At 53.1% G+C, this 57,671-nt stretch carries 54 protein-coding genes and 1 pseudogene (1 of these 55 running past the window's edge); 35 read left to right on the top strand and 20 right to left on the bottom strand.

Annotated features, from left to right (window positions below; translation table 11 throughout):
• On the top strand, positions 1-1,130 hold the 3' portion of the coding sequence (locus BZK40_RS05365) for a DUF4153 domain-containing protein (protein ID WP_079934289.1). Its footprint begins 589 nt before the window's first position; the window shows 1,130 of its 1,719 coding nt (coding positions 590-1,719); the start codon falls outside the window, past its left edge; the stop codon is at positions 1,128-1,130.
• 109 nt (positions 1,131-1,239) lie between these two features.
• Here BZK40_RS05365 and hslO read toward each other — a convergent pair whose 3' ends face one another.
• The 4 genes from hslO to igaA form a co-directional block, all read right to left on the bottom strand.
• Entirely contained in the window at positions 1,240-2,118 is an 879-nt protein-coding gene (hslO, locus tag BZK40_RS05360) for an Hsp33 family molecular chaperone HslO (protein WP_003023531.1), read from the bottom strand.
• 24 nt (positions 2,119-2,142) lie between these two features.
• A complete protein-coding gene (hslR, locus tag BZK40_RS05355; protein WP_079934288.1) occupies positions 2,143-2,544 on the bottom strand; it encodes a ribosome-associated heat shock protein Hsp15 in 402 nt (133 codons plus the stop codon).
• Between the two features lie 10 nt (positions 2,545-2,554).
• Positions 2,555-3,223 carry a GMP/IMP nucleotidase gene (gene yrfG, locus BZK40_RS05350; protein WP_016157638.1) on the bottom strand — a complete coding sequence of 223 codons (669 nt, stop codon included), beginning with the start codon at positions 3,221-3,223 and terminating at the stop codon, positions 2,555-2,557.
• A 62-nt stretch (positions 3,224-3,285) separates the two neighbouring features.
• Complete coding sequence (gene igaA / locus BZK40_RS05345; protein WP_032945218.1) at positions 3,286-5,421, bottom strand: intracellular growth attenuator protein IgaA; 2,136 nt, start codon at positions 5,419-5,421, stop codon at positions 3,286-3,288.
• Between the two features lie 322 nt (positions 5,422-5,743).
• On the opposite strand from igaA, the gene nudE reads away from it, so the two are divergent.
• On the top strand, positions 5,744-6,304 hold the full coding sequence (gene nudE / locus BZK40_RS05340) for an ADP compounds hydrolase NudE (protein ID WP_048236942.1): 561 nt from the start codon (positions 5,744-5,746) through the stop codon (positions 6,302-6,304).
• Positions 6,305-6,409: 105 nt separating this feature from the next.
• Here the strand turns inward: nudE and mrcA are convergent, their stop codons facing one another.
• Entirely contained in the window at positions 6,410-8,962 is a 2,553-nt protein-coding gene (gene mrcA / locus BZK40_RS05335) for a peptidoglycan glycosyltransferase/peptidoglycan DD-transpeptidase MrcA (protein WP_079934287.1), read from the bottom strand.
• A 120-nt stretch (positions 8,963-9,082) separates the two neighbouring features.
• Between mrcA and BZK40_RS05330 the strand changes: the two genes are divergently transcribed.
• The 12 genes from BZK40_RS05330 (at position 9,083) to trpS (ending at position 19,263) form a co-directional block, all read left to right on the top strand.
• Entirely contained in the window at positions 9,083-9,865 is a 783-nt protein-coding gene (locus BZK40_RS05330) for a type IV pilus biogenesis protein PilM (protein ID WP_079934286.1), read from the top strand.
• Positions 9,862-10,401, top strand: a complete 540-nt coding sequence (locus BZK40_RS05325; protein ID WP_079934285.1) for a PilN domain-containing protein — start codon at positions 9,862-9,864, stop codon at positions 10,399-10,401. Before BZK40_RS05330 ends, BZK40_RS05325 begins: the two co-directional genes overlap by 4 nt.
• Entirely contained in the window at positions 10,385-10,840 is a 456-nt protein-coding gene (locus tag BZK40_RS05320; RefSeq protein ID WP_079934284.1) for a HofO family protein, read from the top strand. The genes BZK40_RS05325 and BZK40_RS05320 overlap by 17 nt, the downstream gene beginning before the upstream one ends.
• Positions 10,830-11,243 carry a HofP DNA utilization family protein gene (locus BZK40_RS05315; protein ID WP_008786323.1) on the top strand — a complete coding sequence of 138 codons (414 nt, stop codon included), beginning with the start codon at positions 10,830-10,832 and terminating at the stop codon, positions 11,241-11,243. Before BZK40_RS05320 ends, BZK40_RS05315 begins: the two co-directional genes overlap by 11 nt.
• A complete protein-coding gene (hofQ, locus tag BZK40_RS05310; RefSeq protein WP_079934283.1) occupies positions 11,146-12,393 on the top strand; it encodes a DNA uptake porin HofQ in 1,248 nt (415 codons plus the stop codon). Before BZK40_RS05315 ends, hofQ begins: the two co-directional genes overlap by 98 nt.
• Before the next feature lie 404 nt (positions 12,394-12,797).
• On the top strand, positions 12,798-13,319 hold the full coding sequence (gene aroK, locus BZK40_RS05300; protein WP_003023552.1) for a shikimate kinase AroK: 522 nt from the start codon (positions 12,798-12,800) through the stop codon (positions 13,317-13,319).
• A 57-nt stretch (positions 13,320-13,376) separates the two neighbouring features.
• Positions 13,377-14,465, top strand: a complete 1,089-nt coding sequence (aroB, locus tag BZK40_RS05295; RefSeq protein ID WP_003827681.1) for a 3-dehydroquinate synthase — start codon at positions 13,377-13,379, stop codon at positions 14,463-14,465.
• 96 nt (positions 14,466-14,561) lie between these two features.
• A complete protein-coding gene (gene damX / locus BZK40_RS05290) occupies positions 14,562-15,866 on the top strand; it encodes a cell division protein DamX (protein ID WP_071446675.1) in 1,305 nt (434 codons plus the stop codon).
• A 117-nt stretch (positions 15,867-15,983) separates the two neighbouring features.
• Entirely contained in the window at positions 15,984-16,820 is an 837-nt protein-coding gene (dam, locus tag BZK40_RS05285) for an adenine-specific DNA-methyltransferase (protein WP_003827684.1), read from the top strand.
• A 17-nt stretch (positions 16,821-16,837) separates the two neighbouring features.
• Positions 16,838-17,515, top strand: a complete 678-nt coding sequence (rpe, locus tag BZK40_RS05280) for a ribulose-phosphate 3-epimerase (RefSeq protein WP_003023561.1) — start codon at positions 16,838-16,840, stop codon at positions 17,513-17,515.
• Positions 17,508-18,266 (top strand): phosphoglycolate phosphatase, encoded by a 759-nt coding sequence (gene gph / locus BZK40_RS05275; protein WP_003837920.1) that lies wholly within the window; start codon positions 17,508-17,510, stop codon positions 18,264-18,266. The genes rpe and gph overlap by 8 nt, the downstream gene beginning before the upstream one ends.
• Positions 18,259-19,263, top strand: a complete 1,005-nt coding sequence (trpS, locus tag BZK40_RS05270) for a tryptophan--tRNA ligase (protein ID WP_003827687.1) — start codon at positions 18,259-18,261, stop codon at positions 19,261-19,263. The genes gph and trpS overlap by 8 nt, the downstream gene beginning before the upstream one ends.
• A 66-nt stretch (positions 19,264-19,329) precedes the next feature.
• Here the strand turns inward: trpS and BZK40_RS05265 are convergent, their stop codons facing one another.
• The 7 genes from BZK40_RS05265 to tsgA form a co-directional block, all read right to left on the bottom strand.
• Positions 19,330-19,500, bottom strand: coding sequence for a YhfL family protein (locus BZK40_RS05265; RefSeq protein WP_008786311.1), 171 nt, complete (start codon positions 19,498-19,500; stop codon positions 19,330-19,332).
• A 197-nt stretch (positions 19,501-19,697) separates the two neighbouring features.
• Complete coding sequence (locus BZK40_RS05260) at positions 19,698-25,610, bottom strand: pectate lyase-fold domain-containing protein (protein WP_079934282.1); 5,913 nt, start codon at positions 25,608-25,610, stop codon at positions 19,698-19,700.
• 319 nt (positions 25,611-25,929) lie between these two features.
• Positions 25,930-27,303: a siroheme synthase CysG gene (gene cysG / locus BZK40_RS05255; protein ID WP_008786309.1), complete on the bottom strand. Its 1,374-nt coding sequence runs from the start codon at positions 27,301-27,303 to the stop codon at positions 25,930-25,932.
• An 11-nt stretch (positions 27,304-27,314) separates the two neighbouring features.
• Complete coding sequence (gene nirC / locus BZK40_RS05250) at positions 27,315-28,124, bottom strand: nitrite transporter NirC (RefSeq protein WP_008786308.1); 810 nt, start codon at positions 28,122-28,124, stop codon at positions 27,315-27,317.
• A 186-nt stretch (positions 28,125-28,310) separates the two neighbouring features.
• The gene (gene nirD, locus BZK40_RS05245) at positions 28,311-28,637 is read right to left on the bottom strand and encodes a nitrite reductase small subunit NirD (protein WP_003023590.1); all 327 of its coding nucleotides are present in this window, start codon (positions 28,635-28,637) and stop codon (positions 28,311-28,313) included.
• Entirely contained in the window at positions 28,634-31,177 is a 2,544-nt protein-coding gene (nirB, locus tag BZK40_RS05240; RefSeq protein WP_008786307.1) for an NADPH-nitrite reductase large subunit, read from the bottom strand. The genes nirD and nirB overlap by 4 nt, the downstream gene beginning before the upstream one ends.
• 271 nt (positions 31,178-31,448) lie before the next feature.
• The gene (gene tsgA, locus BZK40_RS05235) at positions 31,449-32,630 is read right to left on the bottom strand and encodes an MFS transporter TsgA (protein WP_079934281.1); all 1,182 of its coding nucleotides are present in this window, start codon (positions 32,628-32,630) and stop codon (positions 31,449-31,451) included.
• Between the two features lie 264 nt (positions 32,631-32,894).
• Between tsgA and ppiA the strand changes: the two genes are divergently transcribed.
• From ppiA to argD, 5 genes are all read left to right on the top strand, one after another.
• A complete protein-coding gene (gene ppiA, locus BZK40_RS05230; RefSeq protein WP_003023595.1) occupies positions 32,895-33,467 on the top strand; it encodes a peptidylprolyl isomerase A in 573 nt (190 codons plus the stop codon).
• A gap of 106 nt (positions 33,468-33,573) precedes the next feature.
• Complete coding sequence (ficA, locus tag BZK40_RS05225; protein ID WP_003827708.1) at positions 33,574-33,741, top strand: FicA/YhfG family antitoxin; 168 nt, start codon at positions 33,574-33,576, stop codon at positions 33,739-33,741.
• Entirely contained in the window at positions 33,731-34,333 is a 603-nt protein-coding gene (locus BZK40_RS05220) for a putative adenosine monophosphate-protein transferase Fic (RefSeq protein WP_005121664.1), read from the top strand. Before ficA ends, BZK40_RS05220 begins: the two co-directional genes overlap by 11 nt.
• 31 nt (positions 34,334-34,364) lie before the next feature.
• Positions 34,365-34,928 carry an aminodeoxychorismate synthase component 2 gene (gene pabA / locus BZK40_RS05215; RefSeq protein ID WP_048227393.1) on the top strand — a complete coding sequence of 188 codons (564 nt, stop codon included), beginning with the start codon at positions 34,365-34,367 and terminating at the stop codon, positions 34,926-34,928.
• 85 nt (positions 34,929-35,013) lie between these two features.
• The gene (gene argD, locus BZK40_RS05210) at positions 35,014-36,231 is read left to right on the top strand and encodes a bifunctional acetylornithine/succinyldiaminopimelate transaminase (protein WP_008786303.1); all 1,218 of its coding nucleotides are present in this window, start codon (positions 35,014-35,016) and stop codon (positions 36,229-36,231) included.
• 90 nt (positions 36,232-36,321) lie between these two features.
• Here the strand turns inward: argD and BZK40_RS05205 are convergent, their stop codons facing one another.
• Both BZK40_RS05205 and crp read right to left on the bottom strand, forming a co-directional pair.
• A complete protein-coding gene (locus BZK40_RS05205) occupies positions 36,322-38,409 on the bottom strand; it encodes a YccS/YhfK family putative transporter (RefSeq protein WP_008786302.1) in 2,088 nt (695 codons plus the stop codon).
• 51 nt (positions 38,410-38,460) lie between these two features.
• Positions 38,461-39,093: a cAMP-activated global transcriptional regulator CRP gene (gene crp / locus BZK40_RS05200; protein WP_000242758.1), complete on the bottom strand. Its 633-nt coding sequence runs from the start codon at positions 39,091-39,093 to the stop codon at positions 38,461-38,463.
• 308 nt (positions 39,094-39,401) lie between these two features.
• On the opposite strand from crp, the gene BZK40_RS05195 reads away from it, so the two are divergent.
• Positions 39,402-39,809, top strand: a complete 408-nt coding sequence (locus BZK40_RS05195; protein ID WP_003827750.1) for an OsmC family protein — start codon at positions 39,402-39,404, stop codon at positions 39,807-39,809.
• A 93-nt stretch (positions 39,810-39,902) separates the two neighbouring features.
• Here the strand turns inward: BZK40_RS05195 and BZK40_RS05190 are convergent, their stop codons facing one another.
• The 4 genes and pseudogenes from BZK40_RS05190 to BZK40_RS05175 all read right to left on the bottom strand — a co-directional run bounded on the left by BZK40_RS05190 (position 39,903) and on the right by BZK40_RS05175 (position 42,864).
• Positions 39,903-40,772 (bottom strand): phosphoribulokinase, encoded by an 870-nt coding sequence (locus BZK40_RS05190; protein WP_008786301.1) that lies wholly within the window; start codon positions 40,770-40,772, stop codon positions 39,903-39,905.
• Positions 40,773-40,825: 53 nt separating this feature from the next.
• Positions 40,826-41,044 carry a YheU family protein gene (locus BZK40_RS05185; protein ID WP_003023615.1) on the bottom strand — a complete coding sequence of 73 codons (219 nt, stop codon included), beginning with the start codon at positions 41,042-41,044 and terminating at the stop codon, positions 40,826-40,828.
• Positions 41,041-42,109 (bottom strand): annotated as a pseudogene (locus tag BZK40_RS05180) (hydrolase). The gene BZK40_RS05185 and the pseudogene BZK40_RS05180 overlap by 4 nt, the downstream one beginning before the upstream one ends.
• 35 nt (positions 42,110-42,144) lie before the next feature.
• The gene (locus tag BZK40_RS05175) at positions 42,145-42,864 is read right to left on the bottom strand and encodes an NUDIX domain-containing protein (RefSeq protein ID WP_008786298.1); all 720 of its coding nucleotides are present in this window, start codon (positions 42,862-42,864) and stop codon (positions 42,145-42,147) included.
• 191 nt (positions 42,865-43,055) lie between these two features.
• Here BZK40_RS05175 and prs point away from each other — a divergent pair, with 191 nt between their 5' ends.
• Positions 43,056-43,916 (top strand): ribose-phosphate diphosphokinase, encoded by an 861-nt coding sequence (gene prs / locus BZK40_RS05170; protein ID WP_079934280.1) that lies wholly within the window; start codon positions 43,056-43,058, stop codon positions 43,914-43,916.
• A 14-nt stretch (positions 43,917-43,930) separates the two neighbouring features.
• The gene (locus BZK40_RS05165) at positions 43,931-45,421 is read left to right on the top strand and encodes a nicotinate phosphoribosyltransferase (RefSeq protein ID WP_079934279.1); all 1,491 of its coding nucleotides are present in this window, start codon (positions 43,931-43,933) and stop codon (positions 45,419-45,421) included.
• Between the two features lie 52 nt (positions 45,422-45,473).
• On the opposite strand, the gene BZK40_RS05160 is transcribed toward BZK40_RS05165, so the two are convergent.
• Positions 45,474-47,375 carry an ABC transporter ATP-binding protein gene (locus tag BZK40_RS05160; RefSeq protein ID WP_003827754.1) on the bottom strand — a complete coding sequence of 634 codons (1,902 nt, stop codon included), beginning with the start codon at positions 47,373-47,375 and terminating at the stop codon, positions 45,474-45,476.
• A gap of 132 nt (positions 47,376-47,507) precedes the next feature.
• Between BZK40_RS05160 and kefG the strand changes: the two genes are divergently transcribed.
• From kefG to slyD, 4 genes are all read left to right on the top strand, one after another.
• Entirely contained in the window at positions 47,508-48,059 is a 552-nt protein-coding gene (gene kefG, locus BZK40_RS05150) for a glutathione-regulated potassium-efflux system ancillary protein KefG (protein WP_003023629.1), read from the top strand.
• Positions 48,059-49,864, top strand: a complete 1,806-nt coding sequence (kefB, locus tag BZK40_RS05145) for a glutathione-regulated potassium-efflux system protein KefB (RefSeq protein ID WP_003827759.1) — start codon at positions 48,059-48,061, stop codon at positions 49,862-49,864. Before kefG ends, kefB begins: the two co-directional genes overlap by 1 nt.
• A 9-nt stretch (positions 49,865-49,873) precedes the next feature.
• Complete coding sequence (locus BZK40_RS05140; protein ID WP_003023632.1) at positions 49,874-50,074, top strand: YheV family putative zinc ribbon protein; 201 nt, start codon at positions 49,874-49,876, stop codon at positions 50,072-50,074.
• 94 nt (positions 50,075-50,168) lie between these two features.
• Positions 50,169-50,780, top strand: a complete 612-nt coding sequence (slyD, locus tag BZK40_RS05135) for a peptidylprolyl isomerase (RefSeq protein ID WP_008786294.1) — start codon at positions 50,169-50,171, stop codon at positions 50,778-50,780.
• Between the two features lie 113 nt (positions 50,781-50,893).
• Here the strand turns inward: slyD and BZK40_RS05130 are convergent, their stop codons facing one another.
• On the bottom strand, positions 50,894-51,112 hold the full coding sequence (locus BZK40_RS05130; RefSeq protein WP_003023639.1) for a protein SlyX: 219 nt from the start codon (positions 51,110-51,112) through the stop codon (positions 50,894-50,896).
• Between the two features lie 232 nt (positions 51,113-51,344).
• Between BZK40_RS05130 and fkpA the strand changes: the two genes are divergently transcribed.
• The 9 genes from fkpA to BZK40_RS05085 form a co-directional block, all read left to right on the top strand.
• Positions 51,345-52,163: an FKBP-type peptidyl-prolyl cis-trans isomerase gene (gene fkpA, locus BZK40_RS05125; protein ID WP_003827768.1), complete on the top strand. Its 819-nt coding sequence runs from the start codon at positions 51,345-51,347 to the stop codon at positions 52,161-52,163.
• A 167-nt stretch (positions 52,164-52,330) separates the two neighbouring features.
• Positions 52,331-53,053 (top strand): helix-turn-helix transcriptional regulator, encoded by a 723-nt coding sequence (locus BZK40_RS05120; RefSeq protein WP_003023643.1) that lies wholly within the window; start codon positions 52,331-52,333, stop codon positions 53,051-53,053.
• Positions 53,053-53,439, top strand: a complete 387-nt coding sequence (tusD, locus tag BZK40_RS05115; protein ID WP_008786293.1) for a sulfurtransferase complex subunit TusD — start codon at positions 53,053-53,055, stop codon at positions 53,437-53,439. Before BZK40_RS05120 ends, tusD begins: the two co-directional genes overlap by 1 nt.
• A complete protein-coding gene (tusC, locus tag BZK40_RS05110) occupies positions 53,439-53,798 on the top strand; it encodes a sulfurtransferase complex subunit TusC (RefSeq protein ID WP_003827771.1) in 360 nt (119 codons plus the stop codon). Before tusD ends, tusC begins: the two co-directional genes overlap by 1 nt.
• Positions 53,799-53,805: 7 nt before the next feature.
• Positions 53,806-54,093: a sulfurtransferase complex subunit TusB gene (tusB, locus tag BZK40_RS05105; RefSeq protein ID WP_008786292.1), complete on the top strand. Its 288-nt coding sequence runs from the start codon at positions 53,806-53,808 to the stop codon at positions 54,091-54,093.
• 125 nt (positions 54,094-54,218) lie between these two features.
• Entirely contained in the window at positions 54,219-54,593 is a 375-nt protein-coding gene (rpsL, locus tag BZK40_RS05100; RefSeq protein ID WP_003023654.1) for a 30S ribosomal protein S12, read from the top strand.
• A gap of 95 nt (positions 54,594-54,688) precedes the next feature.
• Positions 54,689-55,159, top strand: coding sequence for a 30S ribosomal protein S7 (gene rpsG / locus BZK40_RS05095; protein WP_003023657.1), 471 nt, complete (start codon positions 54,689-54,691; stop codon positions 55,157-55,159).
• Positions 55,160-55,255: 96 nt separating this feature from the next.
• Positions 55,256-57,370 carry an elongation factor G gene (fusA, locus tag BZK40_RS05090; protein WP_003023659.1) on the top strand — a complete coding sequence of 705 codons (2,115 nt, stop codon included), beginning with the start codon at positions 55,256-55,258 and terminating at the stop codon, positions 57,368-57,370.
• 69 nt (positions 57,371-57,439) lie between these two features.
• The coding region (locus BZK40_RS05085; RefSeq protein ID WP_000031666.1) for a GTP-binding protein at positions 57,440-57,671 on the top strand (232 nt) is incomplete at its 3' end.

Raw genomic sequence — 57,671 nt, 5'->3', positions numbered from 1 at the left:
TAGTACTGGCCCGCACACAGTCGCGTCTGGTCACGGCGGTACAAAAATTACTGACGTTTATCGCCACCGGTCTGTTACCTCTGGTCGCGCTGTTGGCGCTGATGTTCATACTGACCTTACCCTTCACCGGGCTGGAGGCTATTTCGCAACGCGTGTCTGCGGCTGGGTTGATGTCAACGCTGACGCTGCTCCTGTTGCTGTTGATGGCTATCGTGCGTGAACCGCAAAAAGAGGCGTTACCCTATCCTGGCGCGTTACGCTATCTGATCAAATGCTCTCTGATTGTCGCGCCCATCTATATGCTGATTGCCGGTTGGTCACTGTGGGTGCGAATACAGCAGTACGGTTGGACGCCTGAGCGTTTGTATGGCGTGCTGGTGGTCGTGGTGCTGCTGGTATGGTCGTTTGGCTATCTGGCCAGCATTTTGCGCCGCGGGCGCAATCCGCTTGAGCTTCAGGGGCCGGTCATTCTTGGCGTTTCGTTGCTGGCGTTGGGGCTGTTGGTTCTGCTGTCATCGCCGGTTATTGATGCCTGGCGCATCAGCGTTAACAGCCATATGGGGCTATATCACAGCGGGAAAATTAAACCGGATCAAGTCAGCCTGTATATGTTGGATCACAGCGGAAAACCGGGGCGCGCAGCGTTGGAAGCATTACAAAAAGATGTGGCGTTTAATCAAGACAGTAAACGCAGACGCGACTTGAATTCTCTGCTGCAAGGGCGCCGGGATCCGGTTAAAGAGCTAAGCGCAACACAGTTAGTATCGAAGGTTGTGATTGCTCCGGGGAGCCAGAAGCCAGACGATGCGTTCTGGGCGTTTGTCAAAACACAGGGGTATCGCATCACCTCTTGTGCTGAGCAGAATGCGTGCGTACTGGTGAGTCAGGACCTCAATGCGGATGGTCATCCTGAGCAGGTGTTATATGCCTTTGGCGATGGGGAGAGTCTGGTCTTCGGCATGCAGAAAAACAAATGGGATTTGTTAGCGGTTGCCAGGCTACCTGAAGGATTCACTAAGGATAAATTGCTGCAGGCGGTAGCGAATCAGCAACTGGGCTCAGCCCCCAGAATCTGGCGGGATATCACTATTGATGGCAAAAGACTGCCGATGACTTATTACACCGAGTGAGTGTGTTGCCGACATCGTTTTTGCCGGATGGCTGCGCGAACGTTTTATCAGGCCTACGACAGATTTTCCGTAGGCCTGATAAGCGCCGTGCCATCAGGCAAGACGGTGATTAATGCACCTGGGGATCGGCAGGGGAGGCATTGCTGCGGATCTCAGCAATATCCATGGCGTTAAACAGATAGTGGCTACCGCAGTAATCGCAGTGCATATCGATCTCGCCTTCTTCCGCCAGAATGCTGTCCACTTCTTCGTCCGGCAACGTTTTCAGTGCGCCTGCGCAGCGTTCGCGTGAACAGGTGCATTTGAACTCAACGTCCTGCGGATCGTAGAGAGTAACCTCTTCTTCGTGGTACAGGCGCCACAGCACTTCGTTGGCCGGCAGCGTCAGCAGCTCTTCGGCTTTGATAGTTTCGGTCAGGGCGGTCAGGTGATCGAAATCATCTGCCTGCGCGTTTTGCGCCGGCATTACCTGCAGCAGCATTCCGCCAGCAGCGGGTTTGCCATCAACGTCGCCAGTGCGGATGAACAGGCGTGTCGGCAGCTGTTCAGAACGCATGAAGTAATCTTCCAGACACGCTGCCAGCGTGTCACCTTCCAGACCGACCACGCCTTGATAACGCTCGCCTTCTTCCGGGGTAATGGTGATCACCAGGTAACCGTTGCCCACCAGCGTTTTCAGATCGGCATCTTCAGGAATATCACCCTGCATGCGGGCCACGCCGCGCATCTGCTGATTGTTGTTGCCGTTGATGACGGCCAGGCTCAGCGGACCATCACCCTGCAACTGCACAGTGATATCACCGGCAAATTTCAGCGTGGCGGTGAGCAGGCTGGTGGCAACCAGCAGCTCAGCCAGTACGTTTTTGACCGGCTGCGGGTAAGTATGATTTTCGAGGATCTGTTGCAGGGTTTCCGAAACGGTCACCAGCTCGCCGCGCACGGCAAAGTTTTCAAACAGATAACGATGTAATTGGTCATGTTGCGGCATAATCATCTCTCTTGCAGGTGACAGTCACTCGCTGTCGCCGTGTTTAAATCGTAACAGGTCGCGGCGCTCTTTCTTGTCCGGTCGTCTGTCCGGGTGCGGCATGGTTAACGCGTTAAGTTTACGCGCCAGCGCCATTTTTTCGCGTTTTTCCACGCTTTCCGCGGTTTCTTCATACAGCGTAACGGCTTCCGTTGCCGGGCGACGCTGCTCGGTAATGGCCTTGATAATGACTGTTCGTTCGTCATTTCCCTGGCGAAGGGTGAGGGTGGCGTTCAGCTCGACAATCTTGCTTGGCTTACTGCGCTGGCCGTTGTAGTGCACCTTACCGCCTTCAACCATTTCGCGGGCTAGCGCACGCGTTTTGTAAAAGCGTGCAGCCCACAGCCATTTATCCAGCCTGATTTCAGCAGAGGGCTTTTCTTTCATGGCGTCTCCTTCACATCAGTGAGGGGATCAGTCGGCGGTAGTCATTCAGTGACGGATGGCGTGCGTACTGTTTTTCGGCGATGCCGGAGTCGGGATTGGTCACGCCGAGGCAGTAACGAATACCGTACAGAGCAGCGGCGTCGAGAATGGGTTCGCTGTCGTCAATAAACAGCGTCTTCTCTGCACTCATTCCCGTTTCTTCAGCCACAGCGTGCCATAACCGCTGATCCTCTTTGGGATAACCAAATGTGTGGGTGGAAAGTAATAAATCAAGGTGTGAGGCCAGACCGGTATGCTCAAGCTTCACCGCCAGATTATGCGGATGCGCGTTGGTGAGCAAAATGCGGCGCTTGCCGCTGGCTTTTAAGGCATCAAGAAACGGTACGGTATCTTCGCGCAAAACGGCGCGCGGTCCCTGTTCCGTGGTCATGGCGCAAATATCCAGATCCAGGCACTCGCTCCAGTAATCAAGGCAATACCAGTTTAGCGTATGCTGCACGGCATGATACTGCTGACGAATATAGTCCTGAGCTTCCTGAGGAGAGATACCCTGCTTCGCGCCATAGGTTTCCGGCACCAGTTTTTGCCAGAAATAGTTATCGAATGCCAGGTCGAGCAGCGTGCCGTCCATATCTAACAACACGGTGTCGACATCCTGCCAGGCAATATTGATCTGCATGGAAACTCCCCAGAAGAAAACATGATGCGCGACAGGGTAGCATATCCTGTCGCGCGAGCGTGTTATCGAATCAGGCTTTCCGGGTTGTCAATCAGTGTTGGATTCAGACAACTTTCGTAGTAGCTCTGAATTTCCGCGATGCGGGTGCGGTGACGCTGGTAGCGTCTGAATGCCTGTATGCTGTTGTAGATAGCGCATCCGAGCATGGAGAACATCAGCAGCGTCGTGCCAAGGTAGCGCCATAATCCTGAACGATCCGGGATACGGTGCAGTCCAATGTGCTGTGTGCCATTGGCGTCAGTCGAAATATTGGTGACGATCCCCTCCGCGCGAAACGGCGTCTGCATTAGCATCTGTGCCAGGCGCTGGAAGGCGTTCCACTGTTCCTGAGGTGGATAGTCATATAGCGAGGTCGTCGGCCACGGCTGATCGACCAGATCGCTGCCTTCATCGCTGATAATCAGGAAACCGCCAGGGGCAGGGCTATTCAGCGCCTGGGCTGCTCGTGCAGTCTCGCGTGAAATAAACGGTGCCGTAGAGGTATTTACCAGATTATCCAGTGACTCTGCGCTTACCGGACGCAGCAGCACGTTCACGCCATCCAGTTTGCCTGCGTTTGCCCGTTTCACCAGCGCGGCCCAGTCTTTACTGTTACCGAGGTTAACCAGCGCATTTTTTAAGCGCACACATTCATCTTTGGCTGCACACAGATCGGCCGTTTTCAGGACAATCTCACCAAAATCGTCCAGTAATACCATGCCGGACTTTTGGATTGCTGAGCGTAGCGATGCGCTGACGCGAGAGTCATCGTCAGGTTTGGGATGCAGCTGACGGCTCACGGCCTGTGTGAGCGCGGTAGCCTTGTTCACCAGGTCAGACTCAGGCAGCGGCAATGCGCGCGCGTCATTCCAGATAATTTGCGAGCAATCGAAAGGCATAAACGGCGTGGCAGGCTGCGCATTCCAGCTTCCTTGGGTATGAATGTTACACATACCCGTACCACTCAGGTGCAGCGTGTCACCCACGCGAACGCCCGCGTTTTCGAGCTGTTTAACGCTGGTGGCTTCGATAGTTTGCGCGCCCTTCATCCAGGAGAGCGTGACCTTTATCGGCATATCCAGCGGGATCCAAAACAGCAGCATCAGCAGTACCAGCAACGAGCCGCCTGCGATGACGGCGTTGCGCAGCCAGTGCTGTAACGGGAAGTTTTTCACTTCATCGTGCAGAGATAAAAAACGCCCCTGGCGGGCAACGTGGCGATCGAGATAAATATCGATATCCGTTTGCTGGCCAAGGTCTTGGGCGATGTAGGGTTGCCAGTGAGGTGGGTAGATCAGATCAATAATACCCAGTGAGATATTATTAATTTGTTCCTGGTCGTTTTCGCCAAATAACCCCCAGCGACGTGGCGTACCGCGCAGACAATGAATTTCCCGCAGGGCGCTTTTGGACGGCGGGGCGAACAATCCCCACAGACCCGCAGCTAACAGCAATACCGCGCCACCAACTGCCCACGGAACAAACGTGTTCGGGATAACCAAACAGAAAAAGAACAGCAGGAATGAGGCGGTTATCAGCAACGCCTCGCGCAATCCCGAAGGGCGGCTGAGCGCATATTCTTCATGGGTTTCCTGGCGAATATTCAGCAGTTCAATCTGCTCACTTTCTTCACCACGAATGGACGCCTGGGTAGAAGCGGTGTGCTGTAACGCATAACCTCGCGCTTCCTGCATATATTCCTGCAGCGTATGGCCGTTCAACGAGATAACCAGCGGTATCGTATTGGTGTGGATTATCTCAACGCTGTTTTCGTCGTTGATGTATTGTTCCCAGAAAGGGGGAAGATGTACCTCAACGGAATCAAGATAGTAGCGCCATTTGTTAGGATCGTCGGTGGTAATGCCGTAACGTGTAATCGAACGAGTAAGCACGATGACGCTATTACTTTGGGCATTCAACGTTAATGAGACCGGTGCAGCACTGGCTCCCGTTGGACCAGGTACTTGCTGAATTTGACTAAGGCTTTCGAGATAGTTTTCGACTGCGCTGCGTTCTTCAGGTGTGAGTTTACGTTTCGAGGCGTCTGAGAAGACGCTGCTCAAGGGTAAATTTTTCTGCCTGGATTTTGATTTGAGTAGCCATCCTGCAAGCAATGAGCAGGCCAGCAAAGCAGCTAAAAAAATCAGAATGGTGCTCATGCTTTCCCCATCTTACTTAGTCTGTCAGGCGTGGTCAGTCGCACCCTGTTCAATATTCGTGATTCTGTGGTTGGCTATCGGCAAGTGTGGAGTCGAACTTGAGCATCTTTAAGTACAGCCCAGTAAATGCGAATCATAGCAAAATCACCAAAAATGGAATATCAGCAAATTCCTGGAGTTATTTCAACCTATTGACTTTTAATTTGAAATAGGGATTAACTTTTAGTACGTTACATAAATGTAAATAAACGGCAATTCACATTGCCGAAACCGTGCGGTATATCGCACAATAACCCCAGATTTCACAGCAAAGATCCTCACAATGAGCAAATCATTACAGAAACCCACGATTTTGAAAGTGGAAACCATCGCCCAATCCCGGCTGTTTAAGGTCGAAAGCGTGGACCTTGAGTTCAGCAATGGCGTACGCCGCGTTTATGAACGTATGCGTCCATCCACGCGTGAAGCGGTAATGATTGTGCCGATTGTTGACGACCATCTGATCCTTATTCGCGAATACGCGGTCGGGACCGAGTCCTACGAACTGGGTTTTTCCAAGGGATTAATCGATCCTGGCGAAAGCGTGTTTGAGGCGGCGAATCGGGAGCTGAAAGAAGAGGTGGGGTTTGGCGCAAAAGATCTGACGTTTTTAAAGAAACTCAGCATGGCGCCATCTTATTTCTCCAGCAAGATGAACATCGTGGTGGCAGAGGACTTATATCCTGAATCGCTGGAGGGTGATGAACCTGAGCCATTACCGCAGGTGCGCTGGCCGCTGGCGCATTTGATGGACCTGCTGGAAGACCCTGATTTTCACGAAGCGCGTAATGTCAGTGCGCTGTTCCTCGTCCGTGAATGGCTGAAAGGGCAGGGGCGGCTTTAATTACGATTGCCAACTGATACCTTATCCAGCCTACAAAATTCCGGAAGATCAAATAATTGTACCGAAATTGTAGGCCGGATAAGCGAAGCGCCATCCGGCAATCGATCAGAACAGTTCGTGTGTCTCACCATTATCGATAATGGTTGTCCCCACCTCATGCACCGCCTGTTGCGTCGGCTGAGTGCCTTCAATGAAGTACTCTGCGCGGCTATTACCACCGCTCGCCAGTTGTCCTGTGCTGCGATCGATATTGACCGTCACGATACCCGGCGGTGGCGTCAGCGGCTGTTCAGGCACACCTTCCAGCACGGATTTCATGTAAGCATCCCATGCAGGCTGCGCACTCTTCGCACCGCCTTCGTAGCCGGAGATTTGGTCTTTGATCGCGCCGGAAGCCGTTGTATGACCAAGGTTGCGGCGATGGTCATCAAAGCCGATCCATACCGACGTTACTACCCCTGGTCCGTAACCGGAGAACCACGCATCTTTAGAGCTGTTGGTAGTCCCCGTTTTCCCGCCGATATCATGACGCTGTAAATCGCGACCTGCGCGCCAACCGGTTCCCATCCAGCCTGGTTCACCAAAGATATTGGTGTTCAGCGCGCTTTTAATCAGGAAGGCCAGCGGCGTGTTAATCACGTGCGGAGCGTACTCTTGTGTGCCGCTTTGTGCGACCAGTGCCTGGTTCGCCTGCTCAAGCTGCGGCATAGGCACGGCGGCATTCTGCTGTTCCTGCGAGACGGCGACATCTTCTACGTTACTGTTTTCCAGCACGTTAGATTTCTGGGTATCGCCGTAAATCACCGGAATATCGCATTCCGGGCAGGCAATTTTTGGCTTCGCTTCGAAGATAACGCCGCCCATATCGCTTTCGATCTTACTGATGAAATACGGATCGACCAGGAAGCCGCCATTAGACATCACCGCGTAACCGCGCGCCACCTGCAACGGCGTGAACGAAGCCGAACCCAGCGCCAGTGACTCGGTATGCACAATGTTCTGTGCCGGGAAACCGAAACGTTGCAGATACTCTGCCGCGTAATCCACGCCCATAGCGCGCATGGCGCGTACCATCACTACGTTTTTCGACTGACCCAGCCCCTGACGTAAGCGGATAGGACCGGCGTACTGCGGCGGGGAGTTCTTCGGCTGCCAGTCAGAACCAGCACCGGCATCCCAGCGGGAGATTGGCACGTCGTTGAGCATGCTCGCCAGCGTCAGACCTTTATCCATTGCGGCGGTATACAGGAATGGCTTGATGTTGGAGCCCACCTGGCGTAACGCCTGGGTTGCACGGTTAAACTTGCTCTGGTTGAAGTCAAAACCACCAACCAGCGCCAGCACCGCGCCGTTTTGCGGATTGATGGAGACCAGGGCGGAGTTGACGTCCGGCACTTGCGCCAGCCACCAGGCATCTCCCACCTGGCGTACCCAGATTTGCTGGCCAGTCTGTACTACGTCGGTCACTTTACGCGGCGTTGGGCCTTGTTGAGTATCCGAACGGTAAGGACGCGCCCAGCGCATACCATCCATCCGTAATGACACTGATGTACCATCCGCCAACGAGGCAATGGCTTCCTGCGGATTGGCGCTGGTAACAACCGCCGGCAGCAGGGGGCCATAAGTCGGCAGCGCTTTCAGCGTATCGGTAATTTTCTTGCTGTCCCAACTGCTTTCGCCCACTTTCCACAGCACGTTCGACGGGCCGCGGTAGCCGTGGCGCATGTCGTAATCCATCACGTTGTTACGTACTGCCTGCTGAGCTGCCTGCTGTACTTTGCGCGTAATGGTGGTGGTGATGCGATACCCGTCTTCATAGGCTTTCTCGCCATAACGGTTATACATCTCCTGACGCACCATCTCAGACAGATACGGTGCAGAGAAAGCGATTTCCGGCGCGTGGTAGTTAGCGTCAATGGCCTCGCCGCGCGCCTGATCGTACTGGGCTTGCGTGATGTAGTTTTCGCTCAACATACGCGACAGTACAACGTTACGTCGCGCGGTTGCACGGTCCATCGAATAGAGCGGGTTGAAGGTTGACGGCGCTTTTGGCAGACCGGCAATCACCGCAATTTCACTTAAGCTGAGTTGATCCACCGTCTTACCGAAATAGACCTGCGCGGCAGCACCCACGCCATAGGCGCGATACCCTAGATAGATCTTGTTCAGATACAGTTCGAGGATCTCATCTTTACTCAGCAGTTGTTCAATGCGGATCGCCAGGAACACTTCTTTGATCTTACGCATCAGCGTACGTTCCGGGCTCAGGAAGAAGTTTCTCGCCAACTGTTGGGTAATGGTACTCGCCCCTTGCGACGCGTGACCAGAGAACAATGCGACGCTGGCCGCACGGAAGATCCCCACCGGGTCTACCCCATGGTGCTCATAAAAGCGGCTGTCTTCTGTGGCGATAAAGGCTTTAACCATTACCGGCGGCATCTGATCCAGCGTGACCGGGATTCGACGTTTCTCGCCATATTGCGCGATTAGCTCGCCGTCAGCGCTGTAAACCTGCATCGGGATCTGTAAACGCACATCTTTGAGCGTCGCGACGTCAGGTAATTGCGGCTCAATATAGCGATAGAGGCCATAAATCGAGCCTGCTCCCAGCAGGATGCAACATACTGCAAGGATTAATAAATACTTTACGAACTTCACTGGAGATTTCCCATTTAGTGGCATTTGGGCAGTTTATAAACAAACGCGCGGTAGTATAAAGGCAAGCCAGACGCATTGATATACCCGTTAAAGCGACGGGTGATAAGGAGATCATCAGCAATGGCTTTCAATATCTGGAAAATTGGTCTGCATATTCAGCAACATGAAGCGCTGGCTGTCGCTATCGTTCGCGAAGCATCAGGTTGGTATCTGCAACGCTGGTGGCGTATACCGCTGACGCCTCAGGTTATCGTCGATGGCCACATTCGCGAGCCTGAACAACTGGTCGCCGCGCTACTGCCGTGGAGCCGGGAGCTCCCTCGCCGACACCATATTCATCTCTCTTTTCCCGCCAACAGGACGTTACAAAAAAAGTTTCCTCGTCCGACAATGGCGTTACGCGAGCCAGAGCAAACCGCATGGTTGTCCGGTTCGATGGCGCGTGAACTCGATATGGCGCCGGATGCGCTGCATTTTGATTATAGCGAAGACACGTTGAGCCCGGCATTTAACGTCACTGCTGCGCAAAGCAAAGAGATTTCAGCGCTTCTGACGCTTATCCAAACCCTGAAGGTGCAGGTTACGGCGATTACACCGGATGCCAGCGCGTTACAGCGATTTATTCCCTTCTTGCCAGAACATCAGCAGTGTCTGGTATGGCGTGATGACGCCCAGTGGTTATGGGCGACCCGTTCGGTATGGGGACGTAAATCAACGGGCGATATTGGCAGTATCGATGAGCTTGCCACGACATTATCTCTTCCCCCGACAGCCATTGCGCAATGCTCCCCTGGCGGCTTCGATCCTTTGAGCGCCGTGTCTGTACGCCAGCCGCCCATTCCAACGCAAAGCCATCACTTCGCCATTGCGCTGGGACTCGCTATGGGAGGCTCGTACCGATGATAGCGACCATTAATCTTCTGCCCTGGCGTCAGACTCGGCGTTACGCTTGCCTGCGCTTCTGGGGCATCTTATTTAGCGCTTCGCTACTGCTTAGTATTGGCGTGTTGTTGCGCTACTACAGCGTGTTGAGTGTAGAAAATCGGGCTGAATTGTTGCTGGCAGATGCCGAAAAGACGCGTGTCGAGGCCTTAATGGCGCTAAAGCCGCGTATGCAGCAGCGCCAGCAACGATGGCAACAGGTGCAGGCACGGAGCAAACAGCGTGAGCAGACCCGAAGCTGGCAGTCGGTTTTGCAAGAGCTGGCGGAATTACTGCCTGAGCAGGCGTGGTTAACAAAAATGACCTGGCAACAGGACACGCTGGAACTGACGGGAAACACGCTGAACTTTGCCGCGCTGAAGACTCTGGAAACGCAATTACGCCAGCGGCCATTATTTCAGTTGAGCAGCTCCGGTGAAACGCAGCAGGATGCGCAGGGACGCTGGCAATTCCACTATCGACTGACACGGAGCGGTGCGCATGATAACGCTCTGTGATGTCTGGTTAGCGCAGTCGCCGCGCTTTCGACTCATCTGCTGGTGCGGCTGGATGTTGGGGCTACTCATACTGGTGACGTTATGTCTTTATCCCGTAGCGCGGGAGCGGACGATGCAACGCGAGACGCTGGTCCAGCAACGGGCAGCTATTCAGATGCAATGGCGAGATGTCTATCTGTTAGCGGCATCACCAGCAGAGCCGGAAGAGAAACTGACCCTGTTCTCTCCACTACTGTTTCAGACTTCACTTACTCGTCTTATCCACTGGCAACCCTCTGCGCAAGGCGGAGAGATGGCGCTGATATCGGCCTGGGATGCTATCCCGCAGACGTTTGTCCAGTTGGCGGCTCAGGGGATGAACGTCAGCCGATTTTCGCTTAGCGCAGAAGACACGGAGCTGCTGCTAACGCTACAGCTGGAGCGTCTGAATGACGGTTGAACGCTGGCTGTTGATATGCGTAAGCGTACTGATGCTCACCGGTATGCGTAATCCCTTCCTGCCGCCGGAGGACCGTTGCCAAATTGCTGAGCTGTCGACATGGCGTTTTCAGGGCATGGTGAGCCAGGGCACGCGACCCATCGGCATCGTTCAGGATAGCCAGAAAAAATGGCGGCGGGTTAAGCCAAATGACGTCCTGAAAAACGGTTGGACGATTACGCAGATAACGGCCCAGAACATAACCCTCGACACAGAAAAAAACTGCGAACCGCCGCGGTGGCAGTGGCAACGACAAGGAGCGGTAAATGAAGCGATGGATAGCGTGGATAGTAATAGCGCTGGCGGTCGGGATAACGAGCGCACTGGCGACGAAACCGCAAAACGTGACGCTGGTGGTCGATGATGTGCCGGTTACGCAAGTATTGCAGGCGCTGGCTGAACAGGAACAGAAAAACCTGGTGGTTTCGCCAGATGTCAGCGGTGTGCTGTCGCTGCATTTGACGGATGTCCCCTGGAAGCAGGCATTGCAGACGGTGGTAAAAAGTGCCGGACTGGTATTACGCCAGGAGGGAAACATCCTGCATGTACATTCTGTTCAATGGCAGAGTGAAAATGCGGCCCGCCAGGACAATGAACAGGCGCGGATTCAGGCCAGTATGCCGCTGGAGCAGCGCAGCATTATTTTGCACTATGCCGATGCTGCCGAGCTGGCAAAAGCAGGAGAAAAGCTGCTCAGTGCCAAGGGAAGCATGACGGTGGATAAACGGACCAACCGCTTACTGCTGCGTGATAATAGCGTTGCGCTTAACACCCTGGAAAAGTGGGTATCGGAAATGGATTTGCCGGTTGCCCAGGTCGAACTGGCGGCGCATATCGTGACTATTAATGAAAAAAGTTTGCGCGAGCTGGGAGTGAAGTGGTCGCTGGCTGACGCACAACACTCGGGGGCGGTTGGGAATGTCACGACGCTCGCCAGCGACCTTTCTGTAGCCACCGCCACATCCCGTGTGGGATTTAACATTGGCCGTATTAACGGTCGTTTACTGGAACTGGAGTTGTCTGCGCTGGAGCAAAAACAGCAGTTGGATATCATCGCCAGTCCACGATTACTGGCATCTCACCTGCAACCTGCCAGTATTAAGCAGGGCAGTGAGATCCCTTATCAGGTCTCCAGCGGTGAAAGCGGTGCGACATCCGTCGATTTCAAGGAAGCGGTACTGGGGATGGAGGTAACACCAACGGTGTTGCAGAAAGGGAGAATCAGGCTGAAACTGCATATCAGCCAGAATGTTCCCGGACAGGTTCTACAGCAGGCAGATGGCGAAGTGCTGGCTATCGACAAGCAGGAGATTGAAACGCAGGTCGAGGTAAAAAGCGGCGAGACGATTGCGCTTGGCGGGATTTTTTCACATAAGAATAAATCCGCAGCCGACAGCGTGCCGCTATTAGGCGACATTCCCTGGCTTGGCTCTCTTTTTCGCCATGATGGTAAAGAAGACGAACGGCGCGAATTAGTGGTCTTTATTACGCCCAGACTGGTTTCAACGGAATAACTTATGCATGAAAAGCCGTTGTTTTTGCACTGAACACGTTTCAGGGATTTGACGTGAGGGTGTATTTAGCATACAAGGAGTACCGATTTGAGCGTCGGTACTTTTCTTTACTTATGCGGCAGTGAATACGCTTTGCCTTTCCGGTGGTGTGCCATAGGCTTATTGGGTGTCATTTGACTGCGCGATACGTCGCCAGGTCTGATGTTTGCAGGGTAGCATGCCTGCCACGACCAGAAATGCGTTAGGTTTGGTGATTTATTCAGTTGCCAAACCCGCTTGAGTATTGAGATAATTTTCAGTCTGACTCTCGCAATATCTTATGAGGTTTCAGTTCATGTCCTGCTGCGCTGGGTGTCTGCGAAGCGGGTTTACCATTAACGAATAGTCTTAGTAGTACCGAAAAAATGGCAGAGAAACGCAATATCTTTCTGGTTGGGCCTATGGGTGCCGGAAAAAGCACTATTGGGCGCCAGTTAGCTCAACAACTCAATATGGAATTTTACGATTCTGATCAAGAGATTGAGAAACGAACCGGAGCTGATGTGGGCTGGGTCTTCGATGTAGAAGGTGAAGACGGCTTCCGTGATCGCGAAGAAAAAGTCATCAACGAGTTGACGGAAAAACAGGGTATTGTGCTGGCAACTGGCGGTGGCTCTGTAAAATCACGTGAAACACGTAACCGTCTTTCCGCGCGTGGCGTCGTGGTCTATCTTGAAACGACAATTGAAAAACAACTTGCACGTACTCAACGTGACAAGAAACGCCCGCTGCTGCAGGTAGAATCACCGCCTCGTGAAGTTCTGGAAGCGTTGGCTGACGAACGCAATCCTCTGTACGAAGAGATTGCTGACGTGACCATTCGCACCGACGATCAGAGCGCAAAAGTCGTAGCAAACCAGATTATTCATATGTTGGAAAGCAACTAATTCTGGCTGAATACACACTCGTCTGCGGGTACAAGTAACTAAGGTGGATGTCGCGTAATGGAGAGGATCACAGTCACTCTCGGGGAACGTAGTTACCCTATCACCATCGCGGCTGGTTTGTTCAATGAGCCAGCTTCATTCTTACCGCTGAAATCGGGCGATCAGGTTATGTTGGTGACCAACGAAACCCTGGCTCCCCTTTATCTCGATAAGGTTCGCGGCGTACTTGAACAGGCGGGTGTTAACGTTGATAGCGTTATCCTTCCCGATGGCGAGCAGTATAAAAGCCTGACGGTTCTGGATACGGTTTTCACCGCGTTACTGCAAAAACCGCATGGTCGTGATACCACGTTAGTTGCCCTTGGCGGCGGCGTGATTGGCGATCTGACCGGTTTTGCGGCAGCCAGCTATCAACGTGGTGTTCGTTTTATTCAAGTCCCGACAACTCTGTTGTCGCAGGTCGACTCCTCCGTTGGCGGCAAAACCGCCGTAAACCATCCCCTCGGTAAAAACATGATTGGCGCGTTTTACCAACCGGCCTCCGTGGTGGTGGATCTCGATTGTCTGAAAACGCTTCCTGCGCGTGAGCTGGCATCGGGGCTGGCGGAAGTGATCAAATACGGCATCATTCTTGACGGTGAATTTTTCAGCTGGCTGGAAGACAATCTGGATGCGTTACTGCGTCTGGATGGTCCGGCAATGGCGTACTGTATCCGTCGTTGTTGTGAGCTGAAAGCAGAAGTTGTCGCAGCAGACGAGCGTGAAATGGGCTTACGTGCTTTACTGAATCTGGGACACACGTTTGGCCATGCGATCGAAGCTGAAATGGGTTATGGCAATTGGTTACATGGTGAAGCAGTCGCAGCAGGTATGGTAATGGCTGCCCGTACGTCAGAACGTTTGGGTCAGTTCACCTCCGCTGATACGCAGCGCATCATTACGCTGTTACAGCGAGCAGGCTTACCGGTGAATGGGCCGCGTGAAATGTCCACCGAGGCTTATCTGCCGCACATGCTGCGAGATAAAAAAGTGTTAGCGGGAGAGATTCGTTTGGTGCTTCCGCGAGCGATAGGGAAGAGTGAAGTGCGCGGCGGAGTGTCGCACGAGGTGGTTCTTAACGCTATTGCTGATTGCCAGCAGGCGTAACAACAAGAAAGGTCAGGCTTACGTTGCGAAACGTAGGTCTTTTAGCTTCAGGTTATGTGCAAAGTCGTAAGCATTAACCTTTGAGTGGGGTGTTAAATGGATGAATTCAAACCAGAAGACGAGCTGAAACCCGATCCCAGCGATCGTCGTACTGGTCGTTCTCGTCAATCGTCTGAACGCGATAATGAGCCGCAAATCAATTTTGATGATGTTGATCTGGATGCTGACGATCGCCGTCCTGCACGTGCACGCAAAGAGCGTGAAGAAGAGCAGGACATTGAAGAAGAGTATGAATCTGATGACGATGCCGTGGATGAAGAGCGTGTAGAACGTCGTCCGCGCAAGCGTAAGAAAGCCGCCAGCAAGCCTGCCTCCCGCCAATATATGATGATGGGTGTGGGTGTTCTGGTACTGCTGCTGCTGATTATCGGCATTGGTTCTGCGCTGAAAGCCCCCTCATCTTCTTCCAATGAGCAGGCAGCATCTGGTGAGAAGAGCATCGATCTTTCTGGCAGCAATGCAACGGATCAGGCGAGCGCAACGGCTCCTGCAACGGGCACTGAGCAGACCGCTGGCAATACCCAGCAGGATGTTTCCCTGCCACCGATTTCCTCTACCCCGACTCAAGGTCAGGCACCTGCGGCAACCGAAGGCCAGCAGCGTGTTGAAGTGCAGGGCGATTTGAACAATGCTCTGACACAACCGCAGGGTCAGGAGCAGGTTAACAACGCCGTGGTTAACTCTACGCTGCCGACCGAACCTGCGACCGTTGCGCCGATGCGTAATGGTAATGCTGCGCGCCAGACGGCGAAAACGGAAACGACTGAGCGTCCTGCTGCTACGCGCCAGGAACGTAAACAGGCCGTTATTGAGCCGAAGAGCAAACCGCAAACTACGGTGAAAGCGACGCCGACAGAGCCGAAACCTGTTGCTCAGGCAAAACCAACCGTAACTGCTACCGCGCCGACCACCACAACTAAAGCACCTGTGGTAACCGCTACGCCGAAAGCGACCGCTGAGCCGAAAGCAACTGCGACGCCAACGCAGACCGCAACGCCTGCGCCAACGGCGACAGCAACAACGACAACGCCTGTTGCTGGCGGAGCGAAAAGCGCAGGTAATGTTGGAGCGTTAAAATCTGCGCCGTCCAGCCATTACACGCTGCAGCTCAGCAGTTCTTCTAACTACGACAACCTGAACGGTTGGGCGAAGAAAGAAAACCTGAAGAACTACGTGGTGTACCAGACGACGCGTAACGGTCAACCGTGGTATGTTCTGGTGACAGGCGTGTATGCGTCTAAAGAAGACGCGAAACGTGCAGTGTCTACGTTACCCGCTGATATTCAGGCGAAAAACCCGTGGGCAAAACCGCTGCATCAGGTTCAGGCCGATTTGAAGTAAGATAGGATATGTTCTGCAATGGTTTGATGTTTCGCCCAATTGCGGGACAAAGACTAAAGCGCAGGATGCTGTCGGAGCTTTCTCCACAGCCGGAGAAGGTGTAATTAGTTAGTCAGCATGAAAAAAAATCGCGCTTTTTTGAAATGGGCAGGGGGGAAATACCCCCTGCTTGATGATATCAAACGGCATTTACCCCAGGGTGAGTGCCTGATTGAACCTTTCGTGGGTGCCGGGTCGGTGTTTCTCAACACCGACTTTTCTCGTTATATTCTTGCCGATATCAACAGCGACCTTATCAGTCTCTATAACATCGTGAAGACGCGTACCGATGAGTATGTGCAGGCTTCGCGTGAGCTGTTTATGCCTGAAACCAATCAGGCTGAGGTGTACTATCGGTTCAGAGAAGAATTTAATGCCAGCGAGGATCCGTTCCGCAGAGCAGTGCTGTTCTTGTATCTGAACCGCTTTGGTTACAACGGATTGTGCCGTTATAACCTGCGCGGCGAGTTTAACGTCCCGTTTGGGCGTTATAAAAAACCTTACTTCCCGGAAGCCGAGTTGTACCATTTTGCTGAGAAAGCGCAGAATGCGGAGTTCCATTGCCTCTCCTATGAAGAGTGCATGAACCGTGCGGATAGCAACTCTGTGGTCTATTGTGACCCCCCTTATGCACCGCTTTCGGCGACGGCAAATTTCACTGCGTATCACACCAACAGCTTTAGCCCGAAAGAGCAGGCGCATTTGGCCGAGATGGCAGAAAAGCTGGTCAGTAAGCAGATCCCGGTGTTAATTTCGAACCACGATACGCCCGATACCCGTGAATGGTACCGAGCGGCGAAACATTTTCAGGTCAAAGTGCGGCGCAGCATAAGCAGCAATGGCGGCACGCGTAAAAAGGTGAACGAACTGCTGGCACTGTATAAACCAGGAGTCGTAACGCCTGCGAAGAAATAAATCTCAAGGAGAAGCGGATGAAACAGTATTTGATCGCCCCCTCAATTCTGTCGGCTGATTTTGCCCGCCTGGGTGAGGACACCGCGAGAGCGCTGACTGCCGGTGCCGATGTCGTGCACTTCGACGTCATGGACAATCACTACGTACCGAACCTGACCATCGGACCGATGGTACTGAAATCGCTGCGTAAATATGGCATCACCGCCCCGATTGATGTTCACCTGATGGTGAAACCGGTCGATCGTATTGTCCCGGACTTCGCCGCCGCTGGCGCCAGCATCATTACTTTTCATCCGGAAGCCTCCGAGCATGTCGATCGCACTTTACAGCTGATCAAAGAGCATGGCTGTAAAGCGGGCCTGGTGTTCAACCCGGCAACACCGCTGAGCTATCTGGACTACGTCATGGATAAGCTCGATGTGATCCTGCTGATGTCCGTTAACCCAGGCTTTGGCGGACAGTCCTTCATCCCACAAACGCTGGATAAGCTGCGCGAAGTGCGTCGTCGTATTGATGAATCTGGCTACGATATCCGCCTCGAAGTGGACGGTGGCGTCAAAGTGAATAACATTGGTGAAATTGCCGCGGCAGGCGCAGATATGTTTGTTGCAGGCTCCGCCATTTTCGACCAACCAGACTACAAAAAAGTCATTGATGAAATGCGCAATGAACTGGCGAAGGTAAGTCATGGATAAGTTTCAGGATATTCGGGGCGCTGCATTTGACCTCGACGGCACGCTGGTCGACAGCGCGCCGGGATTAGCCGCAGCGGTGGACATGGCGCTGTATGCGCTGGAACTGCCGGTTGCCGGAGAAGAACGCGTTATCACCTGGATTGGTAACGGTGCAGATGTACTGATGGAGCGCGCGCTGGCGTGGTCCCGTCAGGAGCGCGCAACATTACGTAAAACGATGGGTAAACCGCCCGTTGATGATGATATTCCCGCCGAGGAGCAGGTACGTATTTTGCGTAAGCTGTTCGACAGATACTACGGCGATGTTGCAGAAGAGGGGACATTCCTGTTCCCTGATGTTGCCGACACGCTGGGCGCGCTGCATGCGAAAGGATTGCCGCTGGGTCTGGTGACCAACAAACCGACCCCGTTTGTCGCGCCATTGCTCGAAGCATTAGATATCGCCAAGTACTTTAGCGTGGTCATCGGTGGTGACGACGTGCAGAATAAAAAACCGCATCCGGATCCGCTGCTGCTGGTGGCAAGTAAGCTTGGCATCAAGCCTGAGCAAATGCTCTTCGTAGGGGATTCACGCAATGATATTCAGGCGGCAAAAGCTGCTGGCTGTCCGTCCGTTGGCCTGACCTATGGCTACAACTACGGCGAGTCGATCGCGCTGAGCCAGCCCGACGTTATTTACGACCGTATTAATGAACTACTGCCCGCTCTCGGGCTTCCGCATAGCGAAAATCAGGAATCAAAAAATGACTAAGCCCATCGTTTTTAGTGGCGCACAGCCCTCAGGTGAATTGACCATTGGCAACTATATGGGTGCGCTGCGTCAGTGGGTGAGCATGCAGGATGACTACCATTGCATCTACTGCATCGTTGACCAACATGCCATCACCGTTCGTCAGGATGCTCAGCAGCTGCGTAAAGCAACGCTCGATACGCTGGCGCTGTATCTGGCATGCGGTATCGATCCTGAAAAAAGCACCATTTTCGTGCAGTCTCACGTACCGGAGCATGCACAGTTAGGTTGGGCGCTGAACTGCTACACCTACTTCGGCGAGCTGAGCCGTATGACCCAGTTCAAAGACAAATCCGCGCGCTATGCGGAGAACATCAACGCCGGTCTGTTTGATTATCCGGTACTGATGGCGGCAGACATCCTGCTGTATCAGACCAACCAGGTACCGGTTGGCGAAGATCAGAAACAGCATCTGGAACTGAGCCGCGATATCGCCCAGCGCTTTAATGCCCTGTATGGCGACATCTTTAAAGTGCCTGAGCCGTTTATTCCTAAATCCGGCGCGCGCGTGATGTCGCTGCTGGAGCCGACGAAGAAAATGTCCAAGTCGGATGACAACCGCAACAACGTGATCGGTCTGCTGGAAGATCCGAAATCTGTGGTTAAAAAAATCAAACGTGCGATGACCGATTCCGAAGAGCCGCCGGTTGTACGCTACGACGTGCAGAACAAAGCGGGTGTTTCCAACCTGCTGGATATTCTCTCCGCCGTCACCGGTAAGAGCATTCCGGAGCTGGAACAGCACTTCGAAGGCAAAATGTATGGTCATTTGAAAGGTGAAGTCGCAGAGGCCGTTTCCGGTATGCTGACCGAGCTTCAGGAACGCTATCACCGTTTCCGTAACGATGAAGCTTTCCTGCAGAAAGTGATGAAAGAAGGTGCGGAAAAAGCCAGCGCCCGCGCATCTGTTACGCTGAAAGCCGTTTACGAAGCGATTGGTTTTGTCGCCAAGCCGTAATGCGCTCTGTGTTGTTAAAAAAACCGGGAAGTTCCCGGTTTTTTTGTATCTGCGCAATCGCTTTTATTACTGATTTGCAGCCGGACCACAGCCACCAATAATTTTTGAAATCGAAATTGCTGGATGCAGGAAATAATCGTAGCTGCAGTTATTTTTTGTGTTTTCGATATGACCAGTGCACGCGGTCAGCGTAGCCAGAACACCAGCAACTAAGGTGATTTTTGCAAATTTAAACATGTCAAAATCCTTGTTAGATATCTATTTCTAAATGGATGAAGTCCATTTTTCGCCGGATAAGATATCAACTAACATAAACTTTAAGTAGTCCAGAAAAGGACATGTCGCTTTATATATAAAACATACGATTAGTGAATTGAATTTAAATAAAAAAGCCTGGTATTAATAAATAATACCAGGCTGCCGGGTTTAATTAATTAGCGAAATGTTTTTCTGAAATTCAACATAAAGCCTTTATCGTTGATGTTGTCCTCTTTCCACTGGTAAGCGTCCAGATTCAGGCTGGCGTCTTTGGCGCTGTATTTCACGCCGACCGTCGCCAGGCCGTTGATGCCTCCGCCTTTTTGGTCGTCGTCTACGCTAAAGGACTGGCCTGCGGCACCTTGCAGTGACGCAGTACGCTGGCTTTTGCTGTATCTCAGGTTCGGACCGCCTTCCAGTGTGGCGCTGGCGCTCCAGCCATTTTCAGCGGTATAGTCGAACTTCATTCCGACAATGGAATCCACAGCGGTTTCGCTGCCAGCGTTCATCGACAGGTTGAAATCACCCGCACTACGCTCTTTATAGCTGCCTTCCAGCGTATGACGGAATTTCACCCCGGCGTACGGCGTGACTTTCAACGTATCGTTGAGCATGGTGAAGGTTTTCGCCCCTTCGCTGCGGAACTCAAGATACTGCTGACGTGCGTTGGAATCCGCCACCTTATTGGTGTCGCCATAAGAGACAGAACGGCTGCTGTCGAGGTTGTGTACGTCATAACGCAGGCTGTTCTTCCACGCCAGACCTTCATTAAACGCCATGCTGTGCTTCAGACCAAAGAACTGGCTGTAGCCGCCGGTCAGGCCGTTGTCGCCCGCGGTCTTCGAACCGTCACCGTCCAGGCGCGCGATACCGTACTCCAGCGTCAGATTCTGGCTGGCGGTGAGATCCAACGACTGACGTAATGCCAGCATGTCGTACTGGGTATCGTTGCCCAACTCAGCGCGCGGGTCGCCTTTCGCTACGACGTTGAACGCCAGGCCATCTTTAATTTGCGGCGCGGCATCGGCCAGCATGGTAAAGCGGTTGCTTAGCACGCGGGCTTCACGGAACGCGGTGATAGCCTGACTGCCGCTCACTTGCTTAAGCGCGTTGTTCAGTTCAGCGGTGGAGCCAACGTTGAGGCTGGTGTACAGCTCGTTGTTGGTGTAACCGGCGTCGAGCGCCTGCGCCACGTCACTGACGGAACTATCGGTCGCCACATCGGCATAGGCGTTTTTGGTCATGGTGACGTCAACGTTGCCGCTGGCATCGGTGCTGCCCTGTGCATTCCACACCACGGAGGTGGACTGAATGGCACCTGCGTCGGAGAGGTTGCTGCCCTCGACCACGTTGTCAAAGCTGACGGTGGTGTCGGCAGTACCTGCGGTAAAACCGGTGTTAATCTCCACGCCGTTCATGCTGGCATTGCTGACCATCAACTTACCGGCGCTGCCATCAGCGCTGGTGCCGACCACATAGCCCGACAGGTTGTTGGTGGCCGTTGAATCTGCACTGTCGCTGGTGGTAACGGTTGTCGTGCCATCGGTAATAGCAGGTTCCGTGGGGGCCGTGAAGTCAACATAATGCACTTCCGTACCGTCACCGTTTTCGCCGCTGCCTTCAATGGTTTTACCATCCTGCTTGATAAAGCCGGAGCCAGTCACGTTGTCATCAATGTAGACCGTGCCGTTATTGACGATATGACCGTTACTGCCCAGTTGGCTGAAGGCGTAGGAGTTGCTGGCGTAAATATTGATGGTGCCGTTATTTTCGATCACCGCATCGGATTTGGCATCTGATTCCAGCTGCATCCCGACCATACCGGTTTGTGTGGTACCTTCGGTTCCCACATTGATGGTGCCGTTATTGACCATCTTCGCACTGCCGTGCGCGGACATCGCCACATTGTTAGTTTTATCAATGTTGATGGTGCCGTCGTTAATGGCTTTACTGCCGCCATTATTTTTCGAGGTAGTGACCTGCCCGTTAATGACGCCAGTGCTGCCGTTGTACAGCGTGTGCCCGCTCCCGCCGGTGGCGATATCGGCATCGCTGTTCACTGTCCCCCAGTTATTGAAGGCGCCGGACCACAGGGCGTTATCTGTCAGCGTCATCACGCCGCCTTCAAGATTATTGAGCGTACCGTTTTTATCGACGGTGCCGTTATTAATGACACCCGCGTTATTGACGGTTGCGGCAGCGGTAAATTTGAGTTTATCGACTTCGCCGCCAGCGTTGTTGTTCAGTACCGCACCACCCGATGCGCCGGTCCAGTCCGTCACGATGCCGGTATTGTTCATGGTGCTGGACCATTGCTCAACCGTGTTCATGGACCCGCTGTTGTTGATAATGGAACCTGCGACGGTGGTGCCGGTTTTCCCGGTCACGGTGCCTGTATTGTTGAAGACACCGCCGTCAACGGAGACTGCCTCTGTTGTACCTTCGTTGGTATAGGTGCCGCCTGTTGCAATACTGACGCTGCTGATGCTGCCGGTGTCGGCATTGGTTAAATCGCCGTAATTTTTAACGATGACCTTGCCGCCGCTGACGGTGCCCGCGTTGCTAATGTGTACGGTTTCCGTTGCGACCGGATTGGTAATGATGGTTTCGCCGGTAAGCGTTTCGCCTGCGGCGGTAATGACATCGCCATCAGCAAAAGTAAGGGAAACGTTGCTGTCGGTTGGGTTGTAGTCGTCGCTGCCCTGGCAGTTGCTGTCATAACAGACCGTACCGTAGTTAACCACGGTACTTTTGCTGTCAGTCAGGAAAGGCTTGCCGTAATTGGCATCAATATTGATGGTCCCTGTGGTGTCGTTAATCACGATGCCACCATTCAGCGCCGCCATGCCCACCAGTTGGTTATCATCGGTTTTGGTGACGCCTGCATCGGCGGTCAGGTTAATAGTGCCCTGGTTAATGGCTGTGCCGCCGTTAAGTGCCATCATACCGAAGCCCGCATTATTGACGGTAATGGTGCCTGTATTGGTGGCGGTTGCATCGCCATAACCACCGTCGGTGGTGCCTGCCACCATTGCCGAGCTGGTCAGATAGAGTTGTGATGGTGACCAGTAACTTTTGCTGGCGACGGTATTATCGTCGTTCAGCGTCGGGACAAAGCCGTCCAGGTAAATATCTCCGGCATTGAGGGCCGTCCCTTTACTGGCGGATACGCCATAGACTCCCGCCCCCTGGAGATTTATTGTGGCGCCTGCCTCGTTGCGCACTTCGCCGTAGTTTTCCGCCAGCATGGCGTACAGCGTATTGCTGTACCAAATCAGCGGGAAGGTTCCTATTCCTCCATCGCTGCCTGGGGTTAGTGACGATACCAGCGTGATTGATCCTCCCGCTGCGTTGCTAACAATCGATCCTTGATCGGTAGCCGCAGTGATTGCATTACGGTTGTCATGACCGCTTGTGGCATAGGCGCTAATATCGCCACTGTTTTTTGCCTGTGCGCCGCTGCGGGCGAATAATAGGGCGACAGCGCCGTCATCAACGATGGCTCCCTGATTATCGATCGATGAACCCTGGCCTTTTGCGGTTAGTATTGCGTTGTAGGTGTAATGCTCACTGGGCAAAACTGTTTCTGTGATTTTAATTACAGAGTTTTGGTCTAACGTTAAGCTGCCGCCGTTTTGTACATTTGCCAGTGTCACTGACCCGCCGGGGAGGGTGGTGATATTCAATGTGGACTCACCGCTTAATGTGACACTGCTAGCTCCGTCTATATTTATGCCTGTAACAGACGATACTTCGCCATCGCCATTTTCGGCGTAGTTGATATCAATACCGCCCATCAGATTGACGGTATTGCCATCACCTTTGACCGTGAGGCCGTATGTATCCAGCCACTGTCCACTTACCGTGCTCACATCGCTAACATTGATGTTAAGCGAGCCGGTTAGATCCACCTGATTGTTCGTGCCGCTGACGGTGATTCCCTGGAGGGTATCGCTGTTGCTGGCCATCTGGCTATCTGCGTCATAGTCACCGCTGATTGTGACGTTGCCGGTAATATTCAGCGTATTGTTATCACCCGCCATATCGAGGCCCTGTGCACCACGGTATAGGCCGTTGCTGTCCTCGACAGCGGTCACATTGATATCGCCATCCAGCGTTACCTGTGACGAGTCGCCACTCATTTCTGCGCCAGTACCATTCAGGCTGACGTCGATATTTCCTTTATTATTAAAGACATTTCTTTCACCATCGATCACAAAACCCACGGAGTTTGCATCGCGCACGGTCGCGTTGCCGGTGTTTTTGATTTCGTTACCCGCCCCGTCAGTGACGATACCCGTCGCGCCGTTGGTGACCAGCATGTCACCTGCCTGAGTCAGGCTATTATCATTTCCATCAATGACTGCAGCGATAGAGCCCGCGCCATCCACGGTGATATCACCCGTATTCGCGATTCGGGAATTATCGCCCGCAATGACGGTACCCGTTGCGCCCTGCGCAATGGTTTGATCTCCTTCGCCAATAACCAGCGCCTTATTTCCCGCGATGTACAGCCCGGTTGACCCCGCGCCGGTGACCGTTGAGTCGCCGGTGTTATCAATCACCGCACCGTCACCTGTCATTTTGGCTCCGGTCGCGCCGTCGGTAACGTTTAGCTCACCATCGTTAGTAATGCGGGTTTTGTCGCCGGTGATGCTGATACCGATAGAGCCTACGCCGCTGACATCGGTGGTGCCGATATTATCGAAGGTGGCGCTGTTGCCGTTAATCAGGATGCCCGTTGCGCCGTCGGAAATATCCTGCTTCCCTTCGCTGTTAATGGTTGCGTTGTCGCCGTCAATATATAGCCCGGTAGAACCTGCGCCGCTGGCGGTGGTATCGCCTTTGTTGTCGATGAGGACATCATCACCGGTAATCTTTGCCCCAGTAGCGCCGTCGGCCACATAGAGTTCACCATCGTTGATAACGTGCGAGTTGTCGCCATTGACGATGGAGCCGGTTGAACCTTGACCGCTGATGTTAGAGGTGCCGGTATTCGCCACCGTGGTTTCGTTGCCATCGATCACCATGCCGGTGCCGCCACCAGTGACGTCAATGCCACCGGAAATGCGGGTGATGGTGCCGTTACCTGAAATCAGCGCGCCGGTTGCGCCGTCGACGGTGCTTTGTCCTGAAATCGTATTGGTGGTGTTGTCACCGGTAATGACGATGCCGACCGCACCATCGCTGACGGAGGAATCACCGCTTAACGCGTTGTTTGTCCGATCGCCGGAGATGATGACACCTGTTTTACCTTCACCACGGGTATCAACCCCGCGATCGGCAACGTGTGACTCGTCGTCGCCCGTTGCAACGGTGGTTTGATCATCGGCAACGATCAGGTATCCCTGGCTGTCATATTTCCAGTACAGACCGCTTCCTTGCACCGTACCTTCAATGACGGCGGCATTATCGTCGGTCACTTTCCAGTCGGAAACCAGCAGCGTTTTACCGTCTTGTAACGCGATCTGCCACCGATCGTCCTGTCCGACGTAATTCCATACGGCGCCGCCGAGGTCCGTGCCGCTATCCAGCTTGATGCCGTCAAATGTCAGTGTGTTCAGGCCTTTATCGATGGTGACGCCGTTACTGAAGGTAATAACAGAGGTATCATCAGGTGGTGTAGGTGTTACATCGCCGCCATCGTCATCGGGAGGTGTGGGCGTTACATCACCGCCATCGTCGTCGGGAGGCGTGGGTGTTACATCGCCGCTATCGTCATCGGGAGGCGTGGGCGTTACATCGCCGCTATCGTCGTCAGGAGGTGTGGGCGTTACATCGCCATTATCTGATGGGGTTGCCGGAGTATCATTATGGTGGGAATGGCCGCCGCCATTGTTATCGATACCTATCGCTACACCAGCTGTTAGCGCAGCGACACCACCTGCGACCCATCCCCAGTGATTGTCTTGTTCTGTATAATCTGCCAGGCAGCGTGCGGAGAGTTTGTTACGTTCGGCTTTTGATAATACGGATATATCAGTAGGGCAATCATTGTCATCGTCGCTACTATCTGCGGCTATCGCCGGGAGATAGTAAGTTTGCAACGCAAGAGCAATACCCACAGCAATGAGTTTTTTCCTTTGCATAATCGACATCCTTAAATAAATACGCACAAAATATGCCATTGAAGGCATAAATTTATTTCGAGGTAATTTATTATTTTGCCACTGAATGACCGTGCTTCGTCAAATTACTCAATGGTCATGTATTATTTAGGATATGAATTGAATTTATGGGTTATACGGCTATAAATAGGTTTTTTTACGCGATTTTTATAAATTAGAACGCAAATTTATTTTGTTGGTGAATGAATTTAGTCTTTCTTAATTCAGGTTTGAGAATAAATCATGAATAATAAACGAGAAAGTAAATGCCCTGAGAATCAGGGCATTTATTTGCATTCAATTAATGGTTTGAGAACCAGTTCAGCTTATCGCGAAGGCCTACCACACGACCAACAATAATTAACGCTGGGCTTTCAACCTGTTGTGCCAACTCTCCTAGCTGAGTCAGCTCGCCATTGACGACACGCTGTTTCACGGAGGTACCGTTTTCTACCAGGGCGACGGGCATATCGGGCTGCATGCCAAATTCGATCAATTTTTCCTGAATCGTGGCCGCCTGGTTCAGCCCCATGTAGAACACCAGCGTTTGTTTCTCTGCTGCCAGGTTTTCCCAGTCCAGCTCACCGCCGGTTTTCAGGTGTCCGGTAACCAGACGCACGCTCTGAGCGTAATCACGATGGGTCAGTGGAATGCCGGAATAGGCAGAACAACCGGAGGCTGCGGTAATACCCGGCACTACAGAGAATGGGATACCGGCATGGCACAGCGTTTCCAGCTCTTCGCCACCGCGGCCAAAGATGAACGGGTCGCCACCTTTCAGTCGAACCACGCGCTTGCCCTGTTGTGCTTCACGCAGCAGGATCTGGTTAATCTCTTCCTGCGGTACGCAGTGATAGCCCGCACGTTTACCGACGAACACTCGGTCTGCATCGCGGCGTACAAGGTTCATGATATCGTCGGAAACCAGACGGTCATAGACCACGACATCCGCTTGCTGGATCTGCTGTAGCCCTTTCAGCGTCAGCAGGCCGGCATCGCCAGGACCGGCGCCAACCAGCACCACTTCACCACGGTGATCCAGCGGTTCGCTGAGCATTTGCTCAGTGGTTTCCTCGACGGCTTTCAGGTCATTGTTCGCCAACGACTGCGCCAGGCGGTCATTCACGAACAATTTTTCCCAGAAGCGGCGACGTTCACCCATGCTGGCAAACTGTTGCTTCACTCGGGAGCGCAACTTGCCGGCATACTGCGCGACCTGGCCCAGATGCTGAGGCAGTACGGATTCAAGCCTTTCACGCAGCAGACGGGCAAGCACTGGCGATGTCCCGCCGGAGGAGACCGCCACCATCAGCGGTGAGCGGTCGATAATGGAGGGCATGATAAAACTGGCTGCTTTTGGCGCATCGACCACGTTGCAGAAGATACGACGTGATTCTGCGGCGGTGCTGACGCTTTGGTTGACGGCATCGTCATCGGTGGCGGCAATAGCCAACCAGCAGGTGTCGAGCAGGGACTCATCGAACGGCCCCTCAACCAGCGTCAGCATGTTTTCATCTGCCCATACTTTGAACTGCGGAATAAACGCCAGCGCATTAACCGTTAAACGGGCGCCCGCTTCCAGCAGTAACCGCGCTTTGCGTTCTGCGACATCACCACCGCCGACGATCAAGCAGTCGCGGTCACGTAGTTGACAAAATATAGGCAAATGATCCACGACATTACCCCTTAATTATTGGCAGCAGCCTCTGGCTGATTGATTTTTGCCGGAGCCGGACGCTCCGATTTTGGCGTAGCATACCAATAACCCAATCCCATGAATACGACACCGGACAAAGTATTACCGAGTGTCACCCACAGCAGGTTATGACCAATTCCTGACAGGGTATAGGCTTCGCTGTGGTGGCCGAACCAGGAGAGGGCAAACAGCGTCATGTTGGCAACGGAGTGCTCGTAGCCGGAAGCGATAAACGCCAGCAGACACCACCAGATAGCGAGGAATTTTGCCGCGCCTTCGGTACGGATTGCCATCCAGATTGCCAGACAAACCAACCAGTTACACAGTGCGCCTTTAAAGAACAAAACCATTGCAGGCGCGGTCGTTTTCGCCAGAGCAACCGAATGGACGATGCTGGTATCGACCGGCAGCAGGCTACCGCCACCCCAGCTGTAAAGCAGGGCGACAAACACGGAACCGACCAGGTTACCCAGCCATGTTTTTGGCAGGATTGCCCACATCTGACCGTGGCTGATGGTGCCTGCTTTGACGCCGAGTGTCAGAAACATGGTGTGACCGGTAAACAGTTCCGAACCGGCAATAATGACCAGCGTTAAGGCGATACCAAAGGTTGCACCCATCACCAGCGGACGAACGGACGGGTCGAGCAGATTACCGAGGGTGAAAATAAGAATGATGCCGAGACCCACATAGGCTCCCGCCATTGCCGAACTGATCCAGAATCCAAGCGGGTTATTAGCCGACAGGCGTGCGATGCGCGCAGCGTTAGCCGCACACTTATTAATAGTGTCTGTGAACATGTGTTGATTATCCTTGAAGTACAAACAATAAAAAGAAATCGTAACCGTAGGCCGGATAAGGCATTTATGCCGCCATCCGGCAATGTGCCTGTGCAATTGCCTGATGGCGCTACGCTTATCAGACCTACCATTAAAAGACCTACAAATACGTCAAAAAAGGGGAGGCGTTGCGCCTCCCAAAATTAATTAACCGCGCAGTTGCACCGTGCCGTCTTTCACTCGCGCTTCGTAATGTTTCACGGAGAACTGTTCGTCTTCCATGCACAGACCGTCGCTTAAGCGAAAACGCTGTTTTTTCAGCGGGCTGGCAACCCACAATTCGCCCTGATGTTCAGCAATCAGCCCACGAGAAAGCACGCTGGACTCAAAGAACGGGTCGATGTTGCTGATCGCAAACACCTGGTCGCTGTGATACGGGCGGAAAATCGCAACCTGCTCGTTACCTAACAGGGCGCAGACGCCTGTTGCAGGCAGAATGTCATCGATTTTGCAGATGTTTTTCCACTGGCTCATGCGTTTTCCTCCACCAGAGTCACCGGGATACGCTCATAAGGCGTGGCCGGACGATGTTGTTCACGTTCAGGCACAACCTGGACATTTGGATCGCGTTTTTCGCTGTTGATAAAGTGTTTGAAGCGAACCTGCGCGGATGGGGTGTTAACGGTTTCTGTCCACTCACACACCACAGCTTCACGCAGACGGGCCATCTCTTCTTCAAGATGCTGGTTCAGACCCAACTTGTCGTCGATGATGACGGACTTCAGATACTCAATACCGCCTTCCAGATTGTCTAACCACGGTGCGGTACGGGTCAGTTTGTCGGCAGTACGGATGTAGAACATCATGAAACGGTCAAGGTACTTGAGCAGCGTTTCGCGATCGATATCCGCTGCCAGCAGGTCTGCATGACGAGGTTTCATCCCGCCGTTACCGCAAACGTACAGGTTCCAGCCTTTCTCAGTGGCGATGATACCCACGTCTTTACCCTGAGCTTCCGCACATTCACGGGTACAGCCGGAGACGCCGAATTTCATTTTGTGCGGGGTACGAATGCCTTTGTAGCGATTTTCCAGCTCCACGCCGAAGCCCACGCTATCGCCGACGCCGTAACGGCACCAGGTGCTGCCTACGCAGGTTTTTGCCATACGCAGCGCTTTTGCATACGCGTGACCGGTTTCAAAACCGGCTTCAATCAGCTGACGCCAGATTTCCGGCAGGTCATCTTTCTGCGCGCCGAACAGGCCGATACGCTGAGAACCGGTAATTTTGGTGTACAGGTTAAATTCACGCGCGATACGGCCCACAGCTACCAGGCCTTCAGGGGTAATTTCGCCACCCGCAGAGCGCGGGATCACGGAATAAGTACCGTCTTTCTGGATGTTCGCCAGGAAGTTGTCGTTGGTGTCCTGCAACGGCGTGTGCTGCGGTTTGAGGATGTACTCATTCCAGCAGGAAGCCAGCAGGGAACCTACGGTAGGTTTACACACTTCGCAGCCGTAACCTTTCCCGTGTTTTGCCAGCAGCTCTTCGAAGGTTTTGATGCCTTCTACGCGGATGAGATGGAACAGTTCCTGACGTGAGTACGGGAAGTGTTCACACAGGTTGTTGTTAACTTCGATACCCTGTTTCGCCAGTTCGGCGTTCAGGACCTGCGTTACCAGCGGGATACACCCGCCGCAGCCGGTACCGGCTTTGGTTTCCGCTTTCAGCGCCGCAACGGTATGGCAGCCCTTGTTGATAGCGGCAACCAGCATGCCTTTGGTGACGTCAAAACAGGAGCAAATCTGCGCGCTGTCCGGCAGTTTATCGACACCGATAGACGGCTTACCGCTGCCTGCGTGTGCTGGCAGAATCAGTGAATCCGGGTTTTCCGGCAGTTCGATGGCGTTCAGCACCAGTTGCAGCAGATTGCCGTAATCGCTGGTGTCGCCCACCAGAACCGCGCCGAGCAGGGTTTTGTTATCTTCGCTAACGATCAGGCGTTTGTAGACTTCTTTACTTTCGTCGAGATAGACGTAGCTACGTGCGCCCGGCGTGCGCGCATGCGCGTCGCCAATACCGCCGACGTCAACGCCGAGCAGCTTCAGCTTGGCGCTCAGGTCCGCGCCTTCAAAGGCGTTTTCAGTTTCGAGAATATGGTCAACGGCAACCTGCGCCATTTTATAGCCTGGAGCGACCAGACCATACACGCGGTTGTTCCAACTGGCGCATTCGCCGATGGCATAGATGTCCGGGTCAGATGTCTGGCAAGTGTCGTTAATGACGATACCGCCGCGTGGCGCGACGTCCAGACCGCACTGGGTGGCCAGTTTGTCGCGTGGACGAATACCGGTAGAGAAGACGATGAAATCGACTTCCAGTTCGCTACCGTCGGCAAAACGCATGGTTTTGCGCGCTTCGGTGCCTTCCTGAACGATCTCTTTGGTGTTTTTACTGGTGTGCACACGCACGCCCATGCTTTCAATTTTGCGACGTAACTGCTCGCCACCCATATGATCCAGCTGTTCAGCCATCAGCATTGGGGCGAATTCAATCACGTGGGTTTCAACGCCGAGGCTTTTCAGCGCACCGGCGGCTTCCAGGCCCAGCAGGCCACCGCCGACCACGGCACCGCGTTTGCTGCGGCGCGCGCAAGACTCAATGGCGTTGAGGTCTTCGATGGTGCGGTAAACGAAGCAGTCCTGGGTTTCCGAACCTTTAATCGGTGGGATCCACGGGTAAGAGCCCGTCGCCATGATCAGCTTATCGTAGTAAACCGTACGACCTGCGCTGGAGTGGATCACCTTCTCCTGGCGGTTAATGGTAATTGCGCGTTCGCCCACTAACACCTTAACGCCGTGCTTCTCGTAGAATCCTTCACGCACCAGAGAAAGCTCTTCGGCGGTGTGGTGGGAGAAGTAGGAAGACAGGTGTACGCGGTCGTACGCTTTGCGGGGTTCTTCACAGAAGACGGTAATATCAAAATTGGCAGCGTCGGATTTATCAAGAAGATCCTCAATAAAGCGATGGCCGACCATACCATTACCGATAATAGCGAGTCTGACTTTGCTCATTTTTGCCTCGATTTCTTTTCTATTACTGCCTACCTTAACGATTCAGCAACCGCGCTTATTGATGCAAATCAAATTCGCCCTTATATACTCCTTAAGAGGTATATAACTGATTTGTCAGCATTTTTATAAGTGACGGAATTATTTGGATTTTCGTGTTTGTATAAATAGCGTACAAATTAAGGGGTTTTTGTAAGAATTGGCCTACATGACCAGTGAAAGAAGAGGAGGGTGAGAATGTGCCGGATGATGTGGATACCATCCGGCAGTGAGATTAATGCGTTGCTGGGGCGTTATGCTGGCGATGGCGCGTGACAAACCCAAGAATAAAGCACATCACGAATACAACCGCATACAAGCCGTTAGCTGTTTGCAATGCCGCCTGCGGGCCGCTGTGTGCCACGATAGGGCCGGTGACGACGAAAGTGAGCATAGTGCCGATGGTGCCGCAGGTCAGAACGAAGTTAACCAGTTTGGGTGAGGCGACCTTCGTCTGCTGGGAGCCAAGGGTAATGATGGTGGTATAAATCGCACTGGAGAAGAAGCCCAGCGTCATAATAAACCACGGCATATGCTCTGGCGTACCGGTGATAAACAGATACATCAGGACGGTAGCCATACCCGCCAGTACGGTCAGGATGCGCTGCAAATCGAAGAAACGCAGAATAAAGCTAAATGCCCACATGCCAACCATGTAAGACATCCAGAAGTCGCTGACCAGTTTACCCGCATCGTTCAGGCTCATGCCCAGACTTTTGGCGTACTCCGGGACCCAGGAGATAAAACCCAACTGACCGAGGATGTAGCACAGTGCAGCGATCGCCAGAAACAGCACGCCAATCCCCCATTTTTCTTTTACTACCGGCGCGTCTGACTGCTGAGCGTGTTTACCCAGTGCCGGGAATTCACAACCGAAGGTCAGCAGGAAAATGGCGACGTATACGAGGCCGATGCAGGCATAGACCCAATACCATTCGATGCTGCGCGCTAACAGGAACGCGGCAACCATCGGGAAAATCATGCCGGCCATGCTGAAGAAGGAGTCAGTAAACAGCAAGCGGGAACCGCGCTGGCGACCTTCGTACATTTGAGTTACCAGGAACGTACCGATCGACATGGTAATACCGCTCACCAGGCCCAATACAAACATGGCGGCGGAGAACAAGGCCAGGCTATGGCTGAACATCAGTCCGGCAACGGCCAGTACCATCAGGATAAAGCCGAAGCGCAACTGGGTTTTCAGTGGCACGATTTCCATTAACCATGCATTCAGAAAGATAGAGATCAGAATGCCGGCATTCAGGAAGGTGAAGGTGTTACTCATGCTGGAAACGGGCAAATGGAAGTAATCTGCTATGTTTCCCATCACCATCCCGGTGACAATTACCAACGCACCTGTCAGGGCGTAGGAGAGAAAGCTAATCCATGTGAGCTTGATGCGATTGCTGTTAGTCATGACTGGCCTGTATAGAAGTGTAAGGCGCATTGACTGCGCCGTGAGCGGGCAGATTTTAGGCGCTTTAGTGACGCATTTAAATATTTATCGGTAATAACTTGGTGCGTTACATTTTTCTATGTGATCTTGATCACATTGATACTTGCAGCCATGAGGTTACATTTGTTTCAGGTACGTAAAATTAAGTAAAGGGATGGCCTTGTCCTTGAAGGCTCTTTAGAATCAATTCACTTGCTTCATTTCTGCTCTTGTTAAGGAATTCTCATGCTCAAATCGACTCTGGCGGCTGTTGCAGCTGTTCTCGCTCTTTCTGCTCTCTCCCCCGCAGCACTGGCAGCAAAAGGTGATCCACATGTTCTGCTGACAACCTCTGCTGGTAACATTGAGCTGGAGCTGAACAGTCAGAAAGCCCCGGTTTCAGTGCAAAACTTTGTCGATTATGTCAACAGTGGTTTCTATAACAACACCACGTTCCACCGTGTGATCCCAGGCTTCATGGTGCAGGGCGGCGGTTTTACCGAGCAGATGCAGCAGAAGAAACCTAACCCGCCAATCAAGAATGAAGCCGATAACGGACTGCGTAACACTCGCGGCACGATTGCTATGGCGCGTACAGCGGATAAAGACAGCGCGACCAGCCAGTTCTTTATCAACATTGCAGATAATGCTTTCCTCGATCACGGCCAGCGCGACTTTGGCTACGCTGTTTTCGGTAAAGTTGTGAAAGGTATGGATGTCGCGGATAAGATCTCTCAGGTACAGACCCATGATGTCGGTCCATACCAGAATGTCCCGTCAAAACCGATTGTTATCCTTTCTGCTAAAGTCCTGCCGTAATCGTATCTTGCGCGGGTAGTTCTTGCCCGCGTTCACCCCTCTCTCTGCGTAACCCGAAATTGCTGCTTATACTTGTGGCAAGTGTCGGCTCATTCAGGGAGGTCACGTGAAAAAACTCACCGATAAACAAAAGTCCAGGCTGTGGGAACAACGGCGAAACGCCAATTTCCAGGCCAGCCGACGGCTGGAAGGCGTAGATATTCCACGGGTTACTCTGAGTGCTGAAGACGCCCTGGCGCGTCTTGAAGAGCTGAGGAGGCACTATGAGCGATAAATTCGGTGATGGTCGCGACCCGTATTTATACCCGGGCCTGAATGTCATGCGTAACCGTCTGGGGATTCATCAGGCGCAGCGTTTGGCGCAGGCGGCTTATGAACTGACAGCGCTGCGTGCGGCGACTATCGAATTGGGGCCGCTTAAACGGGGCTTACCGCACCTGTGCGCCATTCATCGCCAGCTGTATCGGGATATTTTTGACTGGGCGGGACACCTGCGTGAAGTCGATATTTACCAGGGCGATACTCGCTTTTGCCACTTCGCCTATATCGAGAAAGAGGGCAATGCGCTGATGCAGGACCTGGAAGATGAGTCCTGGCTGGTGGGATTACCGGAAGACAAGTTTGTCGATCGTCTTGCGCACTATTATTGCGAAATCAATGTGCTGCATCCGTTTCGCATTGGCAGTGGCCTGGCGCAGCGTATTTTCTTCGAACAGTTAGCGATTCATGCCGGGTATATGCTGAGCTGGGATGGCATTCCGGTTGAGGAGTGGAATCAGGCTAATCAGAGCGGGGCGATGGGTGACCTGTCTGCACTGCGGGCGATATTTCGTAAAGTGGTAAGCGAAGCCCCGGAAACTGAGTAGAATAGCGCGGTTCTTATGTACCGGAGCCGCCATGATCCTGCTTATTGATAACTATGATTCTTTTACCTGGAACCTGTACCAATACTTCTGCGAACTGGGCGCTGATGTCCTTGTCCGGCGCAACGACGAGCTGACGCTGGCGCAAATCGACGCGCTGAACCCGCAAAAAATCGTGATTTCCCCTGGGCCATGCACGCCGGATGACGCCGGTATCTCACTGGACGTTATTCGTCATTTCGCCGGTAAGCTTCCCTTGTTGGGTGTTTGTCTTGGTCACCAGGCGATGGCGCAGGCCTTTGGCGCGAGCGTAGTTCGGGCGGCTAAAGTGATGCACGGTAAAACCTCGCCGATTACCCATAACGGGCAGGGTGTTTTTCAGGGACTTGCTAACCCATTAACGGTGACGCGCTACCACTCTCTGGTGGTTGCCCCTGAGACGCTTCCCGAGTGCTTTGAGGTGACGGCCTGGAGTGAAACGCAGGAGATTATGGGCATTCGTCACCGCGAGTGGGATATGGAAGGGGTACAGTTTCACCCGGAGAGTATTCTCAGCGAACAGGGGCATCAGCTGCTGGCTAATTTTCTCAATCGCTGATTTGTAGTTGCTATTCAGTGATTTTTTATTCATATTTTGTGATTATAATTTCACTGGCGTTTCTGCTTAACAGGGTGGTAATGACATGGCAACTGAACAAACTGCAATTACGCGCGCGACATTCGATGAAGTGATTCTGCCGATTTATGCACCGGCTGAGTTTATCCCGGTAAAAGGAAAAGGGAGTCGAGTGTGGGATCAACAGGGCAAAGAGTATGTTGATTTCGCGGGCGGCATTGCAGTGACCGCGTTAGGGCATTGCCATCCGGCATTGGTTGAGGCGTTAAAAACCCAGGGTGAAACCCTGTGGCATACCAGCAACGTTTTTACCAACGAACCGGCGTTGCGCTTAGGCCGTAAAATCATTGATGCGACCTTTGCCGAGCGCGTGCTGTTCATGAACTCCGGTACTGAAGCCAACGAAACCGCCTTTAAGCTGGCGCGCCACTATGCCTGCGTGCGTCATAGCCCGTTCAAAACCAAAATCATTGCCTTCCATAATGCGTTTCACGGCCGTTCGCTGTTTACCGTATCCGTTGGTGGGCAGCCGAAATACTCCGACGGCTTTGGGCCAAAACCGGCGGATATCATCCATGTCCCGTTTAACGATCTGCATGCGGTCAAAGCGGTGATGGACGATCACACCTGCGCGGTGGTCGTTGAGCCTATTCAGGGAGAGGGCGGCGTCACTGCGGCTACGCCGGAATTCCTGCAAGGTTTGCGTGAACTTTGTGACCAGCACCAGGCGCTGTTGGTATTTGATGAAGTGCAGAGTGGGATGGGGCGTACCGGCGATTTGTTTGCCTATATGCACTACGGCGTGACGCCGGATATCCTCACCAGCGCGAAGGCGCTCGGTGGCGGCTTCCCGGTAAGCGCGGTGTTGACCACTCAGGAGATTGCCTCCGCGTTCCACGTGGGTTCGCACGGCTCCACCTACGGCGGTAACCCGCTGGCCTGCGCGGTAGCGGGGGCAGCGTTTGATATCATCAACACGCCGGACGTGCTGGGAGGCATTCAGGCCCGGCGTCAGGCGTTTGTCCAGCATTTGCACAAGATTGATCAACAGTTCGATATTTTCAGCGATATTCGCGGGATGGGGCTGCTGATTGGCGCTGAGCTGAAGCCGCAGTTTAAAGGCCGGGCGCGCGATTTCCTCTATGCCGCCGCGCACGAAGGGGTGATGGTGCTGAACGCCGGGCCGGACGTAATGCGTTTCGCGCCGTCGCTGGTAGTAGAGCAGGCGGATATCGATGAAGGGATGCAGCGCTTCGCGCAGGCGGTAGCGAAGGTGGTGGGCTGATTGCCGGATAGCGGCGCGAGCGCCTTATCCGGCTTACAGGGTAAGGTGTGATTCGTTGGCCGGATAAGCGTAGCGCATCCGGCAAATCTCTTAACCCTTCATGTCCCGTAGTCGGCGGCTCAGCCAGATCCCGTGGTGCGGTCGCTGACGCCATGCTACCGACGAAATGGTATGCATGGTGTTCAGATGCCCAAGAACCCGCTGCAGATGCTGCTCAAGGGTGCTTAACGGACCATGGGACAGCATCTCTGGCGCTTCGAGAATATTCACATCTCCCGAGCTTCCCGGCCCATCATATTCCAGCCGCTGCTGACAGCGCTGGAGTGCAATTTCACAGGACTCCAGATACCGCTGCGCCAAATCCGGCGTCAGCATCGTATGTTCCCTTGCCAGCGTGGTCATCGCGTTGATGTGTTCAACGATGAACTGGCTGTGCGTAACCCACAGTTTCATGTCTGCAAGGTAGTGCGAGTTAAATCCCGGCTCCTGCATTGCCTGGTTCAGCGAGTTGAACAGCGTGTTTTGCGTCTGGTTGACGCGCATGCGTTGATACGCCAGCGGCGTGGCCTGTGGATCGTTGCTGAGGATCAGACGAATGGCCTCCTGGTCGGCTTCTAACGCATCGTGGGCGTTTTTACGCAGCAGACCGCTCTGCCACTGTGGCCACAGCCAGAGCGTGCCGCCAAAGGCGATTAAGCAGCCAATGACCGTATCGACAAACCGCGGCACGATAAACTCTTCCCCGTTCAGCGTCAGCAGTTGCAGGGTGTATACCGCCGTTACCGTAAAACCGACGGTAGCCCAGCCGTAGTTTTTACGGATGATCAGATAGCTCACCAGGGTGATCAGCAGCATGGCCGCCAGCGTGAAACCTTCGGGAATATGAAAGTGCAACGTGACGCCGGCAATAACCAGTCCAACGAGCGTACCTACGGAACGGTGTAAGATGCGCACCCGGGTCGCCCCGTAGCCATTTTGCGTAACAAACAGGACTGTCATCAAAATCCAGTAAGGTTTTGGCAGGTGTAAGGCGCTGCCCATCAGGCTGGCGATACTCAACATAACGCTGATGCGTCCGGCATTGCGCAGCGCTGGGGATTTCAACGACAGGTAGTTTTTCAGGGCAGGGATCAGCGGCAATCGACGCTGCTTGTCAGCCATTAAGTCACGGGCATACAGCGGACGCTGGGTCCGTAGCACGCGGGCAATACGGCTGAAGTGCCAGTAGCAAAATTGCCCCACCGGATTGTCCGGATGCTGCCTGGCGATTTTCTCCAGCGTGCCAATCTGCTTTTCCATCGAGAAACGGGTCGGCAAGCGGTGATACAAAATATCATCGGCCAGTACCCGAAGGCGTTCGGCGACGGTTCGCGCGTTCCAGCGAATTACCTGCTCCGCGTGGCTACGCTCAACCAGTTTTTGCACTTCTTCTGGCTGGTGGAGGCTAACGGAAATATGCTCCTGTAAATCCAGCGCCTCCTGAAAGGCACGCAGCAGGCGTTTGTATTCGTTGTTGTGATGTGCCGACAGCATATGCATTTGCTGATAGCACTGAGTAATCAGATCCACCGCCTTTTGTTGGCGAACCAGCAGGGGAGGCAGCGCTTTTTCTGGGTCGGCATGCTGGGTCAGCATGCTGTACTTGGCTTCACAGTAATCGGCTAATTCACGGTACAGCAAGCTGAGCGATTCGCGGAGCGGTTGCTCGCGCCACATCCAGAACCAGAACCAGTTGAACAGGCCGTACCATAACGTGCCCAGCGCGTAGATCAGCAGTGGCTCCCAGACGGGCATATTCCCGGCCAGGCTGAGCGTGAAAATCGCTGCGATAAGCGAGGCTGGCAGTAATCGCGCATGCAAAGGGCTTAGCTCGGCGGTTACGCCAAGAATCAGCGTCAGGCCGGTGAGGATCAATGGTAGCGGTATAGTTTGCGCAAGCAGTAGCTGCATGATCAAACTGCACCCGGCAAACAGCGATGCACCAATGACTAAGCGTTTGAAAAAGCGCTTGTGCGGGGTATCAAGACCGGCAATGTTGCAGCAGGCAGGGACGAGGGAAAAGAGAAGCCCCAAATGAAGCTGACCGATGATCAGACCAACAGCCACAGGTAAACATAGCACCAGCGTTTGTCGTAGTGCGTAGTTGATCTCTGGGTGGTATATCAGTCTTCGCCACATCGGAGTAAACAAAAGTGGCGCATTACTGGGTAACGCGCCACTTCGATGGGGTTAACGCGTGCCGTAGACGACGATGGTCTTACCGTGTGCGGAGATCAGGTTCTGATCTTCCAGCATCTTCAGAATACGACCGACGGTCTCACGGGAGCAGCCAACGATCTGGCCGATTTCCTGACGGGTGATTTTAATCTGCATGCCGTCCGGGTGGGTCATCGCATCAGGCTGTTTCGCCAGATTCAGCAGAGTCTGCGCGATACGACCGGTTACGTCGAGGAAGGCAAGGTTGCCCACTTTTTCAGACGTGACCTGCAGACGACGAGCCATCTGAGAAGACAGGCGCATCAGAATATCCGGGTTGACCTGGATTAATTGGCGAAATTTTTTGTAGGAAATTTCAGCGACTTCACATGCGGTTTTGGCACGTACCCAGGCGCTACGTTCCTGACCTTCTTCGAAGAGGCCTAATTCACCAATAAAATCGCCCTGATTCAGATAAGAAAGGATCATTTCTTTCCCTTCTTCATCTTTGATCAGCACTGCCACGGAGCCTTTAACGATGTAATACAACGTTTCCGCTTTTTCACCCTGGTGAATCAGCGTGCTCTTCGATGGGTACTTATGAATATGGCAATGAGACAAGAACCATTCGAGAGTCGGGTCTGTTTGCGGTTTGCCAAGCACCATGCGCGGTTATCCTCTGTTATAAGCTGTCTCCAGAGCCAGAAAACGACGCTGCCTCTGGGTTTGCAAAAATATGCTTCCCGCTACCTGGGAAAGGGGCTGTCAAAAATATACTGCAGCCTGTAATGTGATGTCCTCTGCATACATGCAGTACGTCAATGTATTACTGTAGCATCCCGTCTGTTTTAGCATAGCTTTCGCCGTGTGTCTCCTGGTGTCTCGCTTCAGCATGACGCAGGTCGCCTTCCGTTGCGAGAATTGTTATGTGCGCGTAATCTGTCAGGAAAATTGAAACATTGGAGTTACGAAATATGCAAGCGCGTGTAAAGTGGGTTGAGGGGTTAACCTTCCTCGGTGAGTCCGCCTCTGGCCACCAAATTTTGATGGACGGTAACTCCGGTGATAAAGCGCCGAGCCCGATGGAAATGGTATTAATGGCTGCTGGCGGTTGTAGCGCAATTGATGTGGTATCGATCCTGCAAAAGGGTCGTCAGGATGTGACCAACTGCGAAGTGAAGCTGACTTCAGAGCGTCGTGATGAAGCGCCGCGCCTGTTTACCCACATCAACCTGCATTTCATCGTAACGGGTAACGATCTCAAAGATGCGTCTGTCTCCCGCGCCGTCGATCTTTCCGCGGAAAAATACTGCTCCGTGGCGTTGATGCTGGAAAAGGCGGTGAACATTACCCATTCCTATGAAGTGGTTGCTGCTGCGTGATGCCATGCCTGATGGCGTTACACTTATCAGGCCTACAGGATATAAACGCGTAGGCCGGATAAGGCATCAACCGCCATCCGGCAAAAGACCACATCACTCGATCTTCTTACCTTCCATCAGTCGCTGTACCAGCGGCAGCATAATCAATTCCATCGCCAGACCCATCTTGCCGCCAGGTACGACTAACGTATTGATATGGGAAATGAATGAGCCCTGCAGCATGGCCAGTAACCAGGGATAATCGATCCCTTCCAGGTTACGAAAATGAATCACGACAAAGCTTTCATCCAGTGATGGAATGCTCTTAGCGGCAAAGGGGTTGGAGGTATCGACGGTCGGTACGCGCTGGAAGTTAATATGCGTCCGGGAAAACTGCGGCGTGATGTAATTGATGTAATCGTCCATTGAACGCACCACCGAGTCCATCACCGCTTCACGCGAATGTCCACGCTCGCTGGTATCGCGGGTCAGCTTCTGGATCCATTCCAGGTTTACGATAGGTACCACGCCAACCAGCAGATCGACATGCCGGGCCACGTTTTGCTGCGGGGTGACGACACCGCCGTGCAGCCCTTCGTAGAACAGTACATCCGTCGGTTCAGGTAGCGGCTGCCAGGGCGTGAATGTCCCCGGAACCTGGTTCCACGGTACGGCCTCATCGTAAGTGTGCAGATATTTTCGCGACTGGCCTTTGCCCGTCTGACCGTATTCGATGAAGGTTTGTTCCAGCAGACCAAAGTCATTGGCTTCGGGACCGAAATAGCTGATATGCCGCCCGGCATCGCGCGCTTTGCGAATCGCCATGTCCATTTCCGGACGGGTATAGCGATGAAAACTGTCACCTTCCACCTCGGCGGCGCGCAGATTTAACTGCGCGAAAATTTTACGAAACGCGAGGCTGGTGGTAGTGGTCCCCGCGCCGCTGGATCCTGTTACCGCAATCACCGGATGTTTGGCAGACATAACAACTCCATGAAATGGTTGTAATTATAGTAAAGTCGGCCGGCGGCTACGGATTACTCGTGAATCTGCTTCCTCGGCATAATGTTGACCGTTTCATGCAGTTCAGACCACACCAGCACGGCTTCACCTGATTGTAGTTGGCGTTTGACGTCGGCGACTTTTTGTTCGAGCGAGCGTTCATGTTCACCATAATCGGTGCCTTCGCGCAAGACAAAGCTTTCAATCAAATTGTCCAGCGCGTCCGGGGAGATATCTTGCCAGGGGATAATCATGATGATGCCTCCAGATACGTTGTCAGCCAGTCCGGGATTCTTGATTCCAGCCACATCACAGGACGGCGCACCGTGCCACCTATAAATCCGACGTGGCCGCCGTGTTCAGTAAGCTGGTACTCCACCTGTGAGGGCAGATTTTCCGGTTTCGGGATCACATGATGATCCATAAACGGATCGTCTTTCGCATGGATAATTAGCGTTGGTTTGGCTATCCGATTGAGCAACGGCATGGCGCTGCACTGGCGGTAATAGTCTATAGCATCGGCGAAACCGTGGATTTTGGCGGTGATTAGATCGTCAAAATCGCGAATGCGGCGCAAAGATTTCAACTGGGCCAGACTCACCGGCAGCGAACCTGGATAAGCTTCAAGCTTACGTGAGGCATTGGCTTTCAACAGATTGAGCAGGTAGCGCTGGTAGACCCGGGAGAAGCCCTTGTCCATATGGTAGCTACAGGCTTCCAGCACGAAAGGTGCAGAAACGATAACCGCCGCATCTATCGGAATATCGTTGCCTTCTTTTGCCAGCAGGCAAGCCAGCATGTTTCCACCGAGTGAATAACCTACCGCCGCGGTCGGTACGCGACCGAACTCACGCTCCAGCCAGTGTAAAAACCAGGTGCCATCTTCTGTTTCTCCGGAGTGATAAATGCGGTTCAGACGATTGGGTTCGCCGCTGCAACCGCGAAAATGCATTACCACGCCCAGCCAGCCGCGCTTTTGCGCCGCTTCAATCAGGCCATGTGCGTACGGGCTGTTCAGACTGCCTTCCAGACCGTGAAAAACCACCAGGCGCGGTTTGTGTTTCGCCTGTTGCGGATCTTCACTCCACGCCAGATCGACGAAATCACCGTCGGGCAATTCCAGACGCTGCCAGTGGGCGTCGAACTTCACCTTGCGGCGAATTAAACGCGGCAGCATCGTCTGCAGATGGCGGTTACTGATACCGCGCATCGGGCGGAATTCTCGCGAATCGTCGGTAGGTGGGGTCATTTCTGTGGACGTGATTTCAACCATAACACCGGAGCAATTAATAATCGGAAAGAATAACTATACCGCGCACAGCGCGTGCGGGTTAGCCAATATGTGATTTTGTCGCTAGTCAGTCAGCAGGTTACGCGAGAAAAGATGAAAATCGACGTTGGGTTTACGTCGCCAGAGGCGGGCTTTACGCGTCCCTGTCGCCACGCTTTCTCCGGTATCTTCAAACATTCCTGACGCTTCAAAGCGACGAATCAGACTTTTACGCTGGATCGACTGGCCGAGGATCACCTCAGTGGCTTCGAGCAGTTGCCCATGGGTAAATGTTTCCGGCAAGCAGTATACGGGCAGGAGCGAGTACATCGTTTTTTGCCGTAAGCGGTGTAGCGCCGCGGTAATGATTTTCTCGTGATCAAACGCGAGTGAATAGTTTTTCAGTTCATCAACCGGCACCCAACGGGCATTGCTGACGCTGGCGATATGGGGTGCGCAGTCTACCCAGGCGATTAGTGCAAACCAGGTGACCGTCAGGCTCCAGCCGCGCGGGTCACGATCAGGGCCGGAAAAGGTATCCAGTTGTTCCAGCCACGAAGGCGAAACGCCTGTTTTTTCGGTGAGTTTGCGCAGCGCGGTGGCGCGGGTTGAATCATCGTTTTCGATATCAATAAAGCCGCCGGGTAATCCCCAACGCCCTTTTTGCGGCTGGTTTGCCCGCTCGACCAGTAATACGCACAGCGCCTGCTGATGCAGTGTAAATAACACGCTATCTACCGTCACCAGAGGTGAAGGGAAGCGGCTGGCATCGTACTGATTCAGGTAGTCGGCTTCGGTGGTCATAAGGTACTCACGATGATTTGTAACGCTGACAAGTGTACCAGCCCGACACCGGGGGGCAAGGTTCGTTTTTTCTCATTGCTTATCAGTGGATTAGCTCACGGCTTAAAAATAATTCATTTTATGCTTGCTTAATATGTGTCACAGGGACATTATTAATTGTGTCGAAGGGACACAATTAAGGGGTGAGCGCGATGAACATAAAATTGACACTAACTTTGGACGACCAGACCTATGCCGTTGCCAGCGGTGTTTTTCCTGATGGTGCTGTCTGGTTAAAAGTCACCGATGCGTTGCCAACCTTTGCTCGCCTGATGCGCATCCGTGCCACGGCTATGCGTGATATGAACGATTTTATGCTGCTGGCGCAACTGGTTGAGGCGGTACGTCATCAGACCGATGTACTGGTCAGCCATCTCGACCTCCCCTGGCTGCCGTGGGCGCGTCAGGACAGACATATGGTATCGGGTGACAGCTTTGCGTTGAAAGTCTTCGCCAGTCAGCTCAATACGTTGAAATTTGACAAGGTCAACGTGCTCGACCCGCACAGCGATGCGGCGGCTGCTGCAATCGACAACTTTGTGGCGATCCCCCAGGAGGTCTGCCTGATGCAAAGCGCGTCATTATCGCGGCTGTTTCAGCACCACGCGCTGATGCTGGTTGCTCCCGATGCGGGATCGCTGAAAAAGATTGATGCTGTAGCCAGAGTAGCCGGTGTGGAGCAGTACGCCATCCTGAGTAAAAAACGTGATGTGGCAAGCGGCAGCCTGACGGGATTTGCGTTATTGGCCGGAGACGTCAGGGGTAGGGATCTGCTGATTGTTGACGATCTGTGTGACGCAGGCGGTACGTTTATTGGCTCTGCACAGGTGTTACGTGATGCTGGCGCCCGCAGTGTCAGCCTGTATGTCACCCACGGTATCTTTTCTAAGGGCGTTGATCACCTGTTTGCAAACGGTATTGACGCTATCTACACCACCACCTCTTTAGCTGCCCCAGCGTTGGTACATCCGCAGCTTGAGCTTATCGACATTGACGCGATTTACCGCGCCTGAGGGAGAGACTGATTATGAAAATGAACCCGATTCTGGCTATCGACGGCTACAAAGTTTCTCATCGCGTACAGTATCCGCAGGGTACCCATCGCGTGTATTCCAACTTTACCCCGCGCAGCGATCGCTTTTTCTCCTCGCCGTTGGCGGATGGCAAACTGGTATTCTTCGGCCTGCAGGGTTTTATGCAGTGGTTTTTAGTCGACCTGTTTAATGAGGCGTTCTTTGCCCGCCCGGAAGACGAGGTGGTCAGCGAATACAAACAGGTCATGGACAGCTATCTGGGCAAAGATGCGGTGGCGGTGGACCATATTCGTGCGCTGCATCAGTTGGGCTATCTGCCGCTGCACATCAAGGCGCTGGATGAAGGCAGCAAAGTCCCGATGGCGGTACCGGTTTTAACTATCATCAACACCCAACCCGAGTTTTTCTGGCTGGTGAATTACCTGGAGACCGTGCTGTCGGCGGAGCTGTGGAAGGCGTCAACAAATGCCACGATAGCTCACCACTACCGCAAAATCTGCGCTCGCCGGGCAGAGCAAACCTGTAGCGACCTGACGCACCTTGACTTCCAGTGCCATGACTTTTCATTTCGCGGTATGTCCGGATTACAGGACACCATGCAGGCGGGCAGTGGGCATTTGTTGAGCTTTAAAGGGACCGACAGTATTCCATCTCTGCTGTACGCCCGCGATTACTACACCGACGGCGAGCCCTATTTTATCGGCGCCAGCATTCCGGCTACTGAACACAGCGTGATGTGTATGGGCGAGCGCGAGCATGAGATTGAAACCTTCCGCCGCCTGATTGCCGATCTCTACCCGCAAGGATTTGTATCGATAGTCTCTGATACCTGGGACTACTGGCAGGTGCTGACGGAATATACCCGTGAACTGAAGAACATCATTCTGGCGCGTGAAGGTCGGGTGGTATTCCGTCCGGATAGCGGCAACCCGGTTGAGATCCTGTGTGGTACTGGTGCAGATGAGGATACCCGCAGCGATCGTACCGCTCAGGAGAAAGGGTCCGTGGAAGTTCTGTGGGAGATTTTTGGCGGCACGATTAACGCCAAAGGTTACAAGGTGCTCGACCCGCATGTCGGACTGATTTATGGCGACTCCATCACCCTTGAGCGAGCGAATGAGATCCTGCGTCGTCTGGAAGCGAAAGGATTTGCCAGTTCAAACGTCGTGTTTGGCGTTGGTTCTTTTACTTATCAATACAACACACGTGACACCTTTGGTTTTGCGATGAAAGCGACGTGGGGAGAAGTCGACGGCAAAGGCCGGACGATTTTTAAAGAACCGAAAACTGATAATGGTCTGAAACGTTCAGCCCGTGGTCTGCTTCGCGTCACACGTGATGAGCAAGGGGAACTGCGTCTGCATGACGAACAGACCTGGGAGCAAGAGCAGGAAGGGGAGCTGAAAACTCGTTTTCTCAACGGCAAGCTGTTTAACCGCGAGCATTTCGAAGAAATCCGCCAGCGTCTGGCGACACAGGGATAATTCAACAAAAATGCCGGATGAGACGTGTTGGCGTCGGATCCGGCAATGATGACTACTCGGCCAACATCTGCTCAAGCTGTTCCTGAGCCTCCAGCCAGGCCATTTCACACTCTTCCAGCCCGGATTTCGCACTGGCCTGCTGCTGCAAACAGGCGGTAAGTTCGGCTTTGCGACTTTGGTCGTACAGTTCGCTGTCGCCGAGTTTTTCTTCCGCCTGCGCCAGCTGTGCGTGCAGTTTCTCCATCTCTTTTTCCAGACGGGTAATCTCTTTACGCAGCGGCTGCGTCAGGGAGCGCAGTTCCGCTTCACGGCGCTTCTGGTCTTTACGCGCCTGGGCGCTGTTAACGCTCTCTTTCGCCGGTTCGTCGCCCTGGTTTTCCTGTTTCTGGACATCGCTCAGCCACTGCTGATAATCCTCCAGATCGCCATCAAACGGCTCGACTTTCTTGTCGTGTACCAGATAGAGGTCGTCGGTGGTGGAGCGGATCAGGTGACGGTCGTGCGAGACGACAACCAGCGCGCCTTCAAAATCGATCAGCGCCTCGGTCAGCGCCTGACGCATATCCAAGTCCAGGTGGTTGGTTGGTTCATCGAGCAGCAGCAGGTTAGGGCGCTGCCAGACGATCAATGCCAGTACCAGACGCGCTTTTTCGCCACCGGAGAAGCGGCGTGTCTCTTCGCTGACTTTGTCGCCCTGGAAGCCGAATCCACCCAGGTAGTCACGCAGTTTCTGCTCCAGTTCCTGCGGCGCCATGCGTGCCAGATGCTGAATGGGTGATTCATCGGCGCGTAAAAACTCCAGCTGGTGCTGCGCGAAGTAGCCCAGTTTGATGCCTTTCGCCAGGCCAATCTCACCGCTAATTGGGGCCAGTTCGCCGGCCAGCAGCTTAATCAGCGTCGATTTACCCGCGCCGTTGCGACCGAGCAGGCCGATGCGGGAACCCGGCACCAGATTCAGTTTGATCGAATCGAGAATGACGCGATCGCCGTAGCCAGCGCTAACCTTTTCCATCTTCAGCAGCGGGTTTGGCAGGCTTTCCGGCTCACGGAAGCTGAAGTGGAACGGGTTGTCCACGTGCGCTGGGGCAATCAGCTCCATGCGTTCCAGCATTTTGATACGGCTCTGTGCCTGCTTCGCTTTCGTTGCTTTAGCGCGGAAACGATCGATATAGCTTTGCAGATGCGCCACGCGCTCCTGCTGGCTTTCGTACATTGCCTGTTGCTGTGCGAGGCGGGTCGCACGCTGGATTTCAAACGCGCTGTAGTTGCCGGTGTACTCGAACATGGTTTGCTGTTCGATATGAATAATTTTATCCACCACCGGATCGAGAAAGTCGCGATCGTGGGAGATCAAAATCAGCGTGCCCTGATAGCTTTTCAGCCATCTTTCCAGCCAGATCACCGCGTCGAGATCGAGGTGGTTGGTGGGTTCATCGAGCAGCAGTAGGTCTGAACGGCAAATCAGCGCCTGGGCCAGGTTGAGACGCATACGCCAGCCACCGGAGAAGTCGCTGACCGGGCGCTCAAGCTGTTCGTTGGAGAAGCCGAGGCCATGCAGCAGGCTGGCGGCGCGTGAGCGCACGGTCCAGGCGTCGATGGCATCCAGCTTGCCATGGACGGTGGCAATGGCATGTCCATCGTTACGTTCGTTGGCGTCGTTCAACTGCGCTTCCAGTTGACGATACTCGCGGTCGCCGTCAATGACATACTCCAGCGCGGGCTGTGGCAACGCAGGCGTTTCCTGATTCACCCACGCGAGCTGCCAGTTTCCCGGATAGGTAAATCCTCCAGCGTCGGCGCTGAGTTCATTTTTCAGCAATGCCAGCAGGGTAGATTTACCGCAGCCATTTTTACCCACCAGGCCAACCTTCTGCCCTGGATTAATGGTGGCCGTGGCATTGTCCAGCAAGACGCGCACGCCGCGACGAATTTGTAACGATGAGAAAACAATCATAAGGCGCCGTATGTTCAGACTATGTTAATTTATCATTATGATAATGTAATGTGCGGGCCGTTTGCCGCACCGAGGCGCAATGGTAGCCCAAAACGTCGAAAATAGACAAAAGACAAAACCGGGAGGGGGATGATGTTCCAGCCAGCGAAAGTCTTGCTGCTGTATGCCCATCCGGAATCTCAGGACTCGGTCGCGAACCGTGTTCTGCTTAAACCGGCCATGCAGCTCAGCAATGTTACCGTGCACGACCTTTACGCGCACTATCCTGATTTTTTTATCGATATTCCGCATGAACAGGCGCTGCTGCGTGAGCATGATGTGATTGTTTTTCAGCACCCACTCTATACCTATAGTTGTCCGGCGCTGTTAAAGGAATGGCTTGACCGCGTACTGAGCCGCGGATTTGCCAGCGGTCCCGGAGGGAATCAACTGGCGGGAAAGTATTGGCGTAGCGTTATCACTACCGGAGAACCGGAAAGTGCCTATCGCTATGACGCGCTAAACCGTTATCCAATGAGCGATGTGCTGCGTCCTTTCGAGCTAACGGCCGGTATGTGCCGCATGCACTGGATGAGCCCAATTATCGTTTACTGGGCCAGACGGCAAACGAAGCAGGAGCTGGACAGCCATGCGAAAGCGTATGGTGACTGGCTGGCGAATCCGATCCCTGTGGGAGGCCGCTGATGGAAGGTTCTGATTTATTGACAGCGGGAGTGTTGTTCCTCTTCGCGGCGGTGGCTGCAGTTCCCCTGGCCTCAAAGCTGGGTATCGGTCCGGTGCTGGGTTACTTGCTGGCAGGTATTGCTATCGGCCCGTGGGGATTAGGATTTATCAGCGATGTGGATGAAATCCTGCATTTTTCCGAGCTGGGCGTAGTCTTTCTGATGTTCATCATTGGGCTGGAACTTAATCCCGCCAAACTGTGGCAACTGCGGCGTTCAATTTTTGGCGTCGGTGCCGCGCAGGTGATGCTGAGCGCGGTGGTGCTGGCCGGATTATTGATGCTCACTGCGTTCTCCTGGCAGGCGGCAGTGGTTGGCGGCATTGGTCTGGCGATGTCATCGACCGCTATGGCGCTACAGTTAATGCGCGAAAAAGGCATGAACCGCAGTGAATCCGGACAACTGGGTTTTTCGGTACTGCTGTTTCAGGATCTGGCGGTGATCCCCGCGCTGGCACTGGTTCCGCTGCTGGCGGGTTCTGCTGACGAACATTTTGACTGGATCAAAGTGGGAATGAAGGTGCTGGCCTTTGCCGGCATGCTGATTGGCGGTCGCTATTTGCTGCGTCCGGTTTTCCGCTTTATTGCGGATTCTGGCGTGCGGGAAGTGTTCACCGCTGCCACGCTGCTGTTGGTGCTGGGGTCTGCTCTATTTATGGATGCGCTGGGGCTGTCAATGGCGCTGGGAACGTTTATTGCGGGCGTGCTGCTGGCGGAAAGCGAATATCGACATGAGCTGGAAACGGCAATCGATCCGTTTAAAGGCCTGTTGCTCGGGCTGTTTTTTATCTCCGTTGGCATGTCGCTCAACCTCGGCGTGCTCTACACCCATATTCTGTGGGTGGCAGCGAGCGTGATCGTGCTGGTGGTCGTAAAAATGCTGGTGCTGTATGTGCTGGCGCGTCTTAACGGCATGAGAAGCTCTGAACGGATGCAATTTGCCGGGGTTTTAAGTCAGGGTGGTGAATTCGCTTTCGTGCTGTTTTCAACGGCATCCTCGCAACGGCTGTTTCAGGGCGACCAAATGGCGTTGCTGCTGGTGACCGTCACGCTGTCGATGATGACCACGCCGCTGGTGATGAAGCTGATTGATAAATGGCTCTCCCGCCAGTTTAACGGCACGGATGAGGAAGACGAAAAACCCTGGGTGGAAGATGATAAACCGCAGGTGATTGTGGTGGGGTTTGGGCGTTTTGGTCAGGTTATTGGTCGCCTGTTGATGGCCAATAAAATGCGCATTACCGTTTTGGAGCGGGATATCAGCGCGGTGAATCTGATGCGTAAATATGGCTATAAGGTTTATTACGGTGATGCCACGCAGGTGGAACTGTTGCGCTCCGCAGGGGCAGAGGCGGCGCAATCTATTGTTATTACCTGTAATGAGCCTGAAGACACCATGAAACTGGTGGAACTGTGCCAACAGTATTTTCCGCATTTGCATATTCTTGCGCGAGCGCGCGGACGTGTAGAGGCGCATGAGTTATTACAGGCTGGTGTGACGCAGTTTTCCCGCGAAACGTTCTCCAGTGCGCTGGAGTTGGGGCGTAAAACGCTGGTTACACTGGGAATGCATCCGCACCAGGCTCAGCGTGCTCAGCTGCATTTTCGGCGGCTGGATATGCGCATGCTGCGGGAGCTGATCCCCATGCATACAGATACGGTACAAATCTCTCGAGCCAGGGAAGCCCGGCGCGAGCTGGAGGAAATTTTCCAACGAGAGATGCAGCAAGAGCGACGTCAGCTGGATGGCTGGGATGAATTTGAGTAGAGGATAACCATGGCAATTCGTAAACGTTTTATCGCAGGTGCAAAATGTCCGTCCTGCCAGTCGCAGGATACGCTGGCGATGTGGCGCGAAAATAATATCGATATTGTTGAGTGTGTTAAGTGCGGTCATCAGATGCGGGAAGCCGATAAAGAGGCGCGCGAGCACGTTCGCAAAGAAGAGCAAGTGATCGGGATTTTTCATCCGGACTAGCGATATGGCGCAGCTTTTTTTAAGCTAGAGGGTACACGGGTGCAGAATTCCGCTACAATCTGCGCCACTATTCTTTCCATGCTCAGGAGATATCATGAAAGTAGCAAAGGACCTGGTGGTCAGCCTGGCCTATCAGGTACGTACAGAAGACGGTGTGTTGGTTGATGAGTCTCCGGTGAGTGCACCGCTGGACTACCTGCATGGTCACGGTTCCCTGATTTCTGGCCTGGAAACAGCGCTGGACGGTCATGAAGTTGGCGACAAATTCGATGTTGCTGTTGGCGCAAACGACGCATACGGTCAGTACGACGAAAACCTGGTGCAGCGCGTTCCTAAAGACGTCTTCATGGGCGTTGACGAACTGCAGGTTGGCATGCGTTTCCTGGCTGAAACTGACCAGGGTCCAGTACCGGTAGAAATTACCGAAGTGGAAGACGACCACGTTGTGGTTGACGGTAACCACATGCTGGCTGGCCAGAATCTGAAATTCAACGTAGAAGTTGTTGCTATCCGCGAAGCGACCGAAGAAGAACTGGCTCACGGCCACGTTCACGGTGCGCACGGTCACGACCACGATCATGACCACGGTCATGACGGTTGCTGCGGTGGTCACGGCCACGGTCACGACCATGGTCACGAGCACGGCGGCGAAGGCTGCTGCGGCGGTGGCGGTAAAGGTAACGGCGGCGGCTGCGGTTGCCACTGATCGGTATGATTGCCTGATGGCGCTACGCTTATCAGGCCTACCGTAGGCTGGATAAGACGTTTACGTCGTCATCCGGCACAAAAAAGCGGGGATATCCCCGCTTTTTTTACGTCTCAATAATGTGGCGGTGGGGTCTCTTCAGACTGCGATGCAATGTGGGACGGCTGCGTTGCTTTGAGCTTTTCCGTCAGCAGACGCAGATGGTCGCGCAGTTTGGCCATTTCCAGTTCATGCGCGGTCACCGTCACGTTGAGCTCTTCAATGGTGATCTCCTGAAATGCCAGGCGACTTTCCAGTTCAGCCAGGCGAGTTTCCATTGTTGTATCCTGCATGATTCACCTCTTTCTTTTTTCTCCGGCAGATCGCGGACTGCGGCGAATTCTACTTAACTTTGCTTGTTTGCACAGCACTCAATCTTCGGTAACGAAACTAATTTAAACAAAAAGAGTCTGAAAAGTGGTGATAATAGGGCGTGCCTGTATGTTGATTTGTTCTGCAACGCTTTATAGTACATTTTTATGTTAGCTAACCCTGGGGTGAGATGCCCCGGCCCTGGAGATATGGATGAAATCACTGTTTAAAGTAACGCTGCTGGCGACCACAATGGCTGTTGCTCTGCATGCCCCGATCACCTTCGCTGCTGATGCTGCGAAACCAGCCGCTACTGCTGACAGCAAAGCAGCATTCAAGAATGACGACCAAAAAGCCGCTTACGCGCTGGGCGCGTCCCTGGGTCGTTATATGGAAAACTCTCTGAAAGAGCAGGAAAAACTGGGCATCAAACTGGATAAAGATCAGCTGATCGCTGGTGTTCAGGATGCATTTGCAGACAAGAGCAAACTGTCTGACCAGGAAATCGAACAAACTCTGCAGGCGTTTGAAGCGCGCGTGAAGAGCTCCGCTCAGGCGAAAATGGAAAAAGACGCGGCTGACAACGAAGCCAAAGGTAAAGTTTACCGCGAGAAATTTGCTAAAGAGAAAGGCGTTAAAACCTCTTCTACTGGCCTGGTCTACAAAGTAGAGAAAGAAGGTACTGGCGCTGCACCGAAAGACAGCGATACCGTGGTAGTCAACTACAAAGGTACGCTGATCGATGGTAAAGAGTTTGATAACTCCTACACCCGTGGTGAGCCGCTGTCTTTCCGTCTTGACGGTGTCATCCCTGGCTGGACTGAAGGCCTGAAAAACATCAAGAAAGGCGGCAAAATCCAGCTGGTTATCCCACCGGATCTGGCTTACGGCAAAACGGGCGTCCCGGGTATTCCAGCCAACTCTACGCTGGTCTTTGATGTTGAACTGTTAGACATCAAACCGGCACCGAAAGCTGACGCGCAGCCAGATGCTGCACCGGCAGATAAAGCTGCAGACAGCAGCAAAAAATAAGCTAACAGAAACCGCCGCCCACAGGGCGGCGGTTTTTTATTATCGACAGGATATAATTAATACTGGAAAGCGCCTTGTGCGCTGTATTACTTTAGATGCCCCTATAATAGTGATGAGCCTGCCCTGACAACATAACGACAGGCTCCTGAAAAGGAGTGCTTTTTTTCATGTCCAGGTCGCTTTTAACCAACGAAACCAGTGAGCTAGATTTGCTGGATCAACGTCCTTTCGATCAAACCGACTTCGATATCCTCAAATCCTACGAAGCGGTAGTGGACGGGTTGGCGATGCTCATTGGTTCCCATTGTGAAATCGTATTGCACTCTTTGCAGGATTTGAAATGCTCGGCCATCCGCATTGCTAACGGTGAACACACGGGCCGTAAAATTGGCTCACCGATTACTGACCTTGCGTTGCGTATGCTGCATGATATGACGGGTGCGGATAGCAGCGTGTCGAAGTGTTACTTCACACGTGCGAAAAGCGGTGTCTTGATGAAGTCGGTGACGATTGCCATTCGCAACCGTGAGCATCGCGTGATTGGTCTGCTGTGCATCAACATGAACCTTGATGTTCCTTTCTCGCAGATAATGAATACCTTTATCCCACCGGAAACCCCGGAAGTGGGCTCTGCCGTCAACTTCGCTTCTTCGGTGGAAGATCTGGTTACCCAGACGCTGGAATTCACGATCGAAGAAGTGAATGCCGATCGCAATGTTTCCAACAACGCGAAGAACCGCCAGATCGTCCTGAATTTATATGAGAAAGGCATCTTCGATATTAAAGATGCAATCAATCAGGTCGCCGATCGGCTGAACATCTCCAAACATACGGTCTACCTCTATATTCGTCAGTTCAAAAGCGGCGATTTCCAGGGGCAAGACAAGTAATGCGTTTTGCCATCATGGTGACAGGGCCTGCTTATGGCACGCAGCAGGCGAGCAGCGCGTTGCAATTTGCTCATGCGCTTCTCGAAGAAGGGCATGAGTTATGCAGCGTCTTTTTCTATCGAGAAGGTGTATATAACGCCAACTTACTGACTTCACCCGCCAGTGATGAATATGATCTGGTGCGGGCCTGGCAACAGCTGAACCAACAGCATGGTGTAACGCTGAATATCTGCGTGGCGGCGGCGTTGCGTCGCGGCGTTGTTGATGAAACTGAGGCAAAGCGGCTGGGACTGGCAGGGGCTAATTTACAATCAGGTTTTAACCTCAGCGGGCTTGGATCGCTGGCTGAGGCATCCCTGACCTGCGATCGCGTGGTGCAGTTCTGATGAAACGTGTTGCTTTTGTCTTTTCTACCGTGCCGCATGGCAGCGCATCTGGCCGTGAAGGGTTAGATGCATTGCTGGCGACATCTGCATTAACGGAAGACCTCGGCGTGTTTTTTATCGGCGATGGCGTCTTTCAAATCCTCCAGGGACAACAACCGGATGCTGTGCTGGCGCGAGACTATATCGCAACCTTCAAGCTGTTAGGGTTGTACGATATCGATCAATGTTGGCTCTGCGCTGCCTCATTACGCGAGCGGGGCCTTCAGCAGGGGGTTAATTTTGTGGTCGATGCGACAGCGCTTGAACCGGAAGATTTACGCCGTGAGTTAGGCAACTTTGACGTCATTTTAAGGTTTTGAGACTCTCATGCTGCACACACTACATCGCTCCGCGTGGCTTACCGATTTCTCCTCTCTTCTTCGCCTGGTAGATAAAGACGATGAGCTTTTATTGCTCCAGGATGGCGTGACGGCGGCAATCGAAGGAAGCCGTTTCCTTGAAAGTCTGCAAAATGCCTCCATTAAGGTCTATGTACTGGAAGAAGACATTAAGGCTCGCGGTTTGAGTGGTCAAATTTCAGACAGTGTCGTCAGGGTTAGCTATACTGACTTCGTCAGACTTACGGTGAAGCATCCCAGCCAGATGTCCTGGTAATTGTGGGATCGTTGTATATTTCTTGACACCTTTTCGACACCGACCTAAAATTCTGCGTCCTCATATTGTATGAGGTCGTTTTATTACGTGTTTACGAAGCAAAAGCTAAAACCAGGAGCTATTTAATGGCAACAGTTAACCAGCTGGTACGCAAACCACGTGCACGCAAAGTTGCAAAAAGCAACGTGCCTGCGCTGGAAGCATGCCCGCAGAAACGTGGCGTATGTACTCGTGTATATACTACCACTCCTAAAAAACCGAACTCCGCACTGCGTAAAGTTTGCCGTGTTCGTCTGACTAACGGTTTTGAAGTGACTTCCTACATCGGTGGTGAAGGTCACAACCTGCAGGAGCACTCCGTGATCCTGATCCGTGGCGGTCGTGTAAAAGACCTCCCGGGTGTTCGTTACCACACCGTTCGTGGTGCGCTTGACTGCTCCGGCGTTAAAGACCGTAAGCAATCACGCTCCAAGTATGGCGTGAAACGTCCTAAGGCTTAATGGTTCTCCGTTAAGTAAGGCCAAACGTTTTATATTAATGTCAAACTAAACTCTTAGAGTTTTGGACAATCCTGAATTAACAACGGAGTATTTCCATGCCACGTCGTCGCGTCATTGGTCAGCGTAAAATTCTGCCGGATCCGAAGTTCGGATCAGAACTGCTGGCTAAATTTGTAAATATCCTGATGGTAGATGGTAAAAAATCTACTGCCGAAACTATCGTATACAGCGCGCTGGAGACCCTGGCTCAGCGTTCTGGTAAAAACGAACTGGAAGCTTTCGAAGTAGCTCTCGAAAACGTGCGCCCGACTGTCGAAGTTAAGTCTCGCCGCGTTGGTGGTTCTACTTATCAGGTACCAGTTGAAGTCCGTCCGGTCCGTCGTAATGCTCTGGCAATGCGTTGGATCGTTGAAGCTGCTCGTAAACGCGGTGATAAATCCATGGCTCTGCGCCTGGCGAACGAACTTTCTGATGCTGCAGAAAACAAAGGTACTGCAGTTAAGAAACGTGAAGACGTTCACCGTATGGCAGAAGCCAACAAGGCGTTCGCACACTACCGTTGGTAATCCCTTCGGAGTTTTAGTCACCAGGCGGGCGCTTCTAGTAAGCAGCCCGCTTTGGGCTACTTAAATTGAACGCCTAAAAGATAAACGAGGAATCAAATGGCTCGTACAACACCCATCGCGCGCTACCGTAACATCGGTATCAGTGCGCACATCGACGCCGGTAAAACCACTACTACCGAACGTATTCTGTTCTACACCGGTGTAAACCATAAAATCGGTGAAGTTCATGACGGCGCAGCCACCATGGACTGGATGGAGCAGGAGCAGGAACGTGGTATTACTATCACCTCCGCAGCGACTACTGCATTCTGGTCTGGTATGGCTAAGCAGTATGAACCGCATCGCGTAAACATCATCGACACCCCGGGGCACGTTGACTTCACTATCGAAGTAGAACGTTCCATGCGTGTGCTTGATGGTGCAGTAATGGTTTACTGCGCAGTTGGTGGTGTTCAGCCTCAGTCTGAAACCGTATGGCGTCAGGCAAACAAATATAAAGTTCCGCGCATTGCGTTCGTTAACAAAATGGACCGTATGGGTGCGAACTTCCTGAAAGTTGTTGGTCAGATCAAAACCCGTCTGGGCGCGAACCCTGTTCCGCTGCAGCTGGCAATTGGCGCTGAAGAAGCGTTCACCGGTGTTGTTGACCTGGTGAAAATGAAAGCCATCAACTGGAACGAAGAAGATGCAGGCGTAACCTTCACTTATGAAGATATCCCGGCTGACATGCAGGAACTGGCTGAAGAATGGCACCAGAATCTGATCGAGTCCGCTGCAGAAGCTTCAGAAGAGCTGATGGAGAAATACCTGGGTGGTGAAGAACTGACTGAAGAAGAGATCAAAAAAGCTCTGCGTCAGCGTGTTCTGAACAACGAAATCATCCTGGTAACCTGTGGTTCTGCGTTCAAGAACAAAGGTGTTCAGGCGATGCTGGATGCGGTAATTGATTACCTGCCATCCCCAGTAGACGTACCTGCGATCAACGGTATTCTGGACGACGGTAAAGATACTCCTGCTGAGCGTCATGCTAGCGATGACGAGCCGTTTGCTGCTCTGGCATTCAAAATCGCTACTGACCCGTTCGTGGGTAACCTGACCTTCTTCCGCGTGTACTCTGGTGTGGTTAACTCCGGTGACACCATCCTGAACTCCGTGAAAACTGCACGTGAACGTTTCGGCCGTATCGTACAGATGCACGCTAACAAACGTGAAGAGATCAAAGAAGTTCGCGCGGGCGATATCGCTGCTGCAATCGGTCTGAAAGACGTGACCACTGGTGACACTCTGTGTGACCCGGATCACCCGATCATTCTGGAACGTATGGAATTCCCTGAGCCGGTAATTTCCATCGCGGTAGAACCGAAAACCAAAGCTGACCAGGAAAAAATGGGTCTGGCTCTGGGCCGTCTGGCTAAAGAAGACCCGTCATTCCGCGTATGGACTGACGAAGAATCTAACCAGACCATTATCGCTGGTATGGGTGAGCTGCACCTCGACATCATCGTTGACCGTATGAAGCGTGAATTCAACGTTGAAGCGAACGTCGGTAAACCTCAGGTTGCTTACCGTGAAGCGATTCGCGCGAAAGTTACCGATATCGAAGGTAAACACGCTAAGCAGTCTGGTGGTCGCGGTCAGTACGGTCATGTTGTTATCGACATGTACCCGCTGGAGCCGGGTTCAAACCCGAAAGGCTACGAGTTCATCAACGACATCAAAGGTGGTGTAATTCCTGGCGAATACATCCCGGCCGTTGATAAAGGCATCCAGGAACAGCTGAAATCTGGCCCGCTGGCTGGTTACCCGGTTGTTGATCTGGGCGTGCGTCTGCACTTCGGTTCTTACCATGACGTTGACTCCTCTGAGCTGGCGTTTAAACTGGCCGCTTCTATCGCCTTCAAAGATGGCTTTAAGAAAGCGAAACCAGTTCTGCTTGAGCCTATCATGAAGGTTGAAGTAGAGACTCCGGAAGAGAACACCGGTGACGTAATCGGTGACTTGAGCCGCCGTCGTGGTATGCTTCGTGGTCAGGAATCCAACGTCACTGGCGTTGTTATCCATGCTGAAGTTCCGCTGTCTGAAATGTTCGGATATGCAACCCAGCTGCGTTCTCTGACCAAAGGCCGTGCTTCTTACTCCATGGAGTTCCTGAAGTACGACGATGCGCCGAACAACGTTGCTCAGGCCGTTATTGAAGCCCGTGGTAAATAATCCACAGGATTAAAACCTAAGTCCCGTGCTCTCTCCATAGGGGAGAGCACTATAGTAAGGAATATAGCCGTGTCTAAAGAAAAATTTGAACGTACAAAACCGCACGTTAACGTCGGCACCATCGGCCACGTTGACCACGGTAAAACTACCCTGACCGCTGCAATCACTACCGTACTGGCTAAAACCTACGGCGGTGCTGCTCGTGCATTCGACCAGATCGATAACGCGCCGGAAGAAAAAGCTCGTGGTATCACCATCAACACTTCTCACGTTGAATATGACACCCCGACTCGCCACTACG

This window comes from Citrobacter portucalensis, from assembly GCF_002042885.1.
Taxonomy (GTDB): domain Bacteria; phylum Pseudomonadota; class Gammaproteobacteria; order Enterobacterales; family Enterobacteriaceae; genus Citrobacter; species Citrobacter portucalensis.
Note: the sequence above shows the minus strand (reverse complement) of the source record. Positions and strands in the feature narration are given on the sequence as shown.

Coding starts and splice junctions, on each gene's coding strand:
- rpsL (WP_003023654.1), top strand. CDS start 54,219: ATGGCAACAGTTAACCAGCTGGTACGCAAACCACGTGCACGCAAAGTT.
- BZK40_RS05260 (WP_079934282.1), bottom strand. CDS start 25,610: ATGCAAAGGAAAAAACTCATTGCTGTGGGTATTGCTCTTGCGTTGCAA.
- BZK40_RS05315 (WP_008786323.1), top strand. CDS start 10,830: ATGACGGTTGAACGCTGGCTGTTGATATGCGTAAGCGTACTGATGCTC.
- gph (WP_003837920.1), top strand. CDS start 17,508: ATGGATAAGTTTCAGGATATTCGGGGCGCTGCATTTGACCTCGACGGC.
- rpe (WP_003023561.1), top strand. CDS start 16,838: ATGAAACAGTATTTGATCGCCCCCTCAATTCTGTCGGCTGATTTTGCC.
- BZK40_RS05195 (WP_003827750.1), top strand. CDS start 39,402: ATGCAAGCGCGTGTAAAGTGGGTTGAGGGGTTAACCTTCCTCGGTGAG.
- hofQ (WP_079934283.1), top strand. CDS start 11,146: ATGAAGCGATGGATAGCGTGGATAGTAATAGCGCTGGCGGTCGGGATA.
- damX (WP_071446675.1), top strand. CDS start 14,562: ATGGATGAATTCAAACCAGAAGACGAGCTGAAACCCGATCCCAGCGAT.
- BZK40_RS05120 (WP_003023643.1), top strand. CDS start 52,331: ATGTCCAGGTCGCTTTTAACCAACGAAACCAGTGAGCTAGATTTGCTG.
- tusC (WP_003827771.1), top strand. CDS start 53,439: ATGAAACGTGTTGCTTTTGTCTTTTCTACCGTGCCGCATGGCAGCGCA.
- BZK40_RS05175 (WP_008786298.1), bottom strand. CDS start 42,864: ATGACCACCGAAGCCGACTACCTGAATCAGTACGATGCCAGCCGCTTC.
- ppiA (WP_003023595.1), top strand. CDS start 32,895: ATGCTCAAATCGACTCTGGCGGCTGTTGCAGCTGTTCTCGCTCTTTCT.
- argD (WP_008786303.1), top strand. CDS start 35,014: ATGGCAACTGAACAAACTGCAATTACGCGCGCGACATTCGATGAAGTG.
- BZK40_RS05330 (WP_079934286.1), top strand. CDS start 9,083: ATGGCTTTCAATATCTGGAAAATTGGTCTGCATATTCAGCAACATGAA.
- fusA (WP_003023659.1), top strand. CDS start 55,256: ATGGCTCGTACAACACCCATCGCGCGCTACCGTAACATCGGTATCAGT.
- trpS (WP_003827687.1), top strand. CDS start 18,259: ATGACTAAGCCCATCGTTTTTAGTGGCGCACAGCCCTCAGGTGAATTG.
- igaA (WP_032945218.1), bottom strand. CDS start 5,421: ATGAGCACCATTCTGATTTTTTTAGCTGCTTTGCTGGCCTGCTCATTG.
- nirB (WP_008786307.1), bottom strand. CDS start 31,177: ATGAGCAAAGTCAGACTCGCTATTATCGGTAATGGTATGGTCGGCCAT.
- tusB (WP_008786292.1), top strand. CDS start 53,806: ATGCTGCACACACTACATCGCTCCGCGTGGCTTACCGATTTCTCCTCT.
- yrfG (WP_016157638.1), bottom strand. CDS start 3,223: ATGCAGATCAATATTGCCTGGCAGGATGTCGACACCGTGTTGTTAGAT.
- kefG (WP_003023629.1), top strand. CDS start 47,508: ATGTTCCAGCCAGCGAAAGTCTTGCTGCTGTATGCCCATCCGGAATCT.
- rpsG (WP_003023657.1), top strand. CDS start 54,689: ATGCCACGTCGTCGCGTCATTGGTCAGCGTAAAATTCTGCCGGATCCG.
- slyD (WP_008786294.1), top strand. CDS start 50,169: ATGAAAGTAGCAAAGGACCTGGTGGTCAGCCTGGCCTATCAGGTACGT.
- BZK40_RS05320 (WP_079934284.1), top strand. CDS start 10,385: ATGATAACGCTCTGTGATGTCTGGTTAGCGCAGTCGCCGCGCTTTCGA.
- aroB (WP_003827681.1), top strand. CDS start 13,377: ATGGAGAGGATCACAGTCACTCTCGGGGAACGTAGTTACCCTATCACC.
- hslR (WP_079934288.1), bottom strand. CDS start 2,544: ATGAAAGAAAAGCCCTCTGCTGAAATCAGGCTGGATAAATGGCTGTGG.
- BZK40_RS05185 (WP_003023615.1), bottom strand. CDS start 41,044: ATGATTATCCCCTGGCAAGATATCTCCCCGGACGCGCTGGACAATTTG.
- BZK40_RS05190 (WP_008786301.1), bottom strand. CDS start 40,772: ATGTCTGCCAAACATCCGGTGATTGCGGTAACAGGATCCAGCGGCGCG.
- dam (WP_003827684.1), top strand. CDS start 15,984: ATGAAAAAAAATCGCGCTTTTTTGAAATGGGCAGGGGGGAAATACCCC.
- hslO (WP_003023531.1), bottom strand. CDS start 2,118: ATGCCGCAACATGACCAATTACATCGTTATCTGTTTGAAAACTTTGCC.
- BZK40_RS05220 (WP_005121664.1), top strand. CDS start 33,731: ATGAGCGATAAATTCGGTGATGGTCGCGACCCGTATTTATACCCGGGC.
- BZK40_RS05130 (WP_003023639.1), bottom strand. CDS start 51,112: ATGCAGGATACAACAATGGAAACTCGCCTGGCTGAACTGGAAAGTCGC.
- nirC (WP_008786308.1), bottom strand. CDS start 28,124: ATGTTCACAGACACTATTAATAAGTGTGCGGCTAACGCTGCGCGCATC.
- tsgA (WP_079934281.1), bottom strand. CDS start 32,630: ATGACTAACAGCAATCGCATCAAGCTCACATGGATTAGCTTTCTCTCC.
- kefB (WP_003827759.1), top strand. CDS start 48,059: ATGGAAGGTTCTGATTTATTGACAGCGGGAGTGTTGTTCCTCTTCGCG.
- nudE (WP_048236942.1), top strand. CDS start 5,744: ATGAGCAAATCATTACAGAAACCCACGATTTTGAAAGTGGAAACCATC.
- pabA (WP_048227393.1), top strand. CDS start 34,365: ATGATCCTGCTTATTGATAACTATGATTCTTTTACCTGGAACCTGTAC.
- BZK40_RS05165 (WP_079934279.1), top strand. CDS start 43,931: ATGAAAATGAACCCGATTCTGGCTATCGACGGCTACAAAGTTTCTCAT.
- BZK40_RS05140 (WP_003023632.1), top strand. CDS start 49,874: ATGGCAATTCGTAAACGTTTTATCGCAGGTGCAAAATGTCCGTCCTGC.
- crp (WP_000242758.1), bottom strand. CDS start 39,093: ATGGTGCTTGGCAAACCGCAAACAGACCCGACTCTCGAATGGTTCTTG.
- fkpA (WP_003827768.1), top strand. CDS start 51,345: ATGAAATCACTGTTTAAAGTAACGCTGCTGGCGACCACAATGGCTGTT.
- aroK (WP_003023552.1), top strand. CDS start 12,798: ATGGCAGAGAAACGCAATATCTTTCTGGTTGGGCCTATGGGTGCCGGA.
- BZK40_RS05325 (WP_079934285.1), top strand. CDS start 9,862: ATGATAGCGACCATTAATCTTCTGCCCTGGCGTCAGACTCGGCGTTAC.
- BZK40_RS05205 (WP_008786302.1), bottom strand. CDS start 38,409: ATGTGGCGAAGACTGATATACCACCCAGAGATCAACTACGCACTACGA.
- nirD (WP_003023590.1), bottom strand. CDS start 28,637: ATGAGCCAGTGGAAAAACATCTGCAAAATCGATGACATTCTGCCTGCA.
- BZK40_RS05160 (WP_003827754.1), bottom strand. CDS start 47,375: ATGATTGTTTTCTCATCGTTACAAATTCGTCGCGGCGTGCGCGTCTTG.
- BZK40_RS05265 (WP_008786311.1), bottom strand. CDS start 19,500: ATGTTTAAATTTGCAAAAATCACCTTAGTTGCTGGTGTTCTGGCTACG.
- tusD (WP_008786293.1), top strand. CDS start 53,053: ATGCGTTTTGCCATCATGGTGACAGGGCCTGCTTATGGCACGCAGCAG.
- prs (WP_079934280.1), top strand. CDS start 43,056: ATGAACATAAAATTGACACTAACTTTGGACGACCAGACCTATGCCGTT.